53 protein-coding genes (1 of these 53 only partly in view) are annotated in these 55,983 nt (G+C 66.3%); 27 read left to right on the top strand and 26 right to left on the bottom strand.

From position 1 onward, the window contains the following. Positions 1–2,360, bottom strand: the 5' portion of a protein-coding gene (locus CR919_RS17905) for an Rne/Rng family ribonuclease (protein WP_099821164.1). 883 nt of this gene lie to the left of the window's left edge; 2,360 of the gene's 3,243 nt are visible here — the first part of the coding sequence; its start codon is at positions 2,358–2,360; its stop codon lies off the left edge, out of view. A gap of 406 nt (positions 2,361–2,766) precedes the next feature. Between CR919_RS17905 and CR919_RS17900 the strand changes: the two genes are divergently transcribed. Next, a complete protein-coding gene (locus CR919_RS17900) occupies positions 2,767–3,741 on the top strand; it encodes an RluA family pseudouridine synthase (RefSeq protein WP_099821163.1) in 975 nt (324 codons plus the stop codon). 563 nt (positions 3,742–4,304) lie between these two features. Here the strand turns inward: CR919_RS17900 and zupT are convergent. The 3 genes from zupT to CR919_RS17885 all read right to left on the bottom strand — a co-directional run bounded on the left by zupT (position 4,305) and on the right by CR919_RS17885 (position 5,975). Next, a complete protein-coding gene (zupT, locus tag CR919_RS17895; protein ID WP_099821162.1) occupies positions 4,305–5,114 on the bottom strand; it encodes a zinc transporter ZupT in 810 nt (269 codons plus the stop codon). 97 nt (positions 5,115–5,211) lie between these two features. Further along, positions 5,212–5,628 (bottom strand): energy transducer TonB, encoded by a 417-nt coding sequence (locus CR919_RS17890; RefSeq protein WP_099821161.1) that lies wholly within the window; start codon positions 5,626–5,628, stop codon positions 5,212–5,214. After that, on the bottom strand, positions 5,625–5,975 hold the full coding sequence (locus CR919_RS17885; protein ID WP_025876725.1) for a 4a-hydroxytetrahydrobiopterin dehydratase: 351 nt from the start codon (positions 5,973–5,975) through the stop codon (positions 5,625–5,627). The genes CR919_RS17890 and CR919_RS17885 overlap by 4 nt, the downstream gene beginning before the upstream one ends. Before the next feature lie 90 nt (positions 5,976–6,065). On the opposite strand from CR919_RS17885, the gene CR919_RS17880 reads away from it, so the two are divergent. Beyond that, a complete protein-coding gene (locus CR919_RS17880; protein ID WP_049466593.1) occupies positions 6,066–6,665 on the top strand; it encodes an NfuA family Fe-S biogenesis protein in 600 nt (199 codons plus the stop codon). 10 nt (positions 6,666–6,675) lie between these two features. Next, on the top strand, positions 6,676–8,430 hold the full coding sequence (locus tag CR919_RS17875) for a hypothetical protein (RefSeq protein ID WP_099821160.1): 1,755 nt from the start codon (positions 6,676–6,678) through the stop codon (positions 8,428–8,430). 118 nt (positions 8,431–8,548) lie between these two features. Here CR919_RS17875 and CR919_RS17870 read toward each other — a convergent pair whose 3' ends face one another. Both CR919_RS17870 and CR919_RS17865 read right to left on the bottom strand, forming a co-directional pair. Continuing rightward, complete coding sequence (locus CR919_RS17870; protein ID WP_099821159.1) at positions 8,549–8,962, bottom strand: barstar family protein; 414 nt, start codon at positions 8,960–8,962, stop codon at positions 8,549–8,551. Further along, positions 8,959–9,417, bottom strand: coding sequence for a ribonuclease domain-containing protein (locus CR919_RS17865; protein ID WP_099821231.1), 459 nt, complete (start codon positions 9,415–9,417; stop codon positions 8,959–8,961). Before CR919_RS17865 ends, CR919_RS17870 begins: the two co-directional genes overlap by 4 nt. 224 nt (positions 9,418–9,641) lie before the next feature. Between CR919_RS17865 and CR919_RS17860 the strand changes: the two genes are divergently transcribed. Further along, entirely contained in the window at positions 9,642–10,253 is a 612-nt protein-coding gene (locus CR919_RS17860; RefSeq protein ID WP_089236174.1) for a superoxide dismutase, read from the top strand. 142 nt (positions 10,254–10,395) lie between these two features. Here the strand turns inward: CR919_RS17860 and CR919_RS17855 are convergent, their stop codons facing one another. Continuing rightward, the gene (locus tag CR919_RS17855; protein ID WP_099821158.1) at positions 10,396–11,232 is read right to left on the bottom strand and encodes an endonuclease/exonuclease/phosphatase family protein; all 837 of its coding nucleotides are present in this window, start codon (positions 11,230–11,232) and stop codon (positions 10,396–10,398) included. A gap of 162 nt (positions 11,233–11,394) precedes the next feature. Between CR919_RS17855 and CR919_RS17850 the strand changes: the two genes are divergently transcribed. Both CR919_RS17850 and CR919_RS17845 read left to right on the top strand, forming a co-directional pair. Further along, positions 11,395–12,960 carry an oligopeptide:H+ symporter gene (locus tag CR919_RS17850; RefSeq protein ID WP_099821157.1) on the top strand — a complete coding sequence of 522 codons (1,566 nt, stop codon included), beginning with the start codon at positions 11,395–11,397 and terminating at the stop codon, positions 12,958–12,960. Positions 12,961–12,967: 7 nt separating this feature from the next. Next, the gene (locus tag CR919_RS17845) at positions 12,968–13,594 is read left to right on the top strand and encodes a rhomboid family intramembrane serine protease (RefSeq protein ID WP_025876742.1); all 627 of its coding nucleotides are present in this window, start codon (positions 12,968–12,970) and stop codon (positions 13,592–13,594) included. A 58-nt stretch (positions 13,595–13,652) separates the two neighbouring features. Here the strand turns inward: CR919_RS17845 and CR919_RS21250 are convergent, their stop codons facing one another. Next, on the bottom strand, positions 13,653–13,814 hold the full coding sequence (locus tag CR919_RS21250; protein ID WP_165780990.1) for a hypothetical protein: 162 nt from the start codon (positions 13,812–13,814) through the stop codon (positions 13,653–13,655). Between the two features lie 208 nt (positions 13,815–14,022). Here CR919_RS21250 and CR919_RS17840 point away from each other — a divergent pair, with 208 nt between their 5' ends. Genes CR919_RS17840 through cfa form a run of 3 tightly spaced genes read left to right on the top strand, consistent with a single transcriptional unit; the run spans position 14,023 to position 16,381 of the window. Then, a complete protein-coding gene (locus CR919_RS17840) occupies positions 14,023–14,325 on the top strand; it encodes a GNAT family N-acetyltransferase (RefSeq protein ID WP_089236171.1) in 303 nt (100 codons plus the stop codon). Positions 14,326–14,361: 36 nt separating this feature from the next. Further along, entirely contained in the window at positions 14,362–15,243 is an 882-nt protein-coding gene (locus CR919_RS17835; RefSeq protein ID WP_099821230.1) for a DUF3298 and DUF4163 domain-containing protein, read from the top strand. 19 nt (positions 15,244–15,262) lie between these two features. Beyond that, complete coding sequence (cfa, locus tag CR919_RS17830) at positions 15,263–16,381, top strand: cyclopropane fatty acyl phospholipid synthase (RefSeq protein WP_099821156.1); 1,119 nt, start codon at positions 15,263–15,265, stop codon at positions 16,379–16,381. A 138-nt stretch (positions 16,382–16,519) separates the two neighbouring features. On the opposite strand, the gene CR919_RS17825 is transcribed toward cfa, so the two are convergent. Then, the gene (locus CR919_RS17825; RefSeq protein WP_099821155.1) at positions 16,520–18,685 is read right to left on the bottom strand and encodes a M3 family metallopeptidase; all 2,166 of its coding nucleotides are present in this window, start codon (positions 18,683–18,685) and stop codon (positions 16,520–16,522) included. A gap of 161 nt (positions 18,686–18,846) precedes the next feature. Between CR919_RS17825 and CR919_RS17820 the strand changes: the two genes are divergently transcribed. Continuing rightward, complete coding sequence (locus CR919_RS17820) at positions 18,847–19,326, top strand: glutathione peroxidase (protein ID WP_099821154.1); 480 nt, start codon at positions 18,847–18,849, stop codon at positions 19,324–19,326. A 111-nt stretch (positions 19,327–19,437) separates the two neighbouring features. Here the strand turns inward: CR919_RS17820 and CR919_RS17815 are convergent, their stop codons facing one another. The 4 genes from CR919_RS17815 to CR919_RS17800 all read right to left on the bottom strand — a co-directional run bounded on the left by CR919_RS17815 (position 19,438) and on the right by CR919_RS17800 (position 23,790). Next, positions 19,438–20,217: a ferredoxin--NADP reductase gene (locus tag CR919_RS17815; protein WP_049466610.1), complete on the bottom strand. Its 780-nt coding sequence runs from the start codon at positions 20,215–20,217 to the stop codon at positions 19,438–19,440. A gap of 79 nt (positions 20,218–20,296) precedes the next feature. Continuing rightward, entirely contained in the window at positions 20,297–22,168 is a 1,872-nt protein-coding gene (locus CR919_RS17810; RefSeq protein WP_099821153.1) for an ABC transporter ATP-binding protein, read from the bottom strand. Between the two features lie 239 nt (positions 22,169–22,407). Beyond that, on the bottom strand, positions 22,408–22,857 hold the full coding sequence (locus CR919_RS17805) for a carboxymuconolactone decarboxylase family protein (protein WP_099821229.1): 450 nt from the start codon (positions 22,855–22,857) through the stop codon (positions 22,408–22,410). Positions 22,858–22,893: 36 nt separating this feature from the next. Further along, a complete protein-coding gene (locus CR919_RS17800; protein WP_099821152.1) occupies positions 22,894–23,790 on the bottom strand; it encodes an RNA polymerase sigma-70 factor in 897 nt (298 codons plus the stop codon). 148 nt (positions 23,791–23,938) lie between these two features. Here CR919_RS17800 and CR919_RS17795 point away from each other — a divergent pair, with 148 nt between their 5' ends. The 4 genes from CR919_RS17795 (at position 23,939) to CR919_RS17780 (ending at position 27,030) form a co-directional block, all read left to right on the top strand. Beyond that, on the top strand, positions 23,939–25,456 hold the full coding sequence (locus CR919_RS17795; RefSeq protein ID WP_099821151.1) for a fumarate hydratase: 1,518 nt from the start codon (positions 23,939–23,941) through the stop codon (positions 25,454–25,456). Between the two features lie 109 nt (positions 25,457–25,565). Beyond that, positions 25,566–25,982: a hypothetical protein gene (locus CR919_RS21115; protein ID WP_133119638.1), complete on the top strand. Its 417-nt coding sequence runs from the start codon at positions 25,566–25,568 to the stop codon at positions 25,980–25,982. A 14-nt stretch (positions 25,983–25,996) separates the two neighbouring features. Next, a complete protein-coding gene (locus tag CR919_RS17785; RefSeq protein WP_099821149.1) occupies positions 25,997–26,341 on the top strand; it encodes a hypothetical protein in 345 nt (114 codons plus the stop codon). Positions 26,342–26,394: 53 nt separating this feature from the next. After that, positions 26,395–27,030 carry a glutathione S-transferase family protein gene (locus CR919_RS17780; RefSeq protein ID WP_099821148.1) on the top strand — a complete coding sequence of 212 codons (636 nt, stop codon included), beginning with the start codon at positions 26,395–26,397 and terminating at the stop codon, positions 27,028–27,030. Positions 27,031–27,079: 49 nt separating this feature from the next. Here the strand turns inward: CR919_RS17780 and arsC are convergent, their stop codons facing one another. The 3 genes from arsC to CR919_RS17765 form a co-directional block, all read right to left on the bottom strand. Next, positions 27,080–27,421, bottom strand: a complete 342-nt coding sequence (gene arsC / locus CR919_RS17775) for an arsenate reductase (glutaredoxin) (RefSeq protein ID WP_099821147.1) — start codon at positions 27,419–27,421, stop codon at positions 27,080–27,082. Then, on the bottom strand, positions 27,421–28,575 hold the full coding sequence (locus CR919_RS17770) for a phospholipase A (protein ID WP_099821146.1): 1,155 nt from the start codon (positions 28,573–28,575) through the stop codon (positions 27,421–27,423). Before CR919_RS17770 ends, arsC begins: the two co-directional genes overlap by 1 nt. Positions 28,576–28,697: 122 nt before the next feature. Further along, positions 28,698–29,183 (bottom strand): DUF456 domain-containing protein, encoded by a 486-nt coding sequence (locus tag CR919_RS17765; protein WP_099821145.1) that lies wholly within the window; start codon positions 29,181–29,183, stop codon positions 28,698–28,700. A 237-nt stretch (positions 29,184–29,420) separates the two neighbouring features. On the opposite strand from CR919_RS17765, the gene CR919_RS17760 reads away from it, so the two are divergent. Next, positions 29,421–29,630 carry a cold-shock protein gene (locus tag CR919_RS17760; protein WP_025876765.1) on the top strand — a complete coding sequence of 70 codons (210 nt, stop codon included), beginning with the start codon at positions 29,421–29,423 and terminating at the stop codon, positions 29,628–29,630. A gap of 87 nt (positions 29,631–29,717) precedes the next feature. Here the strand turns inward: CR919_RS17760 and CR919_RS17755 are convergent, their stop codons facing one another. Together CR919_RS17755 and CR919_RS17750 are read right to left on the bottom strand one after the other, a co-directional pair. After that, positions 29,718–30,215: a glycine zipper 2TM domain-containing protein gene (locus CR919_RS17755; RefSeq protein ID WP_099821144.1), complete on the bottom strand. Its 498-nt coding sequence runs from the start codon at positions 30,213–30,215 to the stop codon at positions 29,718–29,720. 130 nt (positions 30,216–30,345) lie between these two features. Further along, positions 30,346–30,780: a cytochrome c gene (locus CR919_RS17750; protein WP_099821143.1), complete on the bottom strand. Its 435-nt coding sequence runs from the start codon at positions 30,778–30,780 to the stop codon at positions 30,346–30,348. 79 nt (positions 30,781–30,859) lie between these two features. On the opposite strand from CR919_RS17750, the gene CR919_RS17745 reads away from it, so the two are divergent. Then, positions 30,860–31,687 carry a tRNA threonylcarbamoyladenosine dehydratase gene (locus tag CR919_RS17745; RefSeq protein ID WP_089236156.1) on the top strand — a complete coding sequence of 276 codons (828 nt, stop codon included), beginning with the start codon at positions 30,860–30,862 and terminating at the stop codon, positions 31,685–31,687. Positions 31,688–31,767: 80 nt separating this feature from the next. Here the strand turns inward: CR919_RS17745 and CR919_RS17740 are convergent, their stop codons facing one another. Together CR919_RS17740 and CR919_RS17735 are read right to left on the bottom strand one after the other, a co-directional pair. Further along, positions 31,768–32,541, bottom strand: a complete 774-nt coding sequence (locus CR919_RS17740; protein WP_099821142.1) for a TatD family hydrolase — start codon at positions 32,539–32,541, stop codon at positions 31,768–31,770. Continuing rightward, positions 32,538–32,753, bottom strand: coding sequence for a DUF6116 family protein (locus CR919_RS17735; protein WP_099821141.1), 216 nt, complete (start codon positions 32,751–32,753; stop codon positions 32,538–32,540). Before CR919_RS17735 ends, CR919_RS17740 begins: the two co-directional genes overlap by 4 nt. A 163-nt stretch (positions 32,754–32,916) precedes the next feature. On the opposite strand from CR919_RS17735, the gene CR919_RS17730 reads away from it, so the two are divergent. From CR919_RS17730 to CR919_RS17680, 11 genes are all read left to right on the top strand, one after another. Next, the gene (locus tag CR919_RS17730; RefSeq protein ID WP_099821140.1) at positions 32,917–33,756 is read left to right on the top strand and encodes a glycine zipper 2TM domain-containing protein; all 840 of its coding nucleotides are present in this window, start codon (positions 32,917–32,919) and stop codon (positions 33,754–33,756) included. A gap of 101 nt (positions 33,757–33,857) precedes the next feature. Then, a complete protein-coding gene (locus CR919_RS17725) occupies positions 33,858–34,406 on the top strand; it encodes a GNAT family N-acetyltransferase (RefSeq protein WP_099821139.1) in 549 nt (182 codons plus the stop codon). Between the two features lie 163 nt (positions 34,407–34,569). Further along, positions 34,570–35,229, top strand: coding sequence for a glutathione S-transferase family protein (locus CR919_RS17720; RefSeq protein WP_099821138.1), 660 nt, complete (start codon positions 34,570–34,572; stop codon positions 35,227–35,229). 90 nt (positions 35,230–35,319) lie between these two features. Continuing rightward, positions 35,320–37,599: a thiamine pyrophosphate-dependent enzyme gene (locus CR919_RS17715; RefSeq protein WP_099821137.1), complete on the top strand. Its 2,280-nt coding sequence runs from the start codon at positions 35,320–35,322 to the stop codon at positions 37,597–37,599. Between the two features lie 3 nt (positions 37,600–37,602). Continuing rightward, a complete protein-coding gene (gene asnB, locus CR919_RS17710) occupies positions 37,603–39,546 on the top strand; it encodes an asparagine synthase (glutamine-hydrolyzing) (protein ID WP_099821136.1) in 1,944 nt (647 codons plus the stop codon). A gap of 66 nt (positions 39,547–39,612) precedes the next feature. Next, positions 39,613–40,173 carry an NAD(P)H-dependent oxidoreductase gene (locus CR919_RS17705; protein WP_099821135.1) on the top strand — a complete coding sequence of 187 codons (561 nt, stop codon included), beginning with the start codon at positions 39,613–39,615 and terminating at the stop codon, positions 40,171–40,173. Between the two features lie 333 nt (positions 40,174–40,506). Beyond that, positions 40,507–41,937: a replicative DNA helicase gene (locus CR919_RS17700; protein ID WP_099821134.1), complete on the top strand. Its 1,431-nt coding sequence runs from the start codon at positions 40,507–40,509 to the stop codon at positions 41,935–41,937. Positions 41,938–42,138: 201 nt separating this feature from the next. Continuing rightward, positions 42,139–44,382 carry a TonB-dependent receptor gene (locus CR919_RS17695; RefSeq protein WP_099821133.1) on the top strand — a complete coding sequence of 748 codons (2,244 nt, stop codon included), beginning with the start codon at positions 42,139–42,141 and terminating at the stop codon, positions 44,380–44,382. Beyond that, positions 44,382–45,974: an alkaline phosphatase D family protein gene (locus CR919_RS17690; protein ID WP_099821132.1), complete on the top strand. Its 1,593-nt coding sequence runs from the start codon at positions 44,382–44,384 to the stop codon at positions 45,972–45,974. The genes CR919_RS17695 and CR919_RS17690 overlap by 1 nt, the downstream gene beginning before the upstream one ends. 172 nt (positions 45,975–46,146) lie before the next feature. Further along, positions 46,147–46,365, top strand: a complete 219-nt coding sequence (locus CR919_RS17685; RefSeq protein ID WP_099821131.1) for a hypothetical protein — start codon at positions 46,147–46,149, stop codon at positions 46,363–46,365. Next, positions 46,362–46,622, top strand: a complete 261-nt coding sequence (locus CR919_RS17680; RefSeq protein WP_099821130.1) for a hypothetical protein — start codon at positions 46,362–46,364, stop codon at positions 46,620–46,622. The genes CR919_RS17685 and CR919_RS17680 overlap by 4 nt, the downstream gene beginning before the upstream one ends. 62 nt (positions 46,623–46,684) lie before the next feature. On the opposite strand, the gene CR919_RS17675 is transcribed toward CR919_RS17680, so the two are convergent. From CR919_RS17675 to CR919_RS17650, 6 genes are all read right to left on the bottom strand, one after another. Further along, complete coding sequence (locus CR919_RS17675) at positions 46,685–46,921, bottom strand: hypothetical protein (RefSeq protein ID WP_099821129.1); 237 nt, start codon at positions 46,919–46,921, stop codon at positions 46,685–46,687. A gap of 273 nt (positions 46,922–47,194) precedes the next feature. Continuing rightward, the gene (gene lpdA, locus CR919_RS17670) at positions 47,195–48,631 is read right to left on the bottom strand and encodes a dihydrolipoyl dehydrogenase (protein ID WP_099821128.1); all 1,437 of its coding nucleotides are present in this window, start codon (positions 48,629–48,631) and stop codon (positions 47,195–47,197) included. 63 nt (positions 48,632–48,694) lie between these two features. Beyond that, positions 48,695–49,894: a dihydrolipoyllysine-residue succinyltransferase gene (gene sucB, locus CR919_RS17665; protein ID WP_099821127.1), complete on the bottom strand. Its 1,200-nt coding sequence runs from the start codon at positions 49,892–49,894 to the stop codon at positions 48,695–48,697. A gap of 39 nt (positions 49,895–49,933) precedes the next feature. Beyond that, complete coding sequence (locus CR919_RS17660) at positions 49,934–52,765, bottom strand: 2-oxoglutarate dehydrogenase E1 component (RefSeq protein ID WP_099821126.1); 2,832 nt, start codon at positions 52,763–52,765, stop codon at positions 49,934–49,936. Positions 52,766–52,951: 186 nt separating this feature from the next. After that, positions 52,952–53,854: a GNAT family N-acetyltransferase gene (locus CR919_RS17655; RefSeq protein WP_099821125.1), complete on the bottom strand. Its 903-nt coding sequence runs from the start codon at positions 53,852–53,854 to the stop codon at positions 52,952–52,954. Between the two features lie 3 nt (positions 53,855–53,857). Further along, on the bottom strand, positions 53,858–55,255 hold the full coding sequence (locus tag CR919_RS17650; RefSeq protein ID WP_099821124.1) for a cupin domain-containing protein: 1,398 nt from the start codon (positions 55,253–55,255) through the stop codon (positions 53,858–53,860). Positions 55,256–55,983: the final 728 nt, after the last annotated feature.

Below are 55,983 nucleotides of genomic sequence, written 5' to 3'. Positions count from 1 at the left end.
TCGCCTGCTGCATCGGTCGTTGCGTCTTCGACAGCTCCGGTCGCAACCACGACCTCGGCATCGGTCGACGCGACGGTATCCACCGCGGCGACAGTGCCGACCACGTTTTCAGTGGCAACGGCGGGTGCCAGTGCCTTCTCTTCCTGCGCGACGGCCGTGGCGGCAACTGCAGTCGTGGTGGCCACGGCAGCAGCTGCGGTCACCACATCAGCCGGGGCTTCGGCAGCGGCACGCTGCGGCTTCTCGGCCGGCTTGTCAGCGTCCTGCGGACGCGGCTGCTTCGGCTGCTTCAGCTTCGGCTGCTGCTGGCCCTGGCCCTGTTCGTTGCGCGGCTTGTTCTGCTGCTGCGGCTGGGCATCCTTCTGCTTGCCCTGCTGCTGCGGCTGCTGCTGGCCATTGCCATTGCCATTGGCGGGGTTGCCGCCGTTGCCGCCCTGGCGGCCATCCTTGCGCTGCTCACCGCGGTCCTTGCGGTTGCCGCCGTCCTTCTGCTGCTGCGCATTGCCATTGCCGCCGTTGCCGCGGCTGTCTTCGCGGCGGTCCTTGCGGTCCTTGTTGCGATCCTTGTTGCGGTCACGGCGGCCGCCATCCTGCGGCTGGCGCGCGGCCGGAGCCGGGGCCGGGGCAGGAGCGGGCTCGCCGCCAAAGATGCGCTTCAGCCAACCCACCACGCCACCGCTGGCGGCAGCAGCCGGGGCCGCTGCGGCCACCGGTGCCGGTGCCGGGGCAGCGACCGGCTCCACTTCCTCGCGCACCGGGGCGGGCGAGTTGTGCTTGACCTGGGTCACCGTCGGCGGCGGGATGTTCAGCTGGCCCTTGGTCAGCGCGTGCACCGGCAGCTTGCGCGGGGTGCCACGCTGGTAGCTCGGCTTGCCGCTTTCCTCGCCCAGTTCGTTGTCGCGCAGGCGGGTGACGGTGTAATGCGGGGTGTGCAGCTGCTCGTCGGCGACGATCACGATCGGCGCCTCGTGGCGCTTCTCGATTTCGCCCAGCGCGCCGCGCTTCTCGTTCAGCAGGTAATTGGCGATCTCCACCGGGGCCTGTACCAGCACCTGCCCGGTGTTCTCCTTCATCGCATGCTCTTCAGCGACGCGGATGATCGACAGCGACAGCGACTCGACGCTGCGCATGCGGCCATGGCCGTCGCAACGCGGGCAGACGATCTGGCTGGACTCGCCCAGGCTCGGGCGCAGGCGCTGGCGGCTCATTTCCAGCAGGCCGAAGCGCGAGATGCGGCCGACCTGCACGCGTGCACGGTCGTACTTCAGCGCGTTCGCCAGGCGGTTCTCGACCTCGCGCTGGTGCTTGTTGGAGGCCATGTCGATGAAGTCGATCACCACCAGGCCGCCGAGGTCACGCAGGCGCAGCTGGCGGGCCACTTCCTCGGCCGCTTCCAGGTTGGTCTGGAACGCGGTGTCCTCGATGTCGCTGCCCTTGGTGGCGCGCGAGGAGTTGACGTCGACGGCCGTCAGCGCTTCGGTCTGGTCGACCACGATCGAGCCGCCCGACGGCAGGCGCACGTTGCGCTCGTAGGCGCCTTCGATCTGCGATTCGATCTGGAAGCGGTTGAACAGCGGGATGTCGTCCTTGTAATGCTTGAGCTTGCGCAGGGTCTGCGGCATCACCTGCTGCATGAACTCCTTGGCGTGCTCGTACATCTCCTCGGTGTCCACCAGGATCTCGCCGATGTCGGCGCGCAGGTAGTCACGCAGGGCGCGGACGATCAGGCGCGATTCCTGGTAGATCAGGAACGGGGCCGGCTTGCTCAGGGCGGCTTCGGCGATGGCGCGCCAGACGTTCAGCAGGTAATCCAGATCCCACTGCAGCTCTTCCGCATCGCGGCCGACGCCGGCGGTACGGATGATGACGCCCATTTCGTCGGGAATGTTCAGCTTGTCCAGGGCGTCCTTCAGGGCAGCCCGGTCTTCACCCTCGATGCGACGGGAGACACCGCCGGCGCTGGGCGAATTCGGCATCAGCACCATGTAGCGGCCGGCCAGGGAGATGAACGTGGTCAGGGCAGCGCCCTTGTTGCCACGTTCTTCCTTGTCGACCTGGACGACGATTTCCTGGCCTTCCCGCAGCAGCTCGCGGATGCCGGCCTTGTTGTGGTCGACACCGGCCTGGAAGTAATCGCGGGAGATTTCCTTCAGCGGCAGGAAGCCATGGCGGCCGCCACCGTATTCAACGAAGGCCGCTTCCAGCGAGGGCTCGATGCGGAAGATCCGGCCCTTGTAGATGTTGGACTTCTTCTGTTCCTTGGACGGCTGCTCGATGTCGATGTCATACAACGACTGGCCATCCACGATGGCAACACGCAGCTCTTCAGCCTGTGTGGCGTTGATCAGCATTCGCTTCATTGTTGCGTTCCTCGCAAGCGGCTACCGCGCGGAACGCCATGGAGTTTCGCCTCTGGACACGGCTCGCCGCCCATTCGCGCAAGCGCGGGGAGGGCGGCTTGGGTTTCCAGCGCTACGACACCACGGCAGGCCGCGGGAGCGCTTCAATTTTCTGGTTTTGGGTGTTGCAGGGCCGGAGGCAGCTGTCAGCCAGGCTGGAGCGCCGCACGGGACATGTTCAGCGCGACTGCGTGTCAGGCAATCGGCGATGGCCGGGAACGCCGGTGAGCCGCTAACATGGCCGCCCCGCGGGCGGTGGTCGCGCACTGTGCCGGATTCGTCGGAAGCTGGGCTTCTGGCCCTGAGTAACTTCCAACGAAATCAATCCCTTATCTCGCCCCCCGAGTGTAACAGAATAAACAGGCTGATGACTGCACAAGACCCCACCAAGCCGGCCGGCGACAAGCCTTCCGTGCGCATGATCACCGTTCCGGCCGACCGCGCCGGCCAGCGCCTGGACAATTTCCTGCTCGGCCAGCTCAAGGGTGCCCCGCGCAGCCTGGTCTACAAGCTGGTCCGCAGCGGCCAGGTGCGCGTCAATGGCGGCCGCGCCAAGGCCGAGCGCAAGCTGGAGGCCGGCGACGAAGTGCGGATACCGCCCGTTCGTCTCACCGAAGAAGGAGACAAAGCCGGGCCGCCGGAGGCGTTCATGCGTCGGCTGGAGCAGGCCATCGTCTTCGAAGACGCCCGCCTACTGGCGCTGAACAAGCCGACTGGCGTCGCCAGTCATGGCGGCAGCGGCATCACCTTCGGCGCCATCGAGACCCTGCGTGCCCTGCGCCCCGGGCAGACCCTGGAGCTGGTCCACCGGCTGGACCGTGACACCTCTGGCCTGCTGATCGTCGCCAAGAAGCGTTCGGCGCTGAGCGAGCTGCAGGCGCTGCTGCGTGAAGACCACGGCTCTGGCATCCGCAAGCGCTATCTGACCCTGCTGGCCGGCCGCATGCCCGACGGCGTGATGACGGTCGACGCGCCGCTGCACGTCGGCCTGCGCCAGGGTGGCGAGCGCCACGTGCAGGTCAACGCGATCGGCAAGGAGTCGATCAGCCACTTCCGGGTGCTGGAGCGCAAGGGCGGTCATTCCTACTGCGAAGTGCGCATCGAAACCGGCCGCACCCACCAGATCCGCGTGCATGCCCAGCATCTGGGGCATCCGGTGGCCGGCGACGACAAATACGGCGATCCGGCAGTCAACAAGCGGCTTCGTGAGCAGATCGGGCTGAAGCGCCTGTTCCTGCATGCCGCGTCGCTGGAGTTCGCGCTGGACGACGGCAAGAGCCCGTATGTGCTGAGCGCGCCGCTGGCAGATGAGCTGGTCGAGGCGTTGGACAGACTCCGCTGACGGCAGTTCGGCGGCGCCGGGGGCTTGGTCGGTACCGTCGTTCCCCTGCGATGAGTGGGCTTGTCACTTTCTTTGCTCGTGCACCGCGCTGCAGGAGCAACGCGGAACGGCGCAGCCGGCCCGCAGGGTGGCGCACATGGATGTGTGCCATCAAGAAAGTAACCAAAGAAACACGCCGCCATCCGCGAGCCGGCGCCGCGCGCCGGTACCCTGTGCTCCTCGCTCCGCCGAGGGGCGGCGCGGAACTCGCTGCGCTCAGACACCCGCGCCTCTTTGCCCTCGCCGGACCTGCGGTGCTCGGCTCGCTACAAGGCGGACCCGACAGCCGCAGCGTAGACCCATGGCTGCTCGCAGCCTTTGTAGAGTCGAGCGAGCCTCGACTCACGCGCGTAGCGCGGGCTTCGCTTTTCATTCTTTCATTGCGCGGCTGGCACGCACGTAGCCTGTCCGAGGCCGGGCGAGGTGGGTTTGCGGCGTCCCCCGCAAACCCACCTCGCCCGGCCCAGCCGCAGAATCTCGCTCCGTCAGCCGCGAGGGGGCTCAGCCCGTTGGCCGGATACCCTTCACCACTTGAACAGCACCAGGCTGATCGCCAGTGTGCCCATGCCCGCCACCAGCCCGTACACCGTCTCGTGCCCCTTGGCGTAGCGCTTGGCCGCCGGCAGCAGCTCGTCCAGCGCCAGGAACACCATCACACCGGCAATCAGGCCGAACACCCAGCCGAACGTGGCGTGGGACAGCGAGCCGGACAGCAGTACATAGCCGATCGCCGCGCCGACCGGCTCGGCCAGGCCTGACAGCAGGCTGGCGGCGAAGGCGTAGAACTTGTTCTGCGTGGCGAAGTACACCGGCACCGCAATGGCGATGCCCTCGGGAATGTTGTGGATGGCAATGGCGAAGGCCAGCGGCATGCCCACTGACGGGCTCTCCAGTGTCGCAAAGAACGTCGCCAGCCCCTCCGGGAAGTTGTGCGCGGTGATCGCCACCGAGGTCAGCAGGGCGACCCGTTTCAGGTAGTCGCGGCTGTTCTCGCGGAAGGCCGGGTCCTGCTTGTCCAGGCTGTCATGCGGGTTGGGAATGAAGTGGTCGATCAGCACGATCACCACCACACCCAGCAGGAAGGCGAGGGTGCCGTAGGTGAAGCCGGTGCGCTCACCATAGGCCAGCGCGAACGAGGCGATGGATTTGTTGAGGATCTCCGACAGCGAGACATACACCATCGCGCCGCCGGCAAAGGCCAGGCCGAACGCAAGCAGGCGCGGGTTGGGGCGGCGCGAGAACAGCACCAGCAGGCTGCCGATGGCGGTGGCAAGGCCAGCAGCGAGGGTGACCGCCAGGGCGATCCAGATGTTTTCGGGGGGAATCTGCAGCATGTACCGACGCGTTCCTTGTCATCAAGCAATCGCCCCGGCGCGGGCCGGGGCGGCAAAGGCGAGGCGGGCGTCGGCTGGCCTCGTCAGCGGCAGGCGATCAGCCGCCGCGGCGCAGGCTTTCTTCGATGGCGAAGCACTGGTCCGGCTTGGGCTGCGGCGGGTTGAAGCTGACCGGCACTTGGATCGTGGCCGGCACGGCCTCGCCATTGCGGGTGGCGGCCTTGAACTGCCAGCCCTGCACGGCGGTCTTGGCCAGATCGTCCAGCTGCGGGTTGCCCGCGCCGGTCAGCAGGGTGACCTCGCTGGGTTTGCCGTCGGTGCCGATCACCACCTTGAAGGTGCTGGTGCCGCCCACGCCGGTACAGGCCAGTTCCAGAGGGTACTGCGGCGGCGGGGTCTTCACCGCCGCCACTTCGGTGGGGGCCGCAGCCGGCGCTGCCGGCGGCTCGGAGCTGCCGCAGCCGGCCAGGCTGGTCACGGCAAACAGGGACAGGCTCAGCAATCGCACGTTCATTTCAGTTGCTCCGTCAGGGCCGAAGTCTTCGCTGCGCAGATGAAGTCGTTCTCGCTCAGGCCGCCCACGTCGTGGGTGGAGTAGCGGACGACGGCACGGTCGTAGTGGACGCCGAGGTCCGGGTGATGGTCCTCGCCGTGGGCGATCCAGGCCAGCGCGTTCACGAAGGCCATGGTGGCGTAGTAATCCTTGAAGCGGAACGTGCGCACCAGCGCCTGGCCGGCCTCGGCCAGCTCCCAGCCGGGGACCTGCGGCAGCAGTTCGGCCAGGCGGGCCTCGCCCAGCTTGTGGTCGCTGCCCTTGCGCGGCACGCAACGGGCCTGTGCCAGCGGAATCAGGTCGGCCATGGGTTCCTCCACCTCGTGTTGACTGAACAATGCGCCGGCCGGTGTATAAAACGAATGAGCGGCTGACGCTTACTTGGCTAGAATAGCCTGATGATCCAGATCTCCGACACTGCCCAGACCCATTTCCGCAAGCTGATCGAACGCGAGGGCGTGCCCGGCATGGGCGTGCGCCTGAGTGCGGTCGATCCCGGAACCCCGCGTGCCGACGCCCGGCTGGAGTTCGCCGAGCCGACCGACCTGCTTGGTGACGAGTGGGCGGTGGACTGCGATGGCTTCACTCTCTATGTCGACGCCACCAGCGTCGGCTGGCTCGACGGCGCCGAGATCGACATCGTGCCTGGTACGGCTGGCACCCAGCAGCTGACCATCAAGGCGCCGCGGATCAAGGGCGAAGCGCCCGGCGATGCCGCCTCGCTGGTGGAGCGCGTGCATTGGGTGGTGGAAAACGAAGTCAATCCGCAGCTCGCCTCGCACGGCGGCAAGGTGGCCGTGCAGGAAGTCTCGGCCGACGGCGTGGTGCTGCTGCGCTTCGGTGGTGGCTGCCAGGGCTGCGGCATGGCCGACGTCACCCTCAAGCAAGGCATCGAGAAGACCCTGATGGGCCGTGTGCCCGGCGTGACCGCGGTGCGTGACGCCACCGATCACGACAGCGGCCACGCCCCGTATATTCCGCGCGGCAACGCCGCCTGATCGCCAACGCGTGCCTCTGCCCAGAGCCGAGCAACTCATCGACCTGCTGCTGGCGCGCCAGCAGCGACCGCCCATCCTCGAGAAGAACACCGGCCTGCCGTACGGCTGGGCGATCTGGCTGCGGGCGCTGACGCCGCTGCCACGTCCGTTGCACGCGCGCGAAGTGATCGCGGTGCTGCTGCCGCGGCCGCTGCCCGGGCCTCCGGGACGATTGCCGGCATTGGGACTTTGGGCGTCCCTGCGCCGCCTGTTCTGGCAGGACTGGGATCCGGCGCCGCGCGACCAGCGTTGGATGCGCTGGACCTCGGCGCTGCTCAGCGCGCTGCTGCATCTGTTGTTCTTCCTGTTGCTGCTGTGGGTGGCGGTGATCCGCACGTCTTCGCCGGACGAGCAGGGCAGCGAGGGTGAGCGCGTACAGATTGAGTTCGTCGGCCGTGCTGCACAGGAAGGCGGCGGCGACCAGGCCGGAGCCGAGGCGGCTGCTGCTGCAGCAGCCGGTGCCGTAGCCGCAGGCCAGGAAGCGGGGGGCGCAACTGCACCTCGCCCGCAACCGGCGTCGCCTGCGCCGTCTTCCGCTGCCGCTGCCACGGCACCGACTGCCAGCGTGCCGCCGCCGCCCGAGGTTGAGCCGGCGCCGGTGGCCGCACCACCGCCCTCACCGGTGCAGGCCACCGAAGTGGCGCAGGCGACCACCGATTTCGTGGTGCCGCCGATGGCGCCGCCGCGGACCGAGGTCAGCATCGTCCCGCGCGATACCGTCCCGACCGTGCGCGAGCGCAGCGTGCAGCCGGTGCAGGCTGCGCCGACGCCAACGCCAGTGCGCACGCCTGACGTGGCGGTGCAGGCGCCGCGCGTGCGTGACGTGCAGGTGCAGGAGCGAGAAATCAGCACGGTTGAAGCGCCGGTGGCGCCGCAGCCGATGCGCACCACCGACATCCAGGTGCGCGTGCCGCAGCGTGAGGTGCAGGTGCGCGAACGCGAAGTGCAGGCCATGACCGATCCGCAGGTGCGCATGGCCGCCGTCGCAGGGCGCGAACCCACCGTGCGTGCGCCCGCCGGGCGCGAGGTGCAGGTGCGCGAACGGGAGGTTGCAGCCGCTCCGCTACCGGCAGCGTCGACCTCGGCCGGCAGTGCGACCACGCCTACGCCGGCACCCGCAGGCAGCGCAGCCCAGAACAGCGCCAGCGCGGCGCGTCCTGCGGCGACCAGTACTGCCCCCGCGCAGGCGGGCGCACGCCCGGCGCCGACCCCGGGCAACTGGGCGACACCTGCACGCGGGGACGACTGGGGCGTTTCCAGCCGCAATCGCGATGGTGCCAATCAGGGGGCCGCGCAGGCCAGCGCCGGTAAGGGGGAAGGTCTGTTCAACGCTGACGGCAGCGTGCGCGTGGCCGGCCAGGACGGCGCCGGCAAGGCCGAGCGTGGCGCACCTGGTGGAGCCAACGACGGCTGGAGCAAGGAACGCATCGCCGAGTCCGGCAAATGGCTGAAGCGGCCGCCGTACGACTACACGCCCACCTCGTTCGACAAATACTGGGTGCCGCAGGAATCGCTGCTGGCCGAATGGGTGCGAAAAGGCGTCAAGGCGATGGAGATTCCGTTGCCGGGCACCAGCACGAAGATTTCCTGCGTGATCTCGATCCTGCAGGCCGGTGGCGGCTGCGGCCTCACCGATCCGAACATGCAGGACCAGCCGGCGGTGGCGCGTCCGCCGCCGGATATCCCGTTCAAGAAAGAGCTGCAGGAAGATAACGGCAGCCGGTAGGGTGCCGCATCCACGCATGGCGTGGATCTACCCGGCGCGGATGCACAGTAGATCCACGCCATGCGTGGATGATCCATGCGCTTCACGTGCACGCCGACCGAGGTCGGCCTATACCGGGTCACGCGCTCTGCGAGAGGAATACCCAGAACGGGACGTCGCGGCCCACCCAGTCACGGCTGGCTTCATCAAGGATGTCCAGCAGCGTGTCGAACTCCTTGCCTGCACCGGCGCGCAGGGCATCGACATCGGCCAGGAACAGCGCATAGCCATTGGCCGGCAACCATTGCAGGTCGCGCAGGTTGTCGGCCAGTGCATCCCAGTTGCCGCCGAAGCCGGCAGGGAAATCAAGCTGGGCGGCCAGCCGTGCCAGCAGGGTGCGCTTGTCGCTCACCCCATCCAGGTCGATCCGGATCACCTTCAGGTCGGCATCACGCATCGCCGCAGACAGTGCGCTGATATCCGAGGTGTCGATCGCGTAGACGCCGGCATTGTTGATGTCATGCAGGCCGAGGCCGAAATCATCGTGGCTCATGGGCGCTCTCCAGAGGCCGGGACGGTGAAGCTGCGGAACGACGCGTAGTGGTCATCGGTGTAGTACCAGGCATCGGGCGGGTTGCCACCGGTGACGATGCGACGCGCACCGCGGTTGCCTGCGCCGGGCGTGTCGACGGTGTACTCGCGGTAGTAGCCGCGCGGACGCTGTGGCAGTTGCTGTTCGCGGTTGCCGAAGGTGCTGCCGTCCTGGCGATGCGGGAACGGGCCGCCGCGCTGGATCAACGCGATGGTCTGGCGGGCTTCGGCCGGCAGGAACGCGGGCAGGCCGTCACTGTCACTGCCGCTGCTGCGCACCGTCGGTGCACTGGCGGCCGGCGTGCTCTGCAGGTCGGGCGCGAACTGCGGCGGCGGCGGCCGCTGCATGAAATGATTGACGACCAGGCCGAGCAGCAGCAGGGCGATGGCGGTGATCAACAGCCGGGGGTTGCGCATGGGGCAGGAGCGGGCGAGGGTGGTGCGCCCACTGTAGCGCCTGCGCGCTGCACCCTGCATGAGGGCGCGCGCTGCGTCACCGCCGGGTAACAATTGCCGGCATGCTCACCTGCAGGACGCAATTTCCTTTACATCCCCCTTGGTAATCTTGCGGTCTGTCCCCATCATTCACCGCGCACCGCCCGACGATGCCGTCGGGTGCCCTCGCTATCAGGAGATGCATCATGGCCTACACCCTGCCCAAGCTGCCCTACGCCTACGACGCGCTGGAACCGCATATCGATGCGGCGACGATGGAAATCCATCACACCAAGCATCACCAGACCTACATCAACAACGTCAACGCTGCGCTGGAAGGCACCGAGTACGCCGACCTGCCGGTTGAAGAACTGGTGAAGAAGCTGAAGTCGCTGCCGGAGAACCTGCAGGGCCCGGTGCGCAACAACGGTGGCGGCCACGCCAACCACTCGCTGTTCTGGACCGTGATGGCCCCGAATGCCGGCGGCAATCCGGTCGGTGATGTGGCCAAGGCGATCGACAAGGACCTGGGCGGTTTCGACAAGTTCAAGGATGCCTTCACCAAGGCCGCGCTGACCCGTTTCGGCAGTGGCTGGGCGTGGCTGAGCGTGACCCCGGACAAGAAGGTCGTGGTCGAAAGCAGCGGCAACCAGGACAGCCCGCTGATGGAAGGCAACACCCCCATCCTCGGCCTGGACGTGTGGGAACACGCGTACTACCTGAAGTATCAGAACCGCCGTCCGGAATACATCGGCGCGTTCTTCAACGTCATCGACTGGAACGAAGTCGAGCGTCGTTACCAGGAAGCGATCGCCTGATCGCAGTGCCTGCGTGAAAGCAGAAAGGCCGGGGGAGACCCCGGCCTTTTTGTTTGTCTGTGACCGCACCCGCCGGGCATGGCCCGGCGCTACCGGAAACGGGGGTAGCGCCGGGCCGTGTCCGGCGAGCGCAGCGGCGCGTTCATTCGGTGGCGGCGGGTACGTCCTGCAGCCGCAGCGTCGCCATCACGCCCAGGCGCAGGCCGGGCAGGTCGCCATCGGCGGGCAGCAGGATCGCCTGTTGGCGGATGCCGCCGAAGTGCTTGACCTGGAACAGGACATCCAGCCCATGGCCACTGGCACCCCCGCCGCTGGCCGCCGGTGCGCCAGGATTGCGCCGGGCCGGCTGGAAGCCGGGCGTGCTGCGCACCAGCTCGACGGTACTGGCGGAGAAATCTCCGGCGATCAGGCTCGGCATGCCCTCGGCCGTGGCGCCGATCCAGGTCATCAGGTCGCTGGTCTGGTGTTGCCTGGCATTGGCTTCGTCGGGTTCAGGCCGCAGGCGCGCGACGTAGACGTTGACGTCGTTGTCGCCCAGGCGCAGGCGCATCATGCCGGCGGCACTGAAGGTGCCCGGTGGATGCAGCAGGGTGACCCCGTCCTCGCTGACCGGCAGCCGGCTGAGCATCGCGTTGCCGTGCCGGACCGGCTGGCTCGGCGGGTCGGCGGTGACGAAATCACAGCTGTAGCGCAGCCGGCTGGCCAACCAGCAGGCCGGGTTGCGCCCTTGCTGCTGCAGTACCTGCTGCACCGAAATCACATCCGGCTGCAGATCGGTCAGCAGCTGCAGCACCTGTTCGCGGCGCTGCTTCCATTGGCCTTCGTCACGGCTGGGCAGTTCCAGCGCGGCGACGGTCAACTGCCGCACCTCTGTGCCCAGGCCTGCGGCCGGCGGCGCCTGCGGCCGGGCCAGCGCAGGCACGGCCAGCATCAGGGCAAGGCAGCTGGGCAGGATGCGGGCAAAGGGCAGGGGGCGCATAACGATAAGTTTACGCTTTTGCCGTGCAGGTTCCGTGACTTCCGGCAGGGCTGCATGCGCCTGCCATGCTTTGGCGTGGCTGTCATGCAGCCCTGCAGCGTGCTTCGCACGCACAGGTTCCGGTACTCTTGCGCCTTTCGTTTTGCAGGAATGCCTTACAGGATGAGCCACGACGCAGTCGCCCCCATCGCCGGCCAGGGAAAGATGCCGCGCCAGATCCCGTACATCATCGGCAATGAGGCCTGCGAGCGGTTCAGTTTCTACGGGATGCGCAACATCCTGGTTCAGTTCCTGATCACCTCGCTGCTGCTGCAGGAAATCACTGCCGAAGGCCGTGCCGGTGAAGCCAAGGACATCATGCACAGCTTCATGATCGGCGTGTATTTCTTCCCGCTGCTCGGCGGCTGGCTGGCCGACAAGTTCTTCGGCAAGTACCACACCATCCTGTGGTTCAGCCTGGTCTACTGCATGGGCCACCTGTGCCTGGCGTTGTTCGAAGGCAGCCGTGAGGGCTTCTTCCTCGGCCTGGGCCTGATCGCACTCGGCGCCGGTGGCATCAAGCCGCTGGTGGCCTCGTTCATGGGTGACCAGTTCGACCAGAGCAACAAGCACCTGGCCAAGATCGTCTTCGACGCGTTCTACTGGATCATCAACTTCGGCTCGCTGTTCGCCTCGCTGCTGATCCCGCTGGTGCTGAAGAACTGGGGCCCGCAGTGGGCCTTCGGCATTCCGGGCATCCTGATGTTCATCGCCACCTTCGTGTTCTGGCTGGGCCGCAAGCGCTACGTGCTGGTGCCGCTGCCGCCGAAGGACCCGCATTCGTTCGCCAACGTGGTGCGCACCGCGCTGACCGCGCGCGTTGCCGGCCAAGGCCGTCCGGGCCTGGTCATGGCCGTGGTCGGGCTGGTGCTGGCGGTCGCCTCGTTCGGCCTGGTCGGCTCGCTCGGCATCGTGATCTGCCTGTGCCTGGCGCTGGTGTCGATCCTGGCGGGCATCGGTGGTGGTACCTGGCTGCAGCTGGACCGCGCCCGCGGCCAGCACCCGGCCGAAGCCGTGGAGGGCGTGCGCTCGGTGCTGCGGGTGCTGGTGATCTTCGCGCTGACCACCCCGTTCTTCTCGCTGTTCGACCAGAAGGCCTCGACCTGGGTGCTGCAGGGCCAGCAGATGCAGATGCCGAGCTGGTTCACCGCCTCGCAGATGCAGGCGCTGAATCCGCTGCTGGTGATGATCCTGATTCCGTTCAACAACCTGGTGCTGTACCCGGCCCTGCGCCGTTTCGGCTTCGAGCCGACCGCGCTGCGCCGGATGACCGCCGGCATCGCCTTCAGCGGCCTGGCCTGGATCGTGGTCGGCGGCATCCAGGTGGTGATGGACGGTGGCAACGCGATGTCGATCTTCTGGCAGATGCTGCCGTACGCGCTGCTGACCTTCGGTGAAGTGCTGGTCTCGGCCACCGGCCTGGAGTTTGCCTACAGCCAGGCACCGCAGGCCATGAAGGGCGTGGTGATGAGCTTCTGGAACCTGACCACCACCATCGGCAACCTGTGGGTGCTGCTGTCCAATGCCGCCGTGCGCAATGACACGGTCACCCACAAGATCGCCAGTACGGGCCTGAGCGAGGCGGCATTCCTGATGTTCTTCTTCGCCGGTTTTGCTTTCGTCGCGGCGTTGGCCTTCGGTTGGTATGCGAAACGCTATCGTATGGTCGACAACTACCGCACCGCCTGAGCCTGACATGACCCCCGTCAATCTGCTGTTGATCGCCATCACCGCTATCCTGTCGTGGATGGCGTTCAACAACCGCAAGCTGGCCGACCGCCTGATCCTGTGGCCGCCGGCCGTGGATCGCCACCGCCAGTACGACCGCCTGATCACCTACGGCTTCATCCACGCCGACTGGTCGCACCTGATCTTCAACATGATCACCCTGTTCTTCTTCGGGGGATTCATCGAGAGCGTGATGGTGCAGCTGACCGGCAGCTACCTGGTCTATCCGGCGTTCTACGTCGGTGCGCTGCTGGTCTCGATCCTGCCCAGCTACCTGAAGAACCAGAAGAACCCGAACTACCTCAGCCTCGGTGCGTCCGGGGCGGTGTCGGCGGTGCTGTTCGCCTTCATCCTGATCAAGCCGTGGTCGATCATCCTGGTGTTCTTCATCCCGGCGCCGGCGATCGTCTATGCCGCGTTCTACGTCGGCTACAGCATCTGGATGGACAAGCGCGGTGGTGATCGCATCAACCACAGCGCGCACCTGGCCGGTGCGGCGTTCGGCGTGATCTTCATGCTGGCCATGCAGCCGAGCATCTTCAGTCACTTCCTGCGCGAGCTCTCCAACCCGACCTTCCGCCTCGGCGGCGGTTGAGGGTGGTTGGGGTCGGATCCGCTGGATCCGACCCCCGGGGCTGCGGCCCCGCTCGGGGTCAGGCCCGGGTTTCCTGACCGTAGGTATCGAGCAGGCGGGAGAACACTTCCTCGCCGATGCTCTGGAACGCCTGGTCTTCGGTCTGTCCCTCCACGGCCAGTTGCAGCAGGCCCTCCAGCAGGGCGTGATCGGTATCGGAATGGGAATCGCTGGGGTGCATCGCGGGCCTCCACGGCAGATCGCTTGGTCGACTGTCGCAAGGGGCATGCCAAGCTGGCGCACCCCTGCAGAGGGGTTAGCGGCCGGCTGGACTGCAGCTTGAGGGCAACATCTGACGCAGCGGGCGCAGACTTGTCCCTGTTCAGGCTTCACGCGATCATGGCGCCCGCGTGCGCACCATCCACGCAGTCGCCGCAGGAGACAGTCCCATGGCTTCGGTCACGCCCCCCGGTCTGGCTTACGAGGTCGAACACGATCAGGTCAACCACCGGTTTACGGCCCGCGTCCGCGGGCAGGTGGCACTGTTGGATTACCAGATCAAGCGCAGGCGGATGGTCATCACCCATACCGAAGTGCCCGAGCCGATCGCTGGCCGTGGCATTGCCGGTGAGCTGACCCGGGTCGCACTGCGTTTCGCCCGTGAGCAGAAGTACAAGGTGGTGCCGGCATGTGCCTATGCCGAGGCCTTCCTGCAGCGGCACGAGGAGTATCACGATCTGCTTGTGGGCTGATTCCAGCGGGCCACGCTTCAGCCAGGGCAGGCGATGATGTATGAACATGAACAGGGGATCCCGATGAAGATTGGAAACAACCGGCCACTGCACGCCAGCGTGCTGGCCGGCGCTATGGGCGTGCTGTTGCTGGCCGGTTGCCAGCGCGAGAACGAGGCGGCACCGGCCACCGACGCCGCACCTGCGGCCGAAGCCACTGGCACCGCCGAGGCCCCCGCAGCGGAAGCGCCGTTGGATCTGCGCGATGTGATCGAGAACAACGAGCGTGAAGTGGTCGGCATCAGTTACCCGGCGGGCATCGATCGTTATCCGGGCCTGGCGCGCGCGCTGCAGGCCTATGCCACCTCCGCCCGCAGCGATCTGCAGCAGGCGCTGGACGGGCTGGGCAACGACAAGCCGACCATGCCCTATGAGCTGTCGCTGAGCTTCGAGAAGCTGCTTGAGACGCCGCAGCTGGTGGTAGTCAGTGCCGACGGCAGCCGCTACACCGGTGGCGCCCACGGCGAACCGCTGGTGGCACGTTTCGTGTGGCTGCCGGCGCAGCAGCAGATGCTGAGCGCCGACAAGCTGGTGACCGACGCCAAGGGTTGGAAAGCGATCAGCGATTTCGTCGCCGACCAGCTGCGCGAGCGCGTGGCCACCCGCCTCAGCGGCGAGGACATGGACCCGTCGCAGCTGCAGGAATCGCTGCGCAATGCCTCGCGGATGATCGCTGACGGCACCGGTCCGCAGGCCGACAATTTCAGCCAGTTCCAGCCGCTGACCGACGACAAGGGTCAGATCACCGCGCTGCGCTTCGTGTTCCCGCCCTACCAGGTGGGTCCATACTCGGATGGCACCCAGACCGCCGATGTACCGGCCTCGGTGGTGTTGCCGCACGTGGCCAAGGACTACGTGGAGCTGTTCGCGCGCGGGTAACCGCAGACGAGGAGGTGTCGTGGATACAGGGTTGCAGGAGCGGGTCACCGGCCTGCTCCACGAGGCCGGGGTCCAGATCGATGGAACCCGGCCGCAGGATATCCAGGTGCATGACCCGCGCTTCTTCGCGCGGGTCATGGCGCACGGCTCACTCGGCCTGGGCGAGAGCTACATGGACGGCTGGTGGGATGCCAACGTCCTCGATGAATTCCTGTTCCACCTGATGCAGGCACACCTGGACGAGCGGGTGCACGGCTGGCGCGAGGTGGCCGACGCCTTGAAGGCACGCCTGTTCAACCTGCAGGCCGGGCAGCGCAGCTATGAAGTCGGCCGTCGCCACTATGACCTCGGCAATGATCTGTACCAGGCGATGCTTGGCCAGCGCTTGGTCTACAGCTGCGGGTATTGGCGCAACGCCAACGATCTGGATGCGGCGCAGGAAGCCAAGCTCGATCTGGTGTGCCGCAAGCTCGGGCTGCGCCCCGGGCAACGCGTGCTGGATATCGGCTGCGGTTGGGGCGAGGCGCTGAAGTTCGCTGCAGAGCGTTATGGCGTCAGTGGCGTGGGCGTCACCATTTCGCAGGAGCAGGCTGACTACGCGCGTGAGTTGTGCGCGGGCCTGCCGATCGAGATCCGGCTGCAGGACTATCGCGAACTGGACGAGCCGTTTGATGCGATCTTCTCGATCGGCATGTTCGAGCACGTCGGCGACAAGAACTACCGCAGTTTCTTCGACGTGGCGCGGCGCTGCCTGTCGCCGCGCGGGTTGCTGCTGTTGCACACCATTGGCAGCAACGTCTCGCGCCATCGCACCGATCCGTGGATCGCGCGCTACATCTTTCCCAACTCGATGCTGCCGTCGGCGGCGCAGATCAGCCGCGCATTTGAAGGGCGCTTCGTACTGGAGGACTGGCACAACTTCGGTACCGACTATGACCTGACGCTGCAGGCGTGGCGACGCAATGTGGAAGCGGCGTGGCCGACACTGGATGCCCAGCGCTATGACGAGAGGTTCCGTCGCCTGTGGCGGTTCTACCTGGCCGGATCGATGGCGACGTTCCGCAGCCGGCATGCGCAGTTGTGGCAGCTGGTGCTGTCGCCGCAGGGCGTGCCGGGGGGATACGTGGCACCGCGGTGATCGCCGGGAACATCCACGCATGGCGTGGATCTACTGGGATCACGCAACCCTGCGGTAGATCCACGCCATGCGTGGATGACGCAAAAAAAACCGCCCGGTCTCCCGGGCGGTTTTCATTTCACGCTGTGGTGCCGGCGATCAGTTGCCGGTGCCGGTCAGGCCACGCTTTTCCAGCAGCGGTTCGATCTGCGGCTCGTGGCCGGCGAAATCGCGGAACAGCTGCATCGCATCCACGCTGCCACCCTTGGACAGCAAGGTCGCGCGGAAATGGTCGCCATTCTTGCGGCTCAGGCCGCCGTTGTCGCGGAACCACTTCTGGGTGTTGGCGTCCAGCACTTCCGACCAGATGTAGGCGTAGTAGCCGGCCGAGTAGCCGCCCATGATGTGGCTGAAGTACGGGGTCTTGTAGCGCGGCGGAACCGGCGCGTAGTAGATGCCGTCCTTCTCCAGCGCGGCGCGCTCGAAGGCCATCACGTCCTTGGCGGCCGGCACCTGGTCCGGGCCGATCTGGTGCCAGCGCTGGTCGAGCATGGCGGCGCCCAGGTACTCGGTGGTGGCAAAGCCCTGGTTGAACTTGGCCGCGGCCAGCACCTTGTCCAGCAGTGCCTGCGGCATCACCGAACCGTTCTGGTAGTGCTTGGCGTAGTTCTTCAGGATGGCCGGGTTGTCGGCCCACATTTCGTTGACCTGCGAGGGGAACTCGACGAAGTCGCGCGGCACCGCGGTGCCCGAGAAGTACGGATACTTCACGTTCGAGAACATGCCGTGCAGGGCGTGGCCGAACTCGTGGAAGGTGGTGCTCACTTCATCCCAGGTCAGCAGGGTCGGCTGGCCGGCCGGCGGCTTGGGGATGTTCAGGTGGTTGGCCACCACTGGCTTGAAGCCGGTCAGCTTGGACTGCGAGACGTACGAGTTCATCCATGCACCACCGCGCTTGGACGCACGTGCGTACGGGTCGAAGATGAAGATCGCCAGCTGGCTGCCGTCGGCATCGAACACGTCATAGACGGTGACGTCGTCGTGGTAGACCGGCAGGTCGGTGCGCTGCTTGAAGGTCAGGCCGAATTCCTGGTTGGCGGCGAAGAACACGCCGTTTTCCAGCACGTTCTTGATCTCGAAGTACGGCTTCAGCTGCGATTCGTCGAAGTTGTACTTGGCCTGGCGCACCTTCTCGCTGTAGAACGCCCAGTCCCACGGCTCCAGCTTGAAGGTCGGCTTGCCCGCCGCCTTCTGTTCCTGGTCGATCATCGCCTGCAGGTCGGCGGCTTCGCGCTTGGCGTTGGCCACCGCGGCCGGGGCCAGCTTGCCCAGCATCGCATTGACCGCTTCGGGGGTCTTGGCGGTCTGGTTGGTCAGGTTGTAGGCGGCGAAGTTCGGGAAGCCCATCAGCTTGGCCTTGTCGGCACGCAGCTGCATGATGCGCGCGACCAGCGCGGTGTTGTCGAACTCACCGCCGCGGCTGCCGCGGGTGGTGGAGGCTTCGTAGATCTTCTGGCGCAGGGCGCGGTTGGCAAGGTTGGTCAGCGGCGGCTGGCCGGTGGTGTTGAGCAGGGTGATCACATACTTGCCGTCCAGGCCACGGGCCTTGGCGGCTTCGGCGGCGGCGGCGATCTGTTCCTTGGACAGGCCGTCCAGTTCCTTGACGTCGTTGACGGTGATCGCCGAAGCGTTCACTTCCGACTGCACATTCTGGCTGAACTTGGTGCCCAGGTTGGCCAGCTCGGCGTTCATTTCCTTCAGCTTGGTCTTGTCGGCCTCGGACAGCTTGGCGCCGGCGCGCACGTAGTTGTCGTAGTACTTCTCGACCAGGCGCACGCCTTCAGCGTCCAGGCCCAGGGTGGTGCGGCTGTCATACAGCGCCTGGATGCGCGCGAACAGCTTGCCGTTCAGCGCGATTGCGTCGCTGTGCGCGGCGAACTTCGCCGAATAGTCGGCCTGCAGCTTCTTGCGGGTGTCGTTGGTATCGGCGCCGACCAGGCTGAAGAACACGGTGGTCGCGCGATCCAGGGTGTCACCGCTCTTTTCCAGGGCGATGATGGTGTTGTCGAAGGTCGGCTTGGCCTTGGTGTTGGCGATCGCCTCCACTTCCTTCAGCTGCTGCGCCATGCCGGCGTCGAAGGCCGGGGCGAAATCGCTGTCCTTGATCTTGTCGAACTGCGGGAAATGCAGCGGCAGCGGGCTGTCGGCGAAGAACGGATTGGCCTGCTGGGCGTTGGCAGCGGCCGGGGTGGCGGCGCTGGCCGAATAGGCGGGCAGGGCAAGGCCGAGGGTCATGGCCACGGCAAGGGCAAGGCGGGTGGTCAAGGTCGATACTCCGGTAAGGCAAACAAGGGCCCGAGGGTAACCCGGCCCGGCGCGCCCGCACTTGTGTCAAAAGGCATGTTGGCAACGCCGCCCCGCAGTAGCGCCCCCCATGGATGGCTGCCCGGGTACCATGGAGAACACCGCCCCCCAGGCCCGTTGCCATGACCACCGCCTACGATTTCAGCTTCCGCGACCTCGACGGCCAGCCGCAGGCGCTGGCGCAGTACCAGGGCCGTCCGCTGCTGCTGGTCAACGTGGCCAGCCGCTGTGGCTTCACCCCGCAGTACACCGGGCTGGAACAGCTGTGGCAGGACTATCGTGATCGCGGCCTGGTGGTGATCGGCTTTCCCTGCAACCAGTTCGGCGCGCAGGAGCCGGGCGATGCCGCGCAGATCCGCCAGTTCTGTTCGATCGATTATCCGGTCAGCTTCCCGCTGTCGCAGAAGATCGAGGTCAACGGCGAGGGGGCCGACCCGCTGTGGGCATGGCTGTCGCACGAAAAGCGCGGATTGCTGGGCATCGCCCGCATCAAGTGGAACTTCAGCAAGTTCCTGGTTGATCGCAAGGGGCAGGTGGTGGATCGCTATGCACCGACCACCAAGCCGGAGCAGCTGCGCGGCGGCATCGAAGCGCTGCTGTAGCCGCTCTCTGTAGAGCCGAGCCCAGGCTCGGCTTGCGCGCGCAGCGTGCGTGCAAGCCATGGTCGGCCGGCAGAGCAGCCGAGCGTGGGCTCGGCTCTACAACAGCCCGGCTTATTTCTCGACGAACGCGCGCTCGAACACGTAGTGGCCGGGCGTACCGATGCGCGGCGAGGTCTGGAAGCCGCGGCTGTCCAGCACGGTGCGCAGGTCGGCCAGCATCTGCGGGCTGCCGCAGATCATCGCGCGGTCGTTTTCCGGGCTCAGCTCGGGCAGGCCGAGGGTGCGCTGCATCTCGCCGCTTTCCATCAGCGAGGTCAGGCGGCCCTGGTTCGGGAACGGTTCGCGGGTCACCGCCGGGTAATACAGCAGCTTGTCGCCGACCATTTCGCCGAGGAACTCATGCTCGCGCAGTTCCTTCTCGAAATAATCGCGATAGGCCAGGTCCTTTTCGTAGCGCACGCCGTGGCACAGGATCACCTTGTCGAAGCGCTCGTAGGTCTCCGGGTCCTTGATCACCGACAGCCACGGCGCCAGGCCGGTGCCGGTGCCCAGCAGATACAGGTGCTTGCCGGGGTGCAGGTCGCTGATCAGCAGGGTGCCGGTGGGCTTCTTGCCGACCAGGACCTTGTCGCCGGGCTTGATGTGCTGCAGGCGCGAGGTCAGCGGGCCGTCCTGCACCTTGATGCTGAAGAACTCCAGCTGTTCTTCCCAGTTCGCGCTGGCGATGGAGTACGCGCGCAGCAGCGGCCGCGCATCGGTCTCCAGGCCGATCATCACGAACTGGCCGTTCTCGAAGCGGAAACCGCTGTCACGGGTGAGGGTGAAGCTGAAGTAGGCGTCGGTCCAGTGGCGGACCTCAAGCACCGTTTCGGCGCCGAAAGCGGAGGACATGGGCGTATCTATCGGAAGTCGTCGGGACAATTCTATCTCAAATGAGACAGGTTCTCATTAGGCGGAACGAGAGGCGTTCTCAGCGGTAACCTGCCGCCTGCAGTTCGAACAGCTCGGCATAGCGGCCGCCCTGTGCCATCAGCTCCTGGTGGGTGCCGCTGGCCTCGATCCGGCCATCGGCCAGTACCAGGATGCGGTCGGCCATGCGCACGGAGGAGAAGCGGTGGGAAATCAGCACTGCGGTGCGATTATCCGCCAACTCCCTGAACCGCTGGAACACCTCGAACTCGGCGCGGGCATCCAGCGCCGCGGTGGGCTCATCCAGGATCATCACCTGTGCATCGCGCATCCACGCGCGAGCGATGGCGATTTTCTGCCACTGGCCCCCGGACAGGTCCACGCCCTGCTTGAAGCGGCGGCCGATCTGCTGGTCGTAGCCGCCGGGCAGGGCAGCGATCACTTCCTCGGCCATGCCGCGGCGGGCGGCATCGGTGATCCGCGCACGGTCGTCCATCGCTTCGACCTGGCCGACACCGATGTTCTCGCCGGCACTGAGGTTGTAACGCACGAAGTCCTGGAAGATCACGCCGAGGTTGGCGCGCAGGTCGTCCAGGTCGTAGTCGCGCAGGTCGCGGCCATCCAGCAGGATGCGACCTTCGTCCGGTTCGTACAGGCGTGCCAGCAGCTTGACCAGGGTGGTCTTGCCCGCACCGTTCTCACCGACCAGTGCCAGCACTTCGCCCGCGTGCAGCTGGAAATCGAGGTGACGCACGGCCCATTGCTCGGCATCGGGATAACGGAAGCCCACGTCTTCGAACACGAAGCCTTCGCGGATCGGCTGCGGCACGCGCACCGCGTCCTTGCGCGAGTGGATTTCCGGTTCGATCTGGAAGAACGAATAAAGATCGTCCAGATACAACGCCTGGCTGGCCACCTGCGAGAAGCCGATCAGCAGGCCTTCCAGCAACTGGCGCAGGCGCAGGAAGCTGCCGGCGAGGAAGGTCAGGTCACCGATCGAAAAATCGCCGCGCACCGTGCGCCAGGCGATATAGGCATACGCGGTGTAATAGCCCAGCGTGCCCAGCGCGGCCAGCAGCGTCCCCCAGAACGCACGCCGCCGGGCGAGCGCGCGGTTGGCCAGGAACAGCGCCGCCGACAAGCTGCGGTAACGGTCGACCAGGAACCGGTGCAGGTTGAAGATCTTTACTTCCTTGGCCGTTTCCACGCTGGCGCCGAGCTGGCGCAGGTAGTCCAGCTGGCGGCGTTCCGGCGTCCACAGGAAATTGAGGCTGTAACCGGCGGCATTGAAGTGCGATTCGCCGATGAAGGCCGGCACCAGCGCCAGCGCCAGCAGCAGGATCAGCCACGGCGCGTAGACCAGCAGGCCGACGGCCAGGCTGGCGACGGTGATCGCATCCTGCACCTGGCCGAACAGCTGGCTCATCAGGTTCATCCGGCCCATGGTCTGGCGCCGCGCACGGTCCAGCTTGTCCTGCAGGTCCGGGTCCTCGAAGTCCTCCAGGTCCAGGGTCGCCGCATGTTCCATCAGGCGCACGCTGGTGGCGTTGGCGAACAGCTCCGACAACAGCGCATCGGCGTAGCTGACCAGCCGACCGAGCAGGTCCGAGGCGATCGCCAGGCCCAGTTCCAGCGCCAGCAGGCCGAGCAGCGGATTGAGCAGCCCACTGGACAGGGCCTCTCCCAGCGGTGGGAAGCCGGCATCGTGCTGGCTGAGGTGCAGCGCGGTATCGATGATCAGCTTGCCGACGTACAGCATCGCCACCGGCAGCAGCGCACGGATCAGGCGCAGGCCAAGGCTGGCGATGGTCAGGGCGCGGCTGGTCTGCCACACCTGGCGCAGGAACGGCGGCAGGTTGCGCATCGCCTTGAAGCGTTGACGCAGGCTGGGTTTCTTGGCGCCGGCAGCGCCGGCAATGGGGGAAGCAGGCATGCCGCCATTGTGCGCGCCTGATGCGTGCAGATGGGGTCAGTGCAGCCGTGTGGCAGCGCGGGGTCGGATCCCTTTGCTGCGCAAAGGGATCCGACCCCAGCGAGTCACATCGGGTCAGAGCCCTTCGCAGTGCGAAGGGGGCCGCCCCATCCACATCCACGCATGGCGTGGATCTACTGTGTCGACCAAGGTCGACACCTACCGACAGCTGCAGGAACCTGACCCGGACGGCAACCCCCTTACGGCAACGGCGGCAGCAGCCCAGCGCCCAGCCGGTTCCAGGCATTGATCACCGCAATGCCCATGCTCAGGTCGCTGATGCCCTTCTCATCGAAGTGCGGCGCCAGCGCATCGAACGCCGCCTGCGACGGCGCACCATCGGTCAACCGGGTCAGCGCCTCGGCCCAGCCCAGCGCCGCGCGTTCGCGTTCGTCGAAGAAGCGGCTTTCGTGCCAGGCCGGCAACGTATCCAGCTTGCGCGGCTCGATGCCGCCCTTGCGCAGCGTGGTGGCATGCATGTCCATGCAGTAGCCGCAGCCGTTGAGCTGCGAGACGCGCAGGAACACCAGTTCCATCAGGGTCGGATCGACCGAACTGTCGTGCACCGCCTTGCTGGTGGCCAGCAGGCCCTTGAACGCTTCGGCGGCGAGGCGGGTGTAAGGAACGCGGGGAGAGGCAGGGTTGGACATCTTCAGCTCCACGGCGACCAGGATGGCCGCCTTTCGTTACAAGGACGCCGGAGTGTCGGCGCGCGTGACAACCGCAGGCAGCTTTTCCGGATTGAGCACGCTGTACACATTGGCGATGCGGCCATCGACCACTTCGATGGTGGTCACCGAATGCAGGCGGTCGCCATGGAAACGCAGGATCGCCGGTTCGCCGTTGACGTAGCCGAGCTGCGCCGGATGCGCTGCGCCGCGGCGGGCGATGGCCCAGAACAGACGGCCGATGCGCTCGGCGCCCAGCAGCGGACGCACCGCCGCAGTAACCACGCCACCGCCATCGGAGACCAGCAGCGCGTTGGCATGCAGCAGCGCCTGGATCGCCTCGCTGTCGCCGCGCTGGGAGGCGTCCATGAAACGCGCCAGCAGTTGCCGGTGCTGGCTGGCGTCGGCGTTGAAGCGTGGCCGCCCCGCCTGCAGGCGCTGCCGGGCACGGTGCACCAGCTGCCGGCAGTTGGCCTCGCTGTGGCCGATCAGATCGGCAATCTCGCGGTAGTCGTGGTCGAAGGCTTCCTTCAGCAGGAAGGCGGCGCGCTCCTCCGGGCCGAGCTGTTCAAGCAGGGTCAGAAAGGCCACCGATACATCATCGGCCAGCGCGTGCCGCTGGGCCGGGCCGGGCGCCGGATCAGGTTCGAGGGTGATCGCCAACGGTTCGGCCAGCCACGGGCCCACGTAGTGCGCGCGCTCACGCTTGGCCGCGCGCAGCCGGTCCAGGCCCAGGCGGGTGGTGGTGGTGACCAGCCAGGCTTCCGGGTCGACGATGGCCGCCGTATCGGCGCCGGACCAGCGCAGCCAGGCGTCCTGCACCACGTCTTCGGCGTCGGTGCGGCTGCCCAGCAGGCGGTAGGCCAGCGCCATCAGGCGCGGGCGGTGGGTATGGAAGGCGGTTTCGGCGTTCATGTGGGCAAGGACGCCGGGGCAGGCGCGGGCGTGACAGAGGGCAGGGCTCAGATCTTGCCGGCCTGCGGCCAGCGCTGCCACCCCGCGGCCGAGGGAGGGGGTAAAATGGGCGGATTACCCCCGCCAGCCTTCAGCAAGCGAGCAATCCGTGACATCGATCAAGCAGGAAGACCTCATCCAGTCCGTCGCCGACGCGCTGCAGTACATCTCGTACTACCACCCGGTCGACTACATCAAGAACCTTGCCGCCGCCTACGAGCGCGAGGAGTCGCCGGCAGCGAAGGAGGCGATCGCGCAGATCCTGATCAACTCGCGGATGTGCGCCGAAGGCCACCGGCCGATCTGCCAGGACACCGGCATCGTCACCGTGTTCCTGGAAATCGGCATGGACGTGCGCTGGGATGACGCCACCATGGGCGTGGAAGACATGGCCAACGAGGGCATCCGTCGCGCCTACCTGTACCCGGACAACAAGCTGCGCGCCTCGGTGCTGGCCGATCCGGCCGGCAAGCGCATCAACACCAAGGACAACACCCCGGGTGTGGTCAACGTCAAGGTGGTGCCGGGCAACACCGTCGAAGTGATCGTCGCCGCCAAGGGCGGTGGTTCGGAAGCCAAGACCAAGTTCGCCATGCTCAACCCGTCCGACTCGATCGTCGACTGGGTGCTGAAGACCGTGCCGACCATGGGCGCAGGCTGGTGCCCGCCGGGCATGCTCGGCATCGGCATCGGTGGCACCGCCGAAAAGGCGATGCTGCTGGCCAAGGAAGCGCTGATGGAGCCGATCGACATCACCGAACTGCAGGCCCGCGGTGCGTCCAACCGCATTGAAGAGCTGCGCCTGGAGCTGTACGAGAAGGTCAACGCGCTGGGCATTGGTGCGCAGGGCCTGGGTGGCCTGACCACGGTGCTCGACATCAAGATCAACGACTACCCGACCCACGCGGCCAACCTGCCGGTGGCGATGATCCCGAACTGCGCCGCCACCCGCCACGCGCACTTCACCCTGGACGGCAGCGGCCCGGTGATGCTGGACCCGCCGTCGCTGGAAGACTGGCCGAAGCTGACGTACGACGCCTCCAAGGGCACCCGCGTGGACCTGGACACGATCACGCCGGAAGACGTGGCCAGCTGGAAGCCGGGCCAGACCCTGCTGCTCAACGGCAAGCTGCTGACCGGCCGCGACGCCGCGCACAAGCGCATGGTCGACATGCTCAACAAGGGCGAGCAGCTGCCGGTCGATCTCAAGGGTCGCTTCATCTACTACGTCGGTCCGGTCGATCCGGTGCGCGATGAAGTGGTGGGCCCGGCCGGTCCGACCACCGCCACCCGCATGGACAAGTTCACCGAACAGGTGCTGAGCGAAACCGGCCTGCTGGGCATGGTCGGCAAGGCCGAGCGCGGCCCGGCCGCGATCGAAGCGATCAAGAAGCACAAGTCGGCCTACCTGATGGCCGTCGGTGGTTCGGCCTACCTGGTGTCCAAGGCGATCAAGGCGGCCAAGGTCGTCGGCTTCGCCGATCTGGGCATGGAAGCGATCTACGAGTTCACCGTGGAAGACATGCCGGTGACCGTGGCTGTCGATTCCACCGGCGAATCGGTGCACAAGACCGGCCCGCGCGAATGGCAGGCCCGCATCGGCAAGATTCCTGTCGTGGTGGAGTGATCGGCGCGGCGTCGTCCATGCCTGTCCGATTGTAGAACGGCGCCCTGGTGGCGCCGTTCGTCGTTTAACGTTTGCACTCGCGCGGCTTTGCTAGGGTGAGCGCGTTGCCATGGAAGGGAAGCCGCTTGTGCGTCAAGCAATACGGATCGTTTTCGCTGCAGTCGCCATTGCGTTGATGGCAGGCTGCACGCCGCAGTATTACGTGGCGCAACCCACCAGTGAGGCCGGCCGCGTGTGTGCGGCGGGGTGTGCACAGCGGCATCTGCAATGTGCGGGTCAGGCGCGTTCGATGGCCGAAACGGCGCAGCAGAGCTGTCAGGCGGACAAAGCGCGCGTGATCGATACGTGCAGCGATATCGCTGACGAGAAGATGCGGCATCGCTGCGAGGGCGCACGTGGCGCCGGCGCATACTGCGCGACCGCAGCCAACACGCGCGCCTGCGATGCGACCCGGGCCCAGTGTGTACTCGACTGCGGCGGATCGGTGAGCGAAATCCGTTCTTCCGGCAGTCTTCCGGTCTATTGAACAAGGAGTGTCCTGTGAACCTGTTGCGCAGTCTTCCGTTTGTCACTCTGCTGGCTCTTGCCGGATGCAGTACATCGTCCTCGTCGTATGACGGTGGGGGTGGCTTCAGCGCCGGTGCCCAGTGCCAGATGCAATGCCAGGCCAGCTACCGCAGCTGCATGGCCGAAGGCGCGGGGATCGGCAGCCGCCAGTCCAGCTGCGAGCAGCAGGTGGCGCCGACGCCGGACAAACGCTGCAAGGACATCGAGCATCCGGAACTGCGTCGTTCCTGCGAATTGAAGGCGCACGACTGCACGCTGCGGGCGCCGATGATGGGCTGCGGTGAGCGTCGTGATACCTGCATGAGCAGCTGCGGCTGACCACGCCGGCGACAGCGCGCATAATCATCCGTTCCCCGCACAGGACCGGTCATATGCGCACCACCTTGTATGGTTCCACCAGCACCGCCTCGCTGGTGGTGCACTGGCTGCTGATCGAGCTGGGCATCGAGCACGAACTGGTGCTGCTCGATTTCGACACGCGCGAGCACAAATCAGCTGACTATCTGGCGCTCAATCCGGCAGGCAGAGTGCCGACTCTGTTGATCGACGGCCAGGTACTGACCGAGGCGGCCGCGATTGCGCTGTATCTGGCAGATCGTCACCCGCAGGCAGGGTTGTTGCCTGCCGTCGGCGCGCCCGCACGCGGTGAGGCCTATCGTTGGATGTTCTGGTGTGCCAACACCGTGCAGCCGGCGTACCGCGCCTGGTTCTACGCGCATGAAGCGGCGGGTGGCGAGTGCATCGACGGCGTGCGTGCGATGGCGCGGCAGCAGCTGGAAGCGGCGTGGCAGCACGTTGCCACGCACCTGCAGAGCGGCGGCCCCTACCTGCTTGGCGATGCGCCGAGCGTTGTCGATTTCATGCTGGTGATGTTGATGCGCTGGTCGCGCAACATGCCCACGCCCAGCGACCACTGGCCGGTGTTGAAGGCGTATGCGGACCGCCTGAAGGCGCGCCCGGCGTTCGCCGAGGTCTATCGCCGCGAAGGCATCACCGACTGGCGGTAACCCGTTCTGTAGAGCCGAGCCATGCTCGGCTCTACCAAAGCGGGGCGGGTTACAGGATTTCCAGCACCGTTTCCGGTGGCCGGCACAGGCGGGTGCCCTTGGCGCTGCGTACCACCGGGCGATTGATCAGCCGTGGGTGGGTGGCCATCGCGGCCAGCAGGGCATCGTCGTCGCTTCCCTGCAGGCCCAGTGCGGCGAACTCGGGTTCCTTGCTGCGCACCAGTTCGGTCGCTGCCAGGCCGGATTCGGCCAGCACCTGGCGCAGCGTGGCCACGTCGGGCGGGCTGCCCAGATACTCGATCACCACCGGTTCGACACCCGCGTCGCGGATCAGCTTGAGCGCCCCGCGCGAGTTGCTGCACGCGGGGTTGTGCCAGATCGTCACCTCCATCAGAACCACTCCAGCAGGGACACGCCCACGCCGACATAGGTTGCCTTGTGGTTGTAGTCGATCAGGCTCTCGCCATAGCCGTCGAAGATCTGCACATGACCGCGCAGCAGGTTGCTGATCGGGAAGCCGTAGTCCAGCTGCAGGGCGCCGTGCGAGCGGTCACCGGTGCGCAGCGAATGACGCGCCATCAACGAGACCTCGTGACCCTTGTGGTTCCAGGTCAGGGTCGCGTCGCCGCGGCCCATGTAGTCCTCGATGTCCGGGTTGTTGTCGTCGCTGCGGGTCTCGGGAATGCGGTACCAGGGACGCAGCACCAGTGCCCAGTTCTCGCGGTCCAGGCCGACATTGAGCATCACCCGGTTCCAGCTGCGCGACAGCGGATCGGCACGGCCGTTGGACTGGTGGTTGAGGCTGATGCCGGTCATCCGCCCACGCCAGCCACCGATCGAGTAGCCGTTGCGGAACACCATCATCACTTCCGGCTCGTAGTTGGTCTCGCGGAACGGGCGCGAGTCCTCGCCGTTGTAGGCCTGCCAGCGCGAACTCTGGGTGTAGCCTGCCCAGATGTCGCCGTTGTCGCCGAACAGGTTCTCGACGATCTTGGTCTTGAAGCTGATCTGGAACTTCAGCTCGGCGCTGTCCAGCACCTGCGGGGTGGTCACGCTGTTGGCCGGGTTCGGCGAGTGCGGCATGGTGTTGCGGTCGCTGGTCCAGAAGGCCGGCAGCAGGTACACGGGCTTGTACGCACGCAGCTGGAACGGGCCCAGCTTGGAGTCCTCGGCCAGTTCCCAGCGGCTGTCCAGCAACGAACCGCGGCCGGCATTGGCAAGGGCGCTGTCGGGGGCTTCGGAACGGAACAGATCGCCGACGCGTTCGCGCAGTTTTTCCTCGCCTTGGCTTACCCGCGTGGTGTTGCGCTGCTCGCGGCGTGCCTGTGCGGCGGCTTCGGCGGCCGCATCAGCTTCGGCGGTGGCCTGCGGCGTGCGCCCGAACTGGCGGTCGTAGCAGGCCAGGCGTGCGGCATCGGTGGTGATGGCCGCGCAGGCGGCCGGCGAGGCCTCGGCACTGGGCGCGAATTCCTGGGCGGCCAGTGGCGCGCTTGCGAGGGCCAGCGCCAGCGGTGCAAGGCGGGTGAACAACGGAGAGAGGGTCATTGCAGCAGGCCCTTCGGAATGAATGCGGAAAGAGGGACAGTGTGGCGGCTGCATCCGGTAACGGCCAGCCCCACGGGTTTATGCCCGGCGTATGCGTGCGCGCTGCGTGAAGGCCGCCTGCCTCACAGGAACCAGGCGAAGGCGAACAGGCCCAGCATCGCGATCACCAGCGCCAGCTTCAATGCCAGGCCAAGCAGGATGCCAAGCCACGTGGCCAGCCCGACCTTGGTCGAGCGGCCGAGCTCGCGGGTATGCCAGTACTCGCCCAGCAGCGCGCCGAGCAGGGGCCCGGCGAACAGGCCGATCGGCATGAAGAACAGGCCGACGATGCTGCCGATGAACGTGCCCCAGAGCGCTTTGCGGCTGGCGCCCACGCGCTTGGCACCGACTACGGTCGCCAGCACGTCGACCAGCAGCGACAGCGCGGTCAGTACGCCAAGGATCAGCAGGGTGGGCCAGCCGACATGGACGAAGCCATCTGCCCACGCAGCCAGCACCAGTCCGACGAACACCAGCGGGATGCCCGGCAGGGCTGGCAGGACGATGCCTGCGATGCCGATCAGGACAAAAATGACCGCTAGCAGATACAAGATGAATGAGAGGTCCATGCTGTCCAGTATGGTTGGCTTTTTGGGGTTGACAGTGAAAGGTTTTTACCAGTTGCTTTTTCGTTTTGGTCGGGTTAAGTTGCAGTCGCTGAGCTTGGCAAGGTCACCGTGGATCGTGGCCTGATGAAGCAAGATCGTTCCGATCCGCTGCATCGATGCACCTCGCTTCCCCCTTGCTTGTCAGCCGCCCAACAGGCGTATCCAACAACAAGTAGAGAGTCAAAGGGAGTTAGTGAGATGGCTGATCGCGAGAACGGTACCGTGAAGTGGTTCAATGATGCCAAGGGCTTCGGCTTCATCAGCCGGCAGAATGGCGAGGACGTGTTCGTGCACTTCCGCGCCATCGAGACCCAGGGCTTCAAGAGCCTCAAGGAAGGCCAGGCTGTGAGCTTTGAAGTGGTGCAGGGCCAGAAGGGCCTGCAGGCTGACAAGGTCCAGCCGGCGTAATTCCTGCCGCTTGCCGGCATGAAAAAGGCCCGCGCAAGCGGGCCTTTTTTGTTGCTCCGGTTCTGATCGGCCGGGGCCCGCTGCGGTTCAGCGCAGGATGACCTTGCCGTTGACCACGCGGACATAGGTGTTTTCGCGGATGCCGCCGAGGTCGCGCTGGTTGACCACGATGGTGCGGCCGTCATCCATGCGCACGCTGATGTCATAGGTATCGCTGGTGACGTTCTTCTGGATCTGGTTGCCCGCCAGTGCGCCACCCACGGCGCCGGCGGCGGCGGCGATGTTCTTGTTGCCACGGCTGCCGCCGGTGTGGTCGGAGATCTCATGGCCGGCAACCGCGCCGACGATGCCGCCGAGGATCGCGCCGGTGGCGGAAGGCGCGGTACGGCCAGACTGCACGGCATTGATGCGGGTGACGATGCCGCAGTCGGCGCAGCGGCCCTGGTTGTAACCGGAGTTGTTGCCGTAGCCGCCGTTGTTGTAGCCGCTGTTGTTGTAACCACCACCGCCATAGCCCGGCGAGGTGGCACAGCCGGCCAGGGCGAGGGTTGCGATGACACTGGCGGCGATGAGCTGGATCTTCATGGGGCGTCTCCTGGCCGTGAAGGCGGGTGCGTTGGGTGGTACTGCGTCATGCAGCAGGGTGACCGAATCCTCCTCTTTCCAACGTGAACAAGGCGCCAACCACACTGGCCTTCGCCCTCTCGAAGATGAATCAGCGGAAATCCTGGTGACAAGCCTGGCAATCGTTCTGCAGTGCCTGCAGCTGCTGCGCCAACGCGGTGCAGTCGGTGGGAGGGCTGGCCAATGCCGCATTGAGATCGGCCCGGTACTGGCTGGCGTGCTGCTGGAACTGCCGGCTGTCCTTCAGCCCGGGAAAGGCCAGGTCCAGGTCGTTGGACAGCAGGCGCAGCACCTGCAGGCGCGGGACGCTGTCGGCCAGGCTGCAGCGGTTCTGCTGCTGCGCCTGCTGCAGCAGATCCGCCTGTCGCTGCATCACCTGCATCAGGCTGTCCGGGAATGGATCGCGGCGCGCCTGCAGGGCACGGCCGACCATCACCGTGGCAATCAGGCCGATCAGCAGGCCCAGGCCGAGTACGAACAGATAGCGGTAGGCGGCGGATGGGCGGCGGGGTGGGCTGGCACTCATGGCGGGCGCTCCGGGCGTGCAACGGTGGGTTCGGTGTCGGCGAGCAGTCGTCAGGGCATCTGCAGGCTAAAATAGCCCGATGAACGAACAGGTCAAACAACGCTTCGCCGGCATCGAACGGCTGTATGGCGTCGGCGCGCTCGAGCGCCTGCAGGGCAGCCGTGTCGCCGTGGTCGGCATGGGCGGTGTCGGCTCGTGGGTGGTGGAGGCGCTGGCGCGCTCCGCGGTTGGCCATCTGGCCCTGATCGATGCCGATGACATCTGCGTATCCAACACCAACCGGCAGCTGCCGGCGCTGGAGGGCAATTACGGGCGCAACAAGGCCGAGGCGATGGCCGAGCGCTGCCGGGCGATCAATCCGCAGATCGAGGTCGACGCCGTGCAGGCATTCCTGACCCCGGCCAACATGGCCGAACTGCTGGACCGCGGTTTCGACCTGGTGATCGATGCCTGTGACAGCTTCCGGGTGAAGGTGGAAACCATCGCCTGGTGCCGCCGCCGCAAGCTACCGTTGCTGACCGTCGGCGCGGCCGGCGGCCGTACCGATCCGACGTTGGTGCGCATCCGCGATGTCTCGCGCACCGAGCATGACGCGATGCTGGCGCTGATCCGCAAGAAGCTGCGCAGCGAATTCAACTTCCCGAAGAATGCCAAGCGCTATTTCGGCGTGCCGGCGGTATATTCGCTGGAGAACGTGAAGTATCCGCAGGCCGACGGCAGCGTCTGTGGCCTGCGTCCGAACCTGGGCGCGGATGCGGCCCTGAAGCTGGATTGCGGCGCCGGCCTGGGCGCAGCCACGCACATCACCGGCGCGTTCGCATTTGCCGCGGTGGGCAAGGCGCTGGAAATGCTGCTGGAGCCGAAGAAGGTGAAAGCCGAAGCGGTTGAGGCAGAGGCCGGGGTGTGATCGGGTAGTGCCGGCCGCTGGCCGGTATCTGCGCTGATTCAAACGGTCCGGGGGGGCCCGGCCAGCGGCCGGCACTACCGTTACGGTGCCGGCAGGCTGAACAGCCGCCGCGCGTTGTCCGTGGTGGCCCGCGCCACGTCTTCCATGTCCATTCCGCGCAGCGCGGCGATGTGGCGGGCGATGACCGCCAGCCGCGCCGGCTCGTTGCGCTGGCCACGGATACCTGCGTCGGGCTGGTCCGGTGCATCGGTCTCCAGCAGCAACTGCTGCAGTGGCATCTCGCGGACAAGCCGCTGCAGGCGCTGCGCGCGCTCGTAGGTCAGTGGTCCGCCCAGGCCGAGCAGGAATCCCAGTTTGTGCAGCTGTGCGGCCTGTTCCGGGCTGCCGGAAAAGCTGTGCACCACCCCGCGCAGGCCACCGATGCGGCGGATCGCGGCGATCACCGCATCCACTGCACGGCGGGCATGCACGATCACCGGCAGATCGAACTCGCGTGCCAGCTTCAGCTGGCCGAGGAAATAGTCCTGCTGGGCCTCGGCGTCCAGGCCCTCGACGAAGAAATCCAGTCCGCATTCGCCGATCGCGCAGGGTCGCTCCCGGTCGATCCATTCACGCAGTTGCGGCAGGTGTTCAGGCCGGTGCTGGTCCAGGAACATCGGGTGCAGGCCATAGGCGGGGTAGAGCCCCGTCGCCCGCTGGCAGACCGCGCGCAGCTTTGGCCAGCTGGCCGCAGTGACGGCCGGCACCACCTGCCACTGCACGCCGGCAGCGCGTGCGCGGTAGATGACCGCCTCGCGGTCGCCGTCGAATTCGCTGGCATCCAGATGGCAGTGGCTGTCGACCAGCAGGTTCAACGCTGCTCCAGCGGCGGTGGCGTGGCTGCGCTGCGGCTCTTCCAGTTGGCCAGCAGCAGGGTGCCCAGGCCCAGCATCAGTTCGTCGACGAACGGAATCGGGTCGGGAATGAGCAGGGTCAGCGCGAACAGACCGGCGGTCAGCTTGAACAGGGCGGGGTAGCGCAGCCGGCGCGCCCATTGCAGGACCGGCAGCAGCATCGGGTTGGCCATGACAGGGTCCTCCTGGGGGAATGTGCAAACGCTACCACGGGCCCAGCATTTCCCGATGCTGAATGGGTTACGGCGGTGAGCAGGAAATGTGGAGATTCCGTTCAGGCACCGCATGCTGCAATCTGGCCTGAGAACGTTGCGGACGGTCCGCAAGGAGCAGGTCATGAAAAGCACAACTACAACTGTCCTGGTCGCAGCGGGCGCGCTGCTGGTCGGTGGTATCGCAACCGCCGCCTTCATGAAGAGTGGCGACAAGTCGCCTGAGCAGCTCAGCGCCGGAAACCCGAGTGAATCGCGCCTGGTCGATGGCAATGCCACCGACGACGGCGCACGTGGCGACGCAGTGGATGCCAGTGCGCCGCGTGGCCTGGAATACGCCGATGTGCTGAAGGTCGATCCGATCACCGAGAAGCAGAAGGCCTATGCCACCGTGATCGGCACCGATCCGGTACGCGAGACGTCCACCACCCAGACCCCGCATGAGGTCTGTCAGGACGTGGTGGTGCAGGAGCGCCTGCCCGAGCGTGATGGCAACGTCGGCGGCACCGTGGTTGGTGCCGTGGTCGGTGGCCTGCTGGGCAACCAGGTGGGCGGCGGCAATGGCAAGAAGGCGGCAACTGCCGCCGGTGCCGTGGCCGGTGGCTTCATCGGCAACCAGGTCGACAAGCGCCATGTGGGTGGCCGGGTGGTCAACCGCACCGAGCGCCAGTGCCACACCGAAACGGCGACTTCCGAGTCGAGCCGTGTCACCGGCTACAACGTCACCTATCGCAATGAAGACGGCACCACCGGCACCATGCGCATGGGCAGCAAGCCGGGCAACCGCATCGCCATGGGTACCAGCGATGTGGTCAAGGGCTACAACGTGACCTATCGCTACGACGGCACCGAGAAGACCGTGCGCATGGACAACAAGCCGGCCAGCGATCGCCTGCCGGTGGTGGATGGGCAGCTGGTCACCCAGACCGCCGCCGCTGCGGATTCGACGGCCAACCGCCAGTAATCCCCAGCTACGACGCAGCATCGAACAGGCCGGCGTTTGCCGGCCTGTTTTTTTGCATGGGTGGGGTGCATCCACGGGTGGCGTGGATCTACCATGGCCCTATGAGCATCTTCGACCTGCGCATCGAAACCGAACGCCTGATCCTGCGCCCGCCACAGCGGCAGGACTACGCACCCTATCTGGCGTTCTGTGCCGATGAAGAGGTGATGCGCACGCTGGGCGGCGTGCAGTCACCTTCGGTGGCATGGCGTGGCTTCTGCAGCCTGGCCGGGGCGTGGCAGCTGTTCGGCTTCTCGATGTTCAGCGTGATCGAGAAATCGAGCGGCGAATGGATCGGTCGCATGGGACCGTGGCAGCCGCAGGACTGGCCCGGTACCGAGGTCGGTTGGAGCATCCGCCGTGCCAGCTGGGGCAAGGGCTACGCACCGGAGGCGGCGATCGCAGCCATCGATTGGGCGTTCGATACGCTGGGCTGGGACGAGGTGATCCACACCATCGCCGAAGACAACGAGAACTCGAAAGTGGTTGCGCGCAAGCTCGGCAGTACGCTGCTGCGCATGGGGCAGTTGCCACCGCCCTATGAAGGCAAGCCGCTGGAAATCTGGGGGCAATCGCGCGAGCAGTGGCAACAGCGCCGTTCGCCGTTGTAGAGCCGAGCCAATGCTCGGCTGCATTTGTCGAGCAGCAGCCGAGCATCGGCTCGGCATCTACAGGATGCATCGCCCGCCATGCTGCACCCGCGCTTGGCAATCGCCTGGCTGCTTGCCAGACTGCGGGCAGCCGGCTGCAGGCCGGGACCTCCCTGGAGCAGCAATGGTGGAAGAGCGCATTCCGTTGACGGTGCATGGCATGTCGGTTTCGGGCAACTGCCACAAGGTGCGCCTGCTGCTGGAACAGCTGGGCAGCCGCTACCGCTGGGTGGAGGTGGACAGTGCCCACGGCCAGACCCATAGCGCGGAATTTCTCGCTCTCAACCCCAATGCCAAGGTGCCGTTGATCGTGCGCGACGACGGCCGCGTGCTGACCGAATCCAATGCGATCCTGTTCTGGCTGGCCGAGGGCACGCCGTATCTTCCGGCCGACGGTTGGCAGCGTGCGCAGGCATTGAGCTGGATGTTCTTCGAGCAGTACACGCATGAGCCCTGCGTGGCGGTGGCACGCTTCATCCGCGGTTGGACGCCGGCCGACTCGCCACGCCGTGCTGAACTGCCGCGACTGCATGAGCGCGCTGCCGGCGCGCTGGCGGTGATGGAGCAGCATCTGCGGCAGGCGCAGTGGTTCACCGGCGATGACTACGGTATCGCCGATATCGCCCTGTTCGCCTATTCCGATGTCGCTGCCGACGGTGGCATCGCGCTGGATGCATTCCCGCAGGTGCGGGCCTGGTTGCAGCGGGTGCGCGCGCAGCCTCGCTTCGTGCCCATGCCCGCGGTGACCGCCGAGGTGCGCGCGCGGTTCAACGCACCGGATTGATTCCCCTGCAGCGCCGGGCGTGCTCGACCCTTGCAAAGGGTCGCGCAGGCCTGGCGCCACGGTTCGCAACAACGGCACGGAGGGTGTTCGATGTTCGCTGTGGTTCCAGATCCCATTCCCGCACGCATGCGCGGCCTCAACCGTGCCGAAGTCTGTGACGTCAATTTCCTTGAGGCCGTACGCGCCTGGCGCGGCATGCCGCGACCGCGTCCGGCGCCGGATGCGCCGATCCTGCCGGGCAGCACCCTGACGGCCGCCGCGTTCGGCGAACTGTTTGAATCGCAGCTGCTCAGCCGCCAGCTGGACCTGATGGCGCGCGTACTGCGCGTGCAGAACAAGGTCTTCTACACCATCGGCTCGTCCGGTCATGAGGGCAACGCGCTGCTTGCGCGCGCCTGCCGCCACACTGATCCCGCCTTCCTGCATTATCGTTCCGGCGCGTTCATGGCCGAACGGGCCCGGCTGGTGCCAGGCATGGACCCCGTGCGCGACGCCGCGCTGTCTTTCGCCGCCAGTGCCGACGATCCGGCCAGTGGCGGCCGTCACAAAGTGTGGGGCAGCAAGCCGCTGTGGGTGCTGCCGCAGACCTCGACCATCGCATCGCACCTGCCCAAGGCGCTCGGTACCGCGCTGGCGATCGAAAGTGGCAGGCGCCTGAGCCAGCCGCTGCCGATTCCCGCCGACAGCATCGTGATGTGCTCCTTCGGCGATGCCTCGGCCAACCATGCCACCGCGCAGACGGCGTTCAATACCGCGATGTGGTCGGCGTATCAGAAGCTGCCGGTGCCGATCCTGTTCGTGTGCGAGGACAACGGCCTCGGCATTTCGGTGAAGACGCCCGAGGGTTGGATCGCCGAGCGCTTCAGCCGGCAACCGGGCCTGGACTATTTCTTCGCCGATGGCCTGGACCTGGCCGCCGGACACGCACAGGTGCAGGCGGCGGTCGAACACTGCCGGCGCATGCGTCGGCCCACTTTCCTGCACCTGCGCACCACGCGGTTGATGGGCCACGCCGGTACCGACTTCGAAGTGGAATGGCGCGCATTGGCCGAGCTGTGCGCGGCCGAGGCGCAGGACCCGCTGCTGCGCTCGGCGCAGATCGCACTGGAATCGGGCTGGATGGATGCGGCAGGCGTGGAGGCTGCCTATGAAACCCTGCGCGCGCGCTGCATGGGCGCCGCCATTGATGCCGATACGCGTCCGAAGCTGCAGACACTGCAGGAGGTGATTACACCGTTGGCCCCCCATACGCCGGCAGCGGTACAGGCCGAGGCCGAGCGTGTGGCACCCATCGAGGCCCGGCAGGCGCTGTACGGTGGTGCCGACGCGCTGCCCGAACGGCAACCGCCGCGGCACCTGGCGATCCAGATCAACCACGGGCTGCAGGAACTGCTGGGCAAGTATCCGCAGGCGCTGCTGTTTGGCGAGGACGTCGCGCAGAAGGGCGGCGTCTACACGGTGACGCGCGACCTGCTGCGGCGTTTCGGCCCGCGCCGGGTATTCAACACGCTGCTGGACGAGACCATGATCCTGGGCATGGCCCAGGGTCTGGCCAACATGGGCATGTTGCCGATTCCGGAAATCCAGTACCTGGCCTACCTGCACAACGCCATCGACCAGCTGCGCGGCGAGGCCTGCTCGCTGCAGTTCTTCTCCAACGACCAGTTCCGCAACCCGATGCTGGTGCGGGTGGCCGGGCTGGGCTACCAGAAGGGGTTCGGCGGCCATTTCCACAACGACAATTCGATCACGGCGCTGCGTGACATTCCGGGGCTGGTGGTGGGCTGCCCGTCGCGTGGCGATGATGCGGTGATGATGCTGCGTACATTGGCGGCATTGGCCCGCGTGGATGGCCGGGTAGCGGTGTTCCTGGAACCGATCGCCCTGTACATGACCAAGGATCTGCACGCGGCCGGCGATGGCCAGTGGTTGTTCGACTACCCCGCACCCGGGCAGGCATTGGTGCTGGGCGAGGGCAGGGTGTACGCGCCGGATGCCAGCGATCTGGTGGTCTTCACCTACGGCAACGGGGTGCCGATGGCGCTGCGCGCAGCGACTGCAATCGAGCAGCAGCTGGGCTGGCAGGTGCGGGTGGTCGACCTGCGCTGGCTGGTGCCGTTGAATGCCGCCTTCATCGGCGCCCAGGCCGCCACCGCGCAACGGGTGCTGGTGCTGGACGAGGGGCGGCAGAGCGGGGGCGTCGGCGAGGGCGTGATCACCGCGCTGGTCGAGGCCGGCCATGGCCACCTGCCGGTGCGCCGGGTCTGCGGTGCCGATACCTATACGCCGCTGGCGGGGGCAGCAATGTTCGGGCTTCCAAGCGACAATGCGGTGATTGGCGCCGCCCTCGACCTGGCGCAGGAACCCTGATGCATGTGTGGATTGGCGGGTATGTTGTTGCCGGCGGCACAGACGCCGGCCGAGGTCCTGCAGGCGCAGGCGCTGGCCATGGGCCAGGCGCTGCACCATCGCGGGCCGGATGACGGCGGTACCTGGGTCGATGCCGCCGCCGGCATCGCCCTGGCCCACCGGCGCCTGAGCATCCTTGATCTTTCACCGCTGGGCCACCAGCCGATGGCCTCGGCCGACGGCCGCTATGTGATGGCCTACAACGGCGAGGTCTACAACTTCGCCGCCCTGCGCGCCGAACTGGAACCGCTGGGCCATGCCTTCCGCGGCCATTCCGATACCGAGGTGCTGCTGGCCGCGATCCTGCAGTGGGGCGTCGAGGACACCCTGCAGCGCGCCAACGGAATGTTCGCCATCGCCCTGTGGGACCGCCAGGAACAGTGCCTGTGGCTGGCCCGCGACCGGGTCGGCAAGAAGCCGCTGTACTACGGCTGGGCCGGTGATGCGCTGGTGTTCGGTTCCGAGCTGAAGGCGCTGTGGCAGCACCCGGATTTCGACAACGATATCGACCGCGATGCGCTGACCCTGCTGCTGCGGCTGGACTACATCCCCGCACCGCACAGCATCCACCAGCGCTGCTACAAACTGATGCCCGGCCGCGTGCTGCGGCTGGACGCGGCGGCGGTGGCGGCAGGGGCCAGCGCACATCGCCCAGAGCAGGCACAGCGTCCGTACTGGGACGCGCGCGCGCGCATGCAGGCTGCACTGGCCGCACCGTTCCAGGGCCGCATCGAGGAGGCCGAGGAGCAGCTGGATGGCCTGCTGCGCGATGCGGTGGCGCTGCGCATGGTGGCCGATGTGCCGGTGGGCGTGTTCCTGTCCGGCGGCACCGATTCGTCACTGGTGGCAGCGCTGATGCAGGCGCAGAGCGGGCAGCCGGTGCACAGCTTCAGCATCGGCTTCAGCGGCTCCCACCACGACGAGGCACCGTTGGCCAGGGAACTGGCCACCCACCTGGGCTGCGATCACACCGAACTGTATGTCAGCGGCGCTGACGCGCTGGCAGTGGTGCCGCAGCTGCCAGCGATGTTCGATGAACCTTTTGCCGATGCCTCGCAGGTGCCGACCGCGCTGGTCGCCCGCCTCGCCCGGCAGGGTGTGACCGTTGCGTTGTCCGGTGATGGTGGCGATGAACTGTTTTTCGGCTACACCCGCTATGTACGCGCGCTGCGCAACTGGCAGATGCTGGGACGGGTGCCCGCGCCGCTGCGGCGCTGGATGGGCGCGCGTGCGCACCAGCAGGGCGAGGCATCGCGCACCGGCGGGTTGGCCGCGTTGCTGGCCGAAACCGGCGCACGTGGTATCGGCGATGTATATCGCAACCGCATCTCGCGATGGCGTGATCCGGCGGCGGCGGTGATCGGTGCACGCGAGGCGGGCAGCTTCTACGATCTGGCCGATCCGCTGCATGGTGCCGGCACGCCGGCCGACGCGATGATGCTGGCCGACTTCGTCAGCTATCTGCCCGACGACCTGCTGTGCAAGGTCGACCGCACCTCGATGGCGGTCAGCCTGGAGGCGCGCGCGCCCTTGCTGGACTGGCGCGTGGCCGAGTTCGCGTGGTCGTTGCCGCTGGGCTTCAAGCGCAGTGAATCGACCAGCAAGGTGCTGCTCAAGCGCGTGCTGGGGCGGTACGTGCCGCAGTCGATGGTGCATCGGCCCAAGCGTGGCTTCGGCGCGCCGGTCAGTGATTGGCTGAAAGGTGATCTGAAGCCTTGGGCCGACGAGTTGCTGCAGCCGGCGCGGCTGGAACGTGAAGGGGTGTTGTCGGCCGCGGCCGTGCAGCCGCTGTGGCAGCAGTTCCTGGGTGGCCAGCGCAAGTGGCACACGCACCTGTGGAACGTGCTGATGTTCCAGGCCTGGCAGGACCATTGGCGGCAGGTGCGCGCAGGCGTCCAGCGCGGCTGATCTTCACCGGTGGGGAAGGGCGCGGCCGCTAGGCTGGCTCTCCCGCACCGTGAGGAGTATGTCCTGATGTCCGTCCCCACCATTGCCGTTTTCGTCGGCAGCCTCCGCAAAGAGTCGTGCAACCGTAAGCTGGCCCACGCGCTGGAGAAGCTGGCCGGCGACAAGGCGCGCTTCCAGTACGTGCAGATCGGCGACCTGCCGCTCTATGACCAGGACTTCGACGCCAGCTACCCGGCGCAGGGCACGCGCCTGAAAGACCAGGTACGCGCCGCAGACGCCGTGCTGTTCGTTACCCCCGAGTACAACCGTTCCGTGCCGGGCGTGCTGAAGAATGCGATCGACATCGGCTCGCGCCCCTACGGCGACAGTGCCTTCGCCGGCAAGCCAGCGGCGGTGATCGGCGCCTCCATCGGCCAGATCGGCACGGCGGTGGCCCAGCAGCACCTGCGCAACAGCCTGGCCTTCCTGGACATGCACGTGCTTGGCCAGCCCGAGGCGTTCATCCACTTCAAGGATGGCCTGATCGATGCCGACGGCACGATCCACAATGAGGGCACGCAGAAATTCCTGCAGGGCTACGTGGACCGGTTCCTGGCGCTGATCGCAGTGCATGCCAAGGGCGATTGAGACCTCCGGGGTCGGAGCCCTCAGCGCCGCAGAGGGATCCGACCCCAGCCACGCCAGGGGTCGGATCCCGGCGCGCAGCGACGGGCTCTGACCACACTTCGAGCTGAGTGGGCAGGCAGGAACTCCGACCCGGGCTGACTGATCTGCGATAATGATCCACTCGGGCGTCGCAACGACGCCCGTCGCAGGCAATGCGACGCCCCCGCGCCAGTCTGGACAGGCTCAGGCGGATATCCCCCGTTCTTCCACGGCTTATCCACAGATTTGTCCATGGCCGCCGGGGTCGGCGCATGCCTACACTGGTCTGGCCCCTTTTGCAGGAAACACCGCAGCATGTCCGCCCGTTCCGGCTTCCGTTCCAACCGCAGAGAGCGCGGCGATGGCTTCGATCGCGATCGCGATGAATCGCGTATCGACCAGTTGCGCGTGCCCCCGCACTCGGTGGAGGCCGAACAGGCGGTGCTGGGCGGCCTGATGCTGGCACCGGACGCCTACGACCGGGTCAACGACCAGCTGACCGAGGGTGACTTCTACCGCCGCGACCACCAGATGATCTACCGGGCGATCCGCGAGCTGTCCGAGCGCGAGCGCCCGTTCGATGCGGTGACCCTGGGCGAGTGGTTCGAATCGCAGGGCAAGATGGAGCTGGTGGGCGATGGCGCCTATCTGATCGAACTGGCCAGCACCACGCCGTCGGCGGCCAACATCGTGGCCTATGCCGAGATCGTGCGCGACAAGGCGGTGCTGCGGCAGCTGATCCAGGTCGGCACCGACATCGTCAACGATGGTTTCCAGCCCGAGGGCCGCGACAGCAGCGAGCTGCTGTCCGCTGCGGAAAAGAGCGTGTTCGCCATCGCCGAACAGGGCGCGCGTGGCCGTACCGACTTCGTGGCGATGCCCGGTGCGTTGAAGGACGCGTTCGAAGAGCTGCGCAACCGCTTCGAGAATGGCGGCAACATCACCGGCCTGCCGACCGGCTACACCGATTTCGATGCGATGACCGCCGGCCTGCAGCCGACCGACCTGATCATCCTTGCCGCGCGTCCTGCGATGGGCAAGACCACCTTCGCCCTGAACATCGCCGAGTACGCGGCGATCAAGTCGAAGAAGGGCGTGGCGGTGTTCTCGATGGAAATGTCCGCATCGCAGCTGGCGATGCGCCTGATCTCCTCCAACGGCCGCATCAACGCGCAGCGCCTGCGTACCGGCCAGCTGGAGGACGAGGACTGGAGCCGGGTGACCGGTGCGATCAAGATGCTGAAGGAAACCAAGATCTTCATCGACGATACGCCGGGCGTGTCGCCGGAGATCCTGCGTTCCAAGTGCCGCCGCCTCAAGCGCGAGCACGACCTGGGCCTGATCGTGATCGACTACCTGCAGCTGATGAGCGTGCCGGGCAACAGCGAAAACCGCGCGACCGAAATCTCCGAGATCTCGCGTTCGCTGAAGGGCCTGGCCAAGGAACTGCACGTGCCGGTCATCGCACTGTCCCAGCTCAACCGCTCGCTGGAAACACGTACCGACAAGCGCCCGGTGATGGCCGACCTTCGCGAATCGGGCGCAATCGAGCAGGATGCGGACATGATCGTCTTCATCTACCGCGACGATTACTACAACAAGGAAAATTCGCCGGACAAGGGCCTGGCCGAGATCATCATCGGCAAGCACCGTGGTGGCCCCACCGGCTCGTGCAAGCTGAAGTTCTTCGGCGAATACACCCGTTTCGACAACCTGGCCCACGACTCGGTCGGTTCGTTCGAATAGCGGATGATTCCGGCGCGCCCTGTAGAGCCAAGCCCACGCTCGGCTCTTTTCGTTCGGGCACGCAACCTCATATTCTCCGTCCGGATCGCCAAAAATCCGTACGTGGCGTGTAAATGACATGTAACGCAACGCTTCTACGATTCCGCCGCTGCTGCTCTTTTGACGCCGCCCTTCGGCGTCCAGCGCGCCCAAGGAATCCCCATGTCTTGCCATGCTCCGCTTCGCCGCAATCTGCTGGCCCTGCTGGTCTGTGCTTCGCTGCCTGCGCTGGCCGCCGCTGAAACCGCTCCCGCCGTCGACGTGCAGTCGGCCACCACCCTGGATTCGGTCTCGGTGATCGGCCGGGGCGAGGCGCGCCAGGTCCAGCGCGTGACCGCCGAGGACATGAAGGTGCTGCCGCCCGGCGCCAACCCGCTGAAGCTGCTGGCCAGCAAGCCGGGCGTGCATTTCGAATCAGCCGATGCCACCGGTGCCTACGAGTGGTCCACCAGCATCAGCCTGCGCGGCTTCAACCAGAACCGCCTGGGCTACACGCTCGATGGCATCCCGCTGGGCAACATGAGCTATGGCAACAGCAACGGCCTGCATATCAGCCGCGCGGTGATCAGCGAGAACCTGGGCGGTGCCGAGGTCTCCACCGGCATCGGCGCGCTGGGCACGCCGTCGACCAGCAACCTGGGCGGCGTGTTCCAGTTCTATTCGATCGATCCCTCCACCGAATACGGTGTAGTGCTGGCGCAGAGCCTGGGCAGTGACAGCGCACGCCGCAGCTATGCCCGCCTGGAGACCGGCGAACACCAGGGCTTCGCCGCCTACCTGTCCGGTGCGTATTCGGAGAGCGACAAGTGGAAGGGCAAGGGCTCGCACGAACTCAAGCAGTTCAACGGCAAGGCGACCTACAACTTCGGCGTCGACAGCCGCATCACCGCGCTGTTCAACGCCTCGCGCCGGGTTGAAGCCGATTACCAGGACCTGTCGCTGGAGATGATTGATCGCCTGGGCTGGAACTGGGACAACTACGCGCCGGACTGGAACCGTGCCCTGGCCGCTGCGCGAGGCCAGTACAGCGGTGGCGTCAACAGCCCGTGGGATGCGTACTACTCGGGTCACGGCCTGCGCAACGATGATGTCTCCAGCATCGCCGGTGACTTCGGCCTAAACGAGACGATGCGCCTGAAGGTCAATGTCTACAACCACAGCAACCGCGGCCAGGGCCACTGGTTCAGCCCGTCCAATCCGTCCAACCCGGGCACCAGCCGCGAGATTCCGATCTCGATCCGCACCACCGAATATGCGATCGACCGCACCGGCGTGACCTCGGCATTCACCTGGAACGTGGCGGGCCATGAGCTGGAAGCAGGTCTCTGGTACGAAGACAACGGCCACAGCGTGCAGCGCAACTTCTACTACATCGATGGGCCGATCACCGACGACTTCTTCCTGCGCAATCCGGACCAGCGCGTGTGGCACCAGCGCTACACCACCATCACCCGTCAGTTCTACCTGCAGGACCGCTTCCGCCTGTTCGATGACCGCCTGACCATCGACATCGGCGCCAAGTCGCCCAACACCCGCACCAGCGTGCGCACGCCGCTGGGCAGCTATGCCAGCAACAGCAGCCTGACCGCGAAGAAGGGGCTGCTGCCGCAGGCCGGCTTCAACTTCAAGCTGGACGAGCGCAATGAGATCTTCGGTTCCTATGCGAAGAACATCGCGGCCTATGCACTGGGCGTGGGCAGCCCGTTCAACGTACCGCAGGCCGCATTCGATGCCAGTGCGAAGGACCTGAAGCCGGAACAGTCGCGCACCATCGAACTGGGCTGGCGCGGCTACGGCCAGGGCTATGAAGCCTCGGTCGCGGTGTACGACGTCAAGTTCGACAACCGCCTGCTGGCCATCGCCCAGTGCGTCGGCATCCTGGGTTGCCCGGCGCTGTATTCCAACGTGGGTTCGGTGACCAGCCGCGGTGCCGAGGCGACCCTGCAGCTGAAGCCGATGCGCGACCTGAGCTGGTCCAACGCGCTGTCGTGGAATGACAGCACCTACGACAACGACTACGTCAACAACGGCGTGGTGCCGACCCGCGGCAAGAAGACGGTCGACACGCCGGAATGGATGTTCGCCAGCACCCTGGCGTGGACGCCGGGCCCGTGGGACCTGCGCCTGGCCGCCAACCACGTCGGCAAGCGCTACGTGACCTACACCAATGACGTCTCGGTGCCGAGCTACTGGCTGATCAATGCGTCGGTGGCCTATGACATGGGCAAGCTCGGCCCGGCGCAGAACCTGACCCTGGCGCTGAACCTGACCAACCTGGCCGACAAGCAGTACCTGGCGACCATCAACACCAACGGCACCTACGCCGCTGATCCGACCCGCAGCCTGGCGACCATGCAGGTCGGTGCGCCGCGGCAGGTGATGGCCACTGCGACCGTGCGCTTCTGATGAAGCGCATCGCCGATCCGGAAACCCGCCGTCGTCTGCTGCGCCTGGCCTGGCAGGGGACCGGAGCGGCGATCGCACTGGCGGCCATGCCCGGCGTCGCCGCCACCGGTCCGCGGCCGCGACTGGGGCGCGATCCGTTCACCCTCGGCATCGCCGCAGGTGATCCGGATCCGCAGGGCGCGGTGCTGTGGACGCGTCTTGCACCGGATCCCCTCAACGGCGGTGGCATGCCGTCGCGCGCGATCCCGGTGCGCTGGTTCGTTGCCGAAGATCCGGCGATGCGGCGGCTGGTGCAGCGTGGCGTGGCGGCGGCCGTAACGGAGCTGGCCCATTCGGTGCACGTGGAAGTGACCGGCCTGCGTCCAGGCCGCGATTACTACTATCGATTCGCCTGCGACGGCGGCGAGGAGAGTCCGGTCGGGCATTTCCGCACCGCGCCGCTGCCGGACGCGCAGCTGCAGCAGCTGCGGCTGGCGCTGTGCACCTGCCAGGCCTGGAACAGCGGCTACTACCCGGTACTGGCGGATATCGCCCGCAGCGATGTCGATCTGGTGCTGCATGCCGGTGACTACCTGTACGAATACAGCCCGCTGCAGAACGCGCGTGGCAGCACCCTGGATGCTCAGCGCTTCAGCGGTGAAACGCTCAGCCTGGAGCGTTATCGCGACCAGTACGCGCTGTACAAGCTCGATCCGGACCTGCAGGCCGCGCACGCCGCGCACGCCTTCGCGGTGATCTGGGACGACCACGAAGTGCAGAACGACTATTCCGGCATCCATCCGGAAAAGAGCGACGTACCGACCGAGGACTTCATCGTCCGTCGCGCCGCGGCGTATCGCGCGTTCTACGAACACCTGCCGATGCGCAGCACGCCGGCCGGCAACGGTGGCCTGCGCGTGCACCGCCGCCTGCGCTACGGCGACCTGGCCCAGCTGACGTTGCTGGACTGCCGTCAGTTCCGTCCGGCCAATCCCTGTGGCGTCGGCGAATCGGCGCGCTGCGAGGCGGCGCTGGACCCGCGCATGAGCATGCTCGGGGTGGGGCAGGAGGCCTGGTTCGCGCAGTCGATGGCGGCTGCGGCGGGAACGCGCTGGAACGTGGTGGTGCAGCAGCTGCTGATGGCGCAGTTGCGGTTGGAGCAGGGCACGCCGCGCGAACGTTTCTGGAACGACGCCTGGGATGGCTACCCGGCCGCCCGCAAGCGCCTGCTGCAGGCGATGCAGGCCGGTGGGCAGGGCAACGCCATCGTACTGGGCGGCGACTGGCACTCCACGTTCGTCAATGACCTGAAGCTGGATTTCGATGCCGCTGACGCGCCGGTGATCGCCACCGAGTTCATCGCCCCGGCAATCAGCAGCGGTGGCGATGACACGCCGTATGGCCCGTACTACGGCCCGTCGATCCCGCAGAATCCGCACATCCGGTATTTCGATGGCGACCGGCGTGGCTGGTGGAAGCTGCAGTTGAACCGGCAGACCGTGGACGCGGAACTGCGCTTCGCCGACAGCGTGCTGCGCGCGGATGCGCCGGTGCGTACTGCGGCCCGCTTCCAGGTCACCCACGGCCGCCCGGGCGCAATGCAGCTCCTGTAGAGCCGAGCCCACGCTCGGCTGCTTCTGGAAAGCCGAGCAGGGGCTCGGCGCTACAACGGCGCTGGATCGGTTTCATCGCCTCCAGCCGGGTTTCATCGCAAACCGTTTGCCCGGGCCGGGGCAGGGCGCCAAGGTGATGGCAGGCGGCGGGGTGCCGCCGAGGGAGCCTGTGATGAAGACCTTGTTCGCGCTCGGTGTGTGGTGCCTGTTGTTCGTGCTGTGCTGGCCGTTGGCGATCCTCGCCTTGATCGCCTGGCCGTTCGTATGGCTGCTGAGCCTGCCGTTCCGGTTGGTCGGCATCACGTTCTCGGCGCTGTTCGCCTTCCTGCGCGCGCTGTTCATGCTGCCCGCACGCCTGCTCGGCGGTGGCCGCGGCGCGGTGACGGCATGAGGCCGCTGCCCATCGCGATGCTGGCGCTGCTGATGGCGGCGCCGGCCTGGGCCAGGCAACCGCCGTCGGCCTACCTTGAGCGTCAGCACCCTGCCGGCAAGACGGAAGCCAAGGCGACCGACAAGGACGCCGGCAAGGAGAGCTGCCGGGTGGTGAAGGAATGGAAGGTGGGTGAGGTGATCGCTCAGCACCGTATCTGTGACGATCCGCCGAAGCCGGACACTACGGACCGGGAAACTGCACCGCCGCAGCGTTGATGCGCGACCTGCGATGGGTGCAGGCAGTCCCGGCACGCGACAGGACCCGGACGACGCACGACTCAGCCCGAGGGCGGTCGGCTAACAGCCAGCGACCGGACCAGCTCTTCGCCGGTCGCGGCGATTTCGAAATCCACGCCGTCGAAGGTTACGGAATTGCCGTTTGCCAGCGCGTATCTCGGCAGGCCTTCGGCCAGGCGTGCGCCGGGAAGAATCGTCGCGTCGAACTGCGGCCAGAACTTGAACACCAACACCCTGCGGCCATCTTCGCCGCGGGTCTCGATTCGTTCGTTTTCCATGGATATCTCCACTGTCTGAGCAGCCCCACGAGCAGGTGCGGGAGCACCACCTGTCGCGCATCCGTGGCTTGGCGATGCAACGCGACCTCAGCGGTGAGCCTACCGCACTGGAGGTCGACGCCCGTGTGAGGGCGGTGGACGCTCGCCTGCCGCGCGCCGAGTGCCAAGGGTCTCCCACCCTTGTTCTGCAGTCACCGAGAAACAAAAAACCCCGCCGAGGCGGGGTTTCCAGTATCCGGGGATGCCGGCCAGCGGCCGGCACCGTCAGATGGATCAGTTCGCCTTGTGGATCGCGCGCTTGCTCACGGCCATTGCCGCGTCGTGCACCACTTCCGACAGCGACGGGTGGGCGTGGCAGATGCGCGCCAGGTCATCGGCCGAACCGCTGAACTCCATGGTCAGCACGCCTTCGTGCACCAGCTCGGACACATTGGCGCCGACCAGGTGCATGCCCAGGATGCGATCGGTTTCGGCGTGGGCCAGAACCTTCACGAAGCCTGCCGGCTCGATCATCGCCACGGCACGGCCGTTGGCGGCGAACGGGAAGCTGCCGGCCTTGTACGGGATGCCCTCGGCCTTCAGCTGCTGCTCGGTCTTGCCGACCCAGGCCAGCTCCGGCTCGGTGTAGATGACCCACGGAATGGTGTCGAAGTTGACGTGGCCCGGCAGGCCAGCGATCAGCTCGGCAACCGCGATGCCTTCCTCGAAGCCCTTGTGTGCCAGCATCGGGCCGCGCACGCAGTCACCGACCGCCCAGACGCCGTTGACGCCGGTGTGGCAGTGCGCGTCGACTTCGATCTGGCCACGCTCGTTGATCTTGACGCCGGTACCTTCGGCCAGCAGGCCCTTGGTGGCGGCGCGACGGCCGACGGCCACCAGCAGCTTGTCCACCACCAGCGACTTCTCGCCTTCGGCGTCGCTGTAGGTCAGGGCGACTTCCTTCTTCTTGCCCTTGCCGGTCACTTCGGCCTTGGAGACCTTGGCACCCAGGCGGATGTCCAGGCCCTGCTTCTTGAATTCCTTGGCGGCGGTCTTGGCCACTTCGGTATCAGCCGCCGCCAGGAAGTCGGGCAGCGCTTCCAGGATGGTCACTTCCGAACCCAGGCGCTTCCACACGCTGCCCAGTTCCAGGCCGATCACACCGGCGCCGATCACGGCCAGGCGTGCCGGCACTTCGGTGAAGTCCAGGCCGCCGACGTTGTCGACGATGGTCTCGCCGTCGAACTTGGCGAACGGCAGTTCGATCGAATCCGAACCGGCGGCGATGATGACGTTGGTGCCCTTCAGCTCGACGACCGAACCGTCATGCTGGGTAACCTTGACCACGTTGCCCGGCTGCAGTTCGCCGAAGCCGTAATAGGCGGCGACCTTGTTGGCCTTGAACAGCATGGCGATGCCGCCGGTGAACTGCTTGACGATCTTGTCCTTGCGGCCAACCATCGCCTCGACGTCCATCTTGGCATCCTTGAAGCTGATGCCGTGGTCGCCAAAGATGTGGCCCATGTTCCAGAACTGGCGCGAGGAATCCAGCAGCGCCTTGGACGGGATGCAGCCCACGCGCAGGCAGGTGCCACCCAGGGCCGGCTTGCCGTCCTTGCCCAGCGCTGCGTCGATGCAGGCGGTCTTCAGGCCAAGCTGGGCCGCGCGGATGGCAGCGTGGTAACCGGCCGGGCCGGCACCGATGACGACGACGTCGAATTGTTCAGCCATTGAAATAGTCCTTGTTGCATTACCAGAACCCCTCCGCGCAGGCGCGGAGGGGCGGGAGGTCTCTTACAGGCCGAACAGCATGCGGCCCGGGTTTTCCAGCTGGTTCTTGATGTCCACCAGGAACTGCACCGAGTCCTTGCCGTCGATGATGCGGTGATCGTAGGACAGCGCCAGGTACATCATCGGCGCGATCACGACCTGGCCGTTCTGGGCGATCGGACGCTCCTTGATGGCATGCATGCCGAGGATGGCGCTCTGCGGCGGGTTGATGATCGGGGTCGACAGTAGCGAACCGAAGGTGCCGCCGTTGGTCACGGTGAAGGTGCCGCCCTGCAGTTCTTCCAGGCTCAGCTTGCCGTCACGGGCCTTCTTGGCGTAGTCGGCGATGGTCTTTTCGATGTCGGCGAACGACATGCGCTCGACGTTGCGCAGCACCGGCGTGACCAGGCCCTTCTCGGTCGACACGGCGATCGAGATGTCCGAGTAGCCGTGGTAGATGATGTCGTCGCCGTCGATCGAGGCATTGACCAGCGGGAAGCGCTGCAGCGCATTGGCGGCGGCCTTCACGAAGAAGCTCATGAAGCCGAGCTTGATGCCGTGTGCCTTGACGAACTCGTCCTGCAGTTCCTTGCGCGCCGCCGACACCTTGGACAGGTCGACTTCGTTGAAGGTGGTCAGCATGGCGGTGGAGTTCTTCGACTCCATCAGGCGCTCGGCGATGCGCTTGCGGATGCGGGTCATCGGCACGCGTTCTTCCGGACGTGCGCCACCGGCCTTGCCGGCGCCGCCGTTGCGGGCGAAGTTGACGATGTCTTCCTTGGTGACGGCGCCACGACGGCCGGTGCCGTCGACGTCGGCCGGGTTCACGCCTTCGGTGATGGCGCTGAAACGGGCGCCCGGCGGCAGTGCGTCGGCAGCCGACTTGGCGGCCGGGGCCGGAGCAGCGGCAGCGGCCGGAGCAGCAGCGGCCGGAGCGGCCTCAGCCTTCTTCTCTTCGGCAGCCGGAGCCGGGGCAGCGGCCACGGCGCCTTCTTCGATGATCGCCACGACCTGGCTGGAAGTGACGGTGTCGCCTTCCTTGAACTTGATTTCCTTGATCACGCCATCGACCGGCGACGGCACTTCCAGGACGACCTTGTCGGTTTCCAGGTCAAGCAGGTTTTCGTCGCGCTTGACGGCGTCGCCCACCTTCTTGTGCCAGGTGGCGATGGTGCCGTCGGCGACGGATTCGGGCAGTACCGGGGCTTTGACTTCGGTGGCCATGCGGGAGCTTCCTGGTTTGTCTTCTAAATAGGGGGAGAGTTATTCAGCGAACGAGTCGTTGAACGGGTTGACCAGTGCATCGGCGACCAGCTGCTGCTGTTCGCGGACGTGGTCAGCCATGTGACCGGCAGCCGGCGAAGCCGAACGTGCGCGACCGGCGTAGTGCAGGCTCTGGCCATCGGCCAGGCAGAACTGCAGGTGGTGGCGGATCTGGTACCACGCCCCCTGGTTCTGCGGCTCTTCCTGCGTCCACACCACGTCGGTGGCCTTGCCGTACTTCTTCAGTTCGGCAGCCAGCAGCGCACGCGGGAACGGATACAGCTGCTCCACGCGGATGATCGCCACGTCGTCCTGGCCACGCTTGGTCTGGTCTTCCAGCAGGTCGTAGTAGACCTTGCCCGAGCACAGCACCACGCGCTTGACCTTCTTGGCATCTGCAGTGGCATCGCCGATCAGGTGCTGGAACTCGCCATTGGCCAGCTCGTCCAGGGTCGACACGGCCAGCTTGTGGCGCAGCAGCGACTTGGGCGACATCACCACCAGCGGCTTGCGGGTGGTCAGGTGCTGCTGGCGACGCAGCATGTGGAAGGCCTGCGCCGGGGTCGACGGCACCACCACCAGCATGTTCTCCAGCGCGCACAGCTGCAGGAAGCGCTCCAGGCGCGCCGAGCTGTGTTCCGGACCCTGACCTTCATAACCGTGCGGCAGCAGCAGGGTCAGGCCGGAAATGCGGCCCCACTTTGCTTCGCCGGCAGCGATGAACTGATCGATCACCACCTGGGCGCCGTTGGCGAAGTCGCCGAACTGGCCTTCCCAGATGCACAGGGTGTTCGGGTCGGTGGTCGAGAAACCGTACTCGTAGGCCATCACCGCTTCTTCGCTGAGCAGCGAATCGATGACGGTGGCCTTCTCCGGCGAATCCACCAGCTGCCGCAGCGGCAGGTAGTAGTTGTCGGTCTTCTGGTCGTGCAGGATCGCGTGGCGGTGGGTGAACGTACCGCGGCCGACGTCCTGGCCGACCAGGCGCAGCGCACTGCCTTCATCGAGCAGGGTGGCGTAGGCCAGGTTCTCGGCAAAGCCCCAGTCGCCCGGGATTTCGCCGGCAGCCATCTTGCGGCGATCGTCGTACACCTTGGCTACGCGCGAGTGCAGCTGCACTTCTTCGGGCACGGTGTTGATCAGCTTGGCCAGCGCGACCAGCTTGTCCTTGTCGACCTTCGTCGACACCGGGTCGGACAGCTTGCCTTCCAGCAGCTTGGGCCAATCAACGAACAGCGGGCTGGTCGGCGGGGTCTTCTCGACCTTGGCCAGCTCGGTGGTCACTTCACCGGCGTCGAGCTTCTCGCGGTACGCATCGACCATCGCCTTGCCGGCGCCGGCGGCGATCACGCCCGCCTTTTCCAGCTGCTCGGCATACATCTCGCGGGTGGTGGCGTGCTTGCGGATCACCTGGTACATCAGCGGCTGGGTGATCGCCGGCTCGTCGGCCTCGTTGTGGCCCCAACGGCGGTAGCACATCAGGTCGATGACCACGTCCTTGGCGAACTTCTGGCGGAACTCGAAGGCCAGCTGCGCGGCGAACACCACTGCTTCCGGATCATCGCCGTTCACGTGCAGCACCGGTGCGGCGATCATCTTCGCCACGTCGGTGGCATAGCGCGTGGAGCGCGTATCCAGCGGATTGGAGGTGGTGAAGCCAACCTGGTTGTTGACCACGATGTGCACGGTGCCGCCAACGGCGAAGCCGCGGGCCTGCGACATCTGGAACAGCTCCATGACCACGCCCTGGCCGGAGAAGGCCGCGTCGCCGTGGATCAGGATCGGCATCACCTGCTTGCGCGCGGTGTCCTTGCGGCGTTCCTGGCGCGAACGCACGGAACCGGCAACCACCGGGTCAGCGATTTCCAGGTGCGACGGGTTGAACGCCAGCGCCAGGTGGACCGGGCCACCTTCAGTGGCGACGTCGGCGGAGAAGCCCATGTGGTACTTCACGTCGCCGGCCGAGGCGTGCTCGTCGTGCTCGAACTTGCCTTCGAATTCGTCGAACAGCTTGCGCGGGTTCTTGCCGAGGGTGTTGACCAGCACGTTCAGGCGGCCACGGTGGGCCATGCCCACCACCACGTCCTTGACGCCATCCTTGCCGGCGCTGCGGATGATGGTGTCCATCATCGGGATCAGCGAGTCGCCACCCTCCAGCGAGAAGCGCTTCTGGCCGACGTACTTGGTGTGCAGGTAGCGTTCGAGGCCTTCGGCGGCGGTCAGGCGCTCCAGCGTACGGCGCTGGGTGTCAGCGTCCAGCTGGTAGTTGCCACCGGCCAGTTCCAGCTTCTTGTAGATCCACTGGCGCTGCTCGACCTCGGAGATGTGCATGAACTCCGCACCGATCGAACCGGTGTAGGTCGCCTTCAGGCGCGCCAGCAGGTCACGCAGCTTCATGCGCGGCTGACCGCCCACGCCGCCGGTGCTGAACTCGCTGTTGAGGTCAGCATCGGACAGGTTGTGGAAGGGCAGGCCCAGGTCCGGGGTGTTGACCGGAGCGGCCAGGCCCAGCGGGTCCAGGCGGGCGTCCAGATGACCACGCGAACGGTAGGCGGTGATCAGGCGACCGACATTGCGCTCGCGCTCATCGCCTGCACCGGTGCCGGTGCCTGCTTTCAGCGCATCCTTGGCCGCGTCCGCGATATGGGAAATGACGGCCGAGTGCGGAATGTCGCCCGCTTCGCGGCCCTTGAAGCCGTCGAAGTAGGTTTTCCATTTGGGATCGACACTATCCGGGGAGACCAGGTACTGCTCGTACAGGTCCTCGACATAGGAGGCGTTGCCGCCGGCGAGTTGCGAAGATTGCGCAAACTGCTTCAGTTGATTGTCCACGATGGAGGGTGCTGATTCGCTTTGTGGGGTATGGCTTCAGAAGGACCCGGCACGAAGATGAATAGCCATGCACGGGCGCGTTCAAACGGCCAAATTGTACCCCCATCCGGACACGAAGGGGCAGCGAGGAGGGCATCGGGCGTCCCCCGGTGTCGGTCCCAGACAGGTTGAGCGCGCCGGTCGCGGTCAGATGCCGAGCGCGCGCAATTCGCTGCATTCGCGCGAACGGTCCCAGACACGCTGCAATTGCTGCTCGAACGGCTGCGAACGTGCCGGCAGCGCGATTGCGGATTCGCCGTCGAGGCGATGACCAATGAGACGAAAGTAGAAGTCGCCCGCATCGTTGAGCAGGCAGGCGGAGGCCAGGGCGCGATCGATCGGATCGGCCACCTCGCGGAACTGGATCACACTGGGAAGGCGCTGGAACAGCGCCAGCAGCGGCGCACCGGCGCTGGCGATGGCGGCGGCGTCATGCACGATCACCCGCAGCTGCTTGTCGTGGCGGGCGGTGACGAAGCGGCGCAGGGCTGCCTGTACCGGTGGTGCATCCAGCAGGCCGGGGTCCAGCTGCCGGCTGTGCAGCCACAGCCGGCGGCGGGCGCGATGGATGATCGCCGTGGTGATCGCCACCGCTTCGGCGCGGCTGTCGATGGCCGATGTGGTCTGCAGCCGTCGCCGCATCTGCTGGTGGCCGATGCCGGCTTCTTCGAATTCCGGGCCTTCCGGCAGGAAGCCTTGGCGGGCGTAGAAGTCGCGCGCCGGCAGCTGCGCATGCAGGTGCAGCTCGGCGAGGCCGAGCTGGCGCCCGGCCTGTACCAGCGCCTCCAGCAGGGCCTCGCCAACGCCGTGGCCGCGATACGCAGCCAAGACCGCCATGCGGCCGATGCGACCATCCGGCGCCAGCCGCCCGGTGCCGACCGGTTGCCCGTCGGCATCCAGCGCCAGCACGTGGGCGCAGACCGGGTCCAGGGCATCGCGCTCCAGGGCTGCGTCGATGCCCTGTTCCTGCACGAACACCCGTTGGCGCACGTCGTGGATGGCGACGTGGGCCTCGGCGTGGTGTACCTGCTGGACCCGGAGCGGACTCATGGTTCAGCCGCGGCTGGGGTCGCTGTCGTCTTCGTCGTGGTCGTCGAAGTTGACGATCACTTCGATGCCGTCGTCGTGCACGGTCACCAGATGGACGTCATCGGACATGGCGTCCGCGTCGATGACCTCGACCTGCTCGCGGCCCTCGATCACCTCACCCAGCACCGCTTCCTCCTCGTCGGCATACACCTCGTTCGGATCGATCAGCTGGAACACGCCGCCGACCAGCAGCTGCTGGAGTACTGCGCGGCCCTTGTCGGACAGGCCGCGGTAGGCGGCTGCGTCGAGTTGCTCGGCACCGGCCAGACGCTGCGCGTCCTTGATTGGCAGGGCGAAATCCTGGCCGCTGACATACAGGCTGGCGCCACGCTTGGCCCGGCGCCAGGCCAGTCGCGCCCACGGGTGACGCTGCAGCAGCAGGCCCGACAGCAGGGACTCAAGCACTTCTTCCTGCGGTGGCGCGGCTTGGTGGGCCATCACCTCGCCGGCGGCGCGGTAGGTGGTGATGAAGCGGCCAAACCAGTCGCCCAGCTTGTCCGGGTCGTTCATGCGGATGGCGTTGAGCGCGGTGATCACCCGCGCCATCGCCACGGTGTCGATTTCGTTCGGGTCGGCCGGTGCCTTCAGGTCGGCATCCTGGTAGCGGATGTTTTCGTCGGCATCGGCGATCAACGTGTCCAGATAGTCGCTGATCAGCTCGGCCGAGGACGGCGCGCGCATGCCGAACGAGAAGGTAAGGCAGGGGTCTTCAGCAACGCCGTGATGCGGAACGTTCGGCGGCAGGTACAGCATGTCGCCCGGCGCCAGCACCCAGTCGTGGGTCGGCTTGAACACTTCCAGCAGCTTCAGCTCCACGTCGGGACGGAAGCCCAGCGGCGGGCGCTTGCCCTTGATCGATTCGCTGGCATCGATCTGCCAGCGGCGGTGGCCGTGGGCCTGCAGCAGGAACACGTCGTACTGGTCGACATGGGCGCCGACCGAGCCGCCGGTAGCGGCGAAGCTGATCATCACATCGTCCATGCGCCAGCGCGGCAGGAAGCTGAAGTGTTCGATCAGGGCGCGCACGTCCTTGTCCCACTTGTCCACGTCCTGCACCAGCAGGGTCCAGTCGTGGTCGGGCAGGGCCGGGAAGATGTCTTCCTGGAATGGGCCGCTGCGCACGCGCCAGCTGTCCTGGGTCTTGTCATGCTCGATCAGGCGGGCCAGCACGCCCTCTTCGCAGGCCAGGCCGGCCAGGTCCTCCGGCTGTACCGGGGTCTGGAAGTCGGGAAAGGCGTTGCGGATCAACAGCGGGCGTTTCTGCCAGAAGTCGCGCAGGAACACGGCCGGGGACATGCCCAGCGGCTGGCCGGGGCGGGCGGTGACTTCGATGAGCGGAGCGGAGGACTTGCGGGCGGCCATGGGGGAATCCTTGCAGCGGAAAGCGGGAGGGGCGGCGTGGCGGGCCGCCAAGGCCTCCATTGTCCGACGTTCGTTGGGATTGCGCACGTGCGGTGGTTTGTCGCGGGGTTCCGGCCAACGGCTGAGCCCCTCGTGGCGGTCGGGTTCAAAGCAAAAGCCGCGCTTGGCCGGGCGGGTGGGCCATGCAGGGGGCGCTGCAAGTACGTCCCTGTAAGCTCGATGGCGCCATCCATGGCGCCAACGCCCCTGCATGGCCCACCCGCCCGGCCCCTGACAGTTTCCTGCGGGGCCCGCCACGGAATGGAAGAAGAAAATCAAAGGCAAGAGCGGGTCGCGCGCTGCGCTTGCTCGTGCATCTGTAGAGCCGAGCCCACGCTCCGCTTGCTGTTGGAACAACCAGCCGAGCATGGGCTTGGCTCTACAAAGACCCTAAAAACCAAAACAAAGAGGGACGCGGCGAAGCCGCGTCCCTCTTTCAAATTCCGTCCCGACAACCCAATGCTCTTCGATCCGTCACCGGACAACTGTCAGAGGTGGGGCGGGATGGGCCAGCGGGACCGTTGGCGCCATGGATGGCGCCTACGAGCCCCCATGGATGGGTTGCGGTGGTCTAATCAACTTGGACACTCGATAGGATCATTTTCGAGCATCGAGGTAGACCCATGGCAAAACAGATCACTCAGGGCATGAGGGACGAGGCGGTTCGCCTTGTCGTTGTAGAGGGGCAG

Source organism: Stenotrophomonas sp. LMG 10879 (assembly GCF_002750935.1).
Lineage (GTDB): Bacteria > Pseudomonadota > Gammaproteobacteria > Xanthomonadales > Xanthomonadaceae > Stenotrophomonas > Stenotrophomonas lactitubi_B.
Note: the sequence above shows the minus strand (reverse complement) of the source record. Positions and strands in the feature narration are given on the sequence as shown.

Excerpts from the sequence above, each read along its gene's own strand:
- CR919_RS17745 (WP_089236156.1), top strand. The coding sequence starts at position 30,860 with ATGAACGAACAGGTCAAACAACGCTTCGCCGGCATCGAACGGCTGTAT.
- CR919_RS17860 (WP_089236174.1), top strand. The coding sequence starts at position 9,642 with ATGGCCTACACCCTGCCCAAGCTGCCCTACGCCTACGACGCGCTGGAA.
- CR919_RS17730 (WP_099821140.1), top strand. The coding sequence starts at position 32,917 with ATGAAAAGCACAACTACAACTGTCCTGGTCGCAGCGGGCGCGCTGCTG.
- asnB (WP_099821136.1), top strand. The coding sequence starts at position 37,603 with ATGTGTGGATTGGCGGGTATGTTGTTGCCGGCGGCACAGACGCCGGCC.
- CR919_RS21115 (WP_133119638.1), top strand. The coding sequence starts at position 25,566 with ATGGAAGGGAAGCCGCTTGTGCGTCAAGCAATACGGATCGTTTTCGCT.
- CR919_RS17760 (WP_025876765.1), top strand. The coding sequence starts at position 29,421 with ATGGCTGATCGCGAGAACGGTACCGTGAAGTGGTTCAATGATGCCAAG.
- CR919_RS17840 (WP_089236171.1), top strand. The coding sequence starts at position 14,023 with ATGGCTTCGGTCACGCCCCCCGGTCTGGCTTACGAGGTCGAACACGAT.
- sucB (WP_099821127.1), bottom strand. The coding sequence starts at position 49,894 with ATGGCCACCGAAGTCAAAGCCCCGGTACTGCCCGAATCCGTCGCCGAC.
- zupT (WP_099821162.1), bottom strand. The coding sequence starts at position 5,114 with ATGCTGCAGATTCCCCCCGAAAACATCTGGATCGCCCTGGCGGTCACC.
- CR919_RS17810 (WP_099821153.1), bottom strand. The coding sequence starts at position 22,168 with ATGCCTGCTTCCCCCATTGCCGGCGCTGCCGGCGCCAAGAAACCCAGC.
- CR919_RS17690 (WP_099821132.1), top strand. The coding sequence starts at position 44,382 with ATGAAGCGCATCGCCGATCCGGAAACCCGCCGTCGTCTGCTGCGCCTG.
- arsC (WP_099821147.1), bottom strand. The coding sequence starts at position 27,421 with ATGGAGGTGACGATCTGGCACAACCCCGCGTGCAGCAACTCGCGCGGG.
- CR919_RS17650 (WP_099821124.1), bottom strand. The coding sequence starts at position 55,255 with ATGGCCGCCCGCAAGTCCTCCGCTCCGCTCATCGAAGTCACCGCCCGC.
- CR919_RS17845 (WP_025876742.1), top strand. The coding sequence starts at position 12,968 with ATGACCCCCGTCAATCTGCTGTTGATCGCCATCACCGCTATCCTGTCG.
- CR919_RS17765 (WP_099821145.1), bottom strand. The coding sequence starts at position 29,183 with ATGGACCTCTCATTCATCTTGTATCTGCTAGCGGTCATTTTTGTCCTG.
- CR919_RS17850 (WP_099821157.1), top strand. The coding sequence starts at position 11,395 with ATGAGCCACGACGCAGTCGCCCCCATCGCCGGCCAGGGAAAGATGCCG.
- CR919_RS17735 (WP_099821141.1), bottom strand. The coding sequence starts at position 32,753 with ATGGCCAACCCGATGCTGCTGCCGGTCCTGCAATGGGCGCGCCGGCTG.
- CR919_RS17675 (WP_099821129.1), bottom strand. The coding sequence starts at position 46,921 with ATGGAAAACGAACGAATCGAGACCCGCGGCGAAGATGGCCGCAGGGTG.
- CR919_RS17870 (WP_099821159.1), bottom strand. The coding sequence starts at position 8,962 with ATGAGCCACGATGATTTCGGCCTCGGCCTGCATGACATCAACAATGCC.
- CR919_RS17900 (WP_099821163.1), top strand. The coding sequence starts at position 2,767 with ATGACTGCACAAGACCCCACCAAGCCGGCCGGCGACAAGCCTTCCGTG.
- CR919_RS17880 (WP_049466593.1), top strand. The coding sequence starts at position 6,066 with ATGATCCAGATCTCCGACACTGCCCAGACCCATTTCCGCAAGCTGATC.
- CR919_RS17700 (WP_099821134.1), top strand. The coding sequence starts at position 40,507 with ATGTCCGCCCGTTCCGGCTTCCGTTCCAACCGCAGAGAGCGCGGCGAT.
- CR919_RS17770 (WP_099821146.1), bottom strand. The coding sequence starts at position 28,575 with ATGACCCTCTCTCCGTTGTTCACCCGCCTTGCACCGCTGGCGCTGGCC.
- CR919_RS17835 (WP_099821230.1), top strand. The coding sequence starts at position 14,362 with ATGTATGAACATGAACAGGGGATCCCGATGAAGATTGGAAACAACCGG.
- CR919_RS17890 (WP_099821161.1), bottom strand. The coding sequence starts at position 5,628 with ATGAACGTGCGATTGCTGAGCCTGTCCCTGTTTGCCGTGACCAGCCTG.
- CR919_RS17725 (WP_099821139.1), top strand. The coding sequence starts at position 33,858 with ATGAGCATCTTCGACCTGCGCATCGAAACCGAACGCCTGATCCTGCGC.
- CR919_RS17715 (WP_099821137.1), top strand. The coding sequence starts at position 35,320 with ATGTTCGCTGTGGTTCCAGATCCCATTCCCGCACGCATGCGCGGCCTC.
- CR919_RS17855 (WP_099821158.1), bottom strand. The coding sequence starts at position 11,232 with ATGCGCCCCCTGCCCTTTGCCCGCATCCTGCCCAGCTGCCTTGCCCTG.
- CR919_RS17820 (WP_099821154.1), top strand. The coding sequence starts at position 18,847 with ATGACCACCGCCTACGATTTCAGCTTCCGCGACCTCGACGGCCAGCCG.
- CR919_RS17655 (WP_099821125.1), bottom strand. The coding sequence starts at position 53,854 with ATGAGTCCGCTCCGGGTCCAGCAGGTACACCACGCCGAGGCCCACGTC.
- lpdA (WP_099821128.1), bottom strand. The coding sequence starts at position 48,631 with ATGGCTGAACAATTCGACGTCGTCGTCATCGGTGCCGGCCCGGCCGGT.
- CR919_RS17680 (WP_099821130.1), top strand. The coding sequence starts at position 46,362 with ATGAGGCCGCTGCCCATCGCGATGCTGGCGCTGCTGATGGCGGCGCCG.
- CR919_RS17695 (WP_099821133.1), top strand. The coding sequence starts at position 42,139 with ATGTCTTGCCATGCTCCGCTTCGCCGCAATCTGCTGGCCCTGCTGGTC.
- CR919_RS17755 (WP_099821144.1), bottom strand. The coding sequence starts at position 30,215 with ATGAAGATCCAGCTCATCGCCGCCAGTGTCATCGCAACCCTCGCCCTG.
- CR919_RS17750 (WP_099821143.1), bottom strand. The coding sequence starts at position 30,780 with ATGAGTGCCAGCCCACCCCGCCGCCCATCCGCCGCCTACCGCTATCTG.
- CR919_RS21250 (WP_165780990.1), bottom strand. The coding sequence starts at position 13,814 with ATGCACCCCAGCGATTCCCATTCCGATACCGATCACGCCCTGCTGGAG.
- CR919_RS17800 (WP_099821152.1), bottom strand. The coding sequence starts at position 23,790 with ATGAACGCCGAAACCGCCTTCCATACCCACCGCCCGCGCCTGATGGCG.
- CR919_RS17865 (WP_099821231.1), bottom strand. The coding sequence starts at position 9,417 with ATGCGCAACCCCCGGCTGTTGATCACCGCCATCGCCCTGCTGCTGCTC.
- CR919_RS17685 (WP_099821131.1), top strand. The coding sequence starts at position 46,147 with ATGAAGACCTTGTTCGCGCTCGGTGTGTGGTGCCTGTTGTTCGTGCTG.
- CR919_RS17780 (WP_099821148.1), top strand. The coding sequence starts at position 26,395 with ATGCGCACCACCTTGTATGGTTCCACCAGCACCGCCTCGCTGGTGGTG.
- CR919_RS17885 (WP_025876725.1), bottom strand. The coding sequence starts at position 5,975 with ATGGCCGACCTGATTCCGCTGGCACAGGCCCGTTGCGTGCCGCGCAAG.
- CR919_RS17720 (WP_099821138.1), top strand. The coding sequence starts at position 34,570 with ATGGTGGAAGAGCGCATTCCGTTGACGGTGCATGGCATGTCGGTTTCG.
- CR919_RS17705 (WP_099821135.1), top strand. The coding sequence starts at position 39,613 with ATGTCCGTCCCCACCATTGCCGTTTTCGTCGGCAGCCTCCGCAAAGAG.
- CR919_RS17805 (WP_099821229.1), bottom strand. The coding sequence starts at position 22,857 with ATGTCCAACCCTGCCTCTCCCCGCGTTCCTTACACCCGCCTCGCCGCC.
- CR919_RS17815 (WP_049466610.1), bottom strand. The coding sequence starts at position 20,217 with ATGTCCTCCGCTTTCGGCGCCGAAACGGTGCTTGAGGTCCGCCACTGG.